Below are 42,398 nucleotides of genomic sequence, written 5' to 3' on the forward strand. Positions count from 1 at the left end.
GCGCCGGCCGCCGCGGGCGCGAACGGCCCGGACGTGAAGATCCTGACGAGCTGCCCGTCGTGCCTGCAGGGGCTGTCGCGCTACAACGAGGACGCGAACCTGGAGGCCGACTACATCGTGGTGGAAATCGCGCGTCAGGTGCTCGGCGAGAACTGGATGGCCGATTATGTCGCACGGGCGAACCATGGCGGGATCGAGCGCGTGATGCTGTGACGCAATGACCTCGCAAACAAGGCGGGCGCAACCGGTTCCCTGTATCGAGACTATGCGTGCGCGGCCAGCGTCGCGACAACGTGATCCTGGAGCTCGCGCTCCCGGGCATGGATGAAGAAATGATCGCCGTCGAACCGATGAAGCGAGAACGGCCCGCCGCTGTAGCGGCGCCATTCGCGCAGCGCGTCGATGTCGACATGCGGATCGTGCAGGCCGCCAAATACGGTCAGCCCGCAGCGCAACGCGAAAGGCGTATCGGTGCGATAGCCTTCGGCGAGCGCCAGATCGGCTCGCAGCGCACGCAGGAAATGCCGAAGCCAGTCCGGCTCCGACAGCAACGCATCCGGTGTGCCGCCCATCGTCTTCAGCCAGTCGATGAGGTCCGGTTCCGGCAACCGATGAATCGCTAACGGACGAGGGACGACATGCGGCGCACGGTGCGCCGCGCAGAATGCGTGAATGGGCTCGCGAAGCCGTCGTCGGTCGAGTTCCCTCAGCCATTCGATACCGACGACACTGCCGAAACTGTATCCGAAGGTGCCGAACGGTTTGTCGAGGAGCCCGTGCGCGGCGGTGGCCAATGCATCCGTCATCGCATCCAGCGACGTGGGCGGCGCTTCCGAGAAGCGCGTCTGGCGTCCCGGTAGTTCGACCGCCACGACTTCGATCCAGTCGGGCAGTTCGAGCGCCCAGCGCCGATAGAGCAGCGAGCCGGCACCGGCGTACGGGAAGCAGAACAGCCGGTGCGTGGCCGCGGGTTGGGGGCGATGCAGGATGAACCAGGGCGTGATCTTGACTGGCATGCCGATTGAGAGCGGAAGTCGTGACGCGTCGCAGCCGCGATCCGATCCGGGGCGGCGCGCCGATGACGGTGCAGCGTAATCGCAAGGGCCGGCGACGGGTGCCGTCCGACGGTACAGGTTGACGATCCCTCCCGGCCGTGATTGTTCGCGAATGCGGGGCGCGACATGCGATCCCGGCATCGGGTTCGCGCCCGGATGCTGCCCCAACGAACAGGTTTTTCCCTACACGCAAGTTGGTATTCTGCGCTGCGCGATCGTCCTGCACCGTGCTGTCGCGGCCCGCCAACTTCGTACATCGAGACCATGAACGCCGTAATACTCGAAGCCGTTGAAAAGTCGTATCTGATGGGTTCCGTCAACGTGACCGCGCTGCGCGACGTCACGCTCGACATTCGCGACGGAAAACTGACCGTCATCGCCGGTGCTTCCGGTAGCGGGAAGTCGACGTTGCTGAATCTCGTCGGATGCGTGGACCGGCCCGACCGCGGCCGCATCGTCGTGGCGGGCGAAGACGTCGGTCGTTTGTCGGACGACGCACTGTCCGATTTTCGTGCGCGACGGCTCGGTTTCGTCTTCCAGAACTTCAATCTGCTGCCGGTGCTCACGGCGCACGAAAACGTCGAATATCCGCTGCTTCTCGCGGGCACGCGATTGACGGAGTCCGAACGTGCACTGAAGGTGCGGGACATGCTCGATGCGGTCGGCCTCGCGGACAAGGCGCATCACCGTCCGGGACAGATGTCCGGCGGTCAGCGGCAACGCGTCGCGATCGCACGCGCACTCGTTGCGTCGCCGAACCTCGTGCTGGCGGACGAGCCGACCGCCAATCTGGACAGCAAGACCGGTCAGCAAATCATCGCGCTGATGCGGCGGTTGCAACGGGAGCGACGCGTGTCGTTCGTGATTTCGTCGCACGATCCGCAGGTCATCGCGGCAGGCGACGACGTCGTTCACATTGCCGACGGGATCGTGTCCGACGTGACACGCACCGACGACCAGGAGGCGTTCGCATGAAGACTTTTTCGCTCGCGCTCCGCAATCTGCTGCGCAACCGTCGCCGCTCGATCACGACCCTGCTCGCGATGATCGTCGGCGCGCACGCGGTGCTGCTGTTCGGCGGCTATACGCGCAACATCACGTACGGTCTGCAAACCGATTACGTGAAGTACGGCGGCCACCTGCAGATCGAACGCAAGGGGTTCTACGAGTTCGGTAGCGGCAATCCTTCCGCGTACGGGATCGACAACTACGAGGCGATCATCGATGCGGTGAAGGCCGATCCGGAACTGGCGACGATGGTGCTCGTCGCGACGCCCACGCTGCAGTTGCAGGGTATCGCTGGCAACTTCGACGCGGGGTTGTCGCGTACCGCGCTCGCGCTCGGCGTGCGCGTCGACGACCAGAACCGGATGCGAGCGTGGAACGACTATCAGTTCCCCGTGACGATCCCGCCGATGGCGCTGACCGGCACGACCGGCGACGCAGCCGTGATCGGGACGGGCCTCGCGCGCGTGCTCGAACTGTGCGGGCCGCTCAAGGTACCCGACTGCCGCCCGCCCGGGAAGCCCGCGGATACCACGCCGGCTTCGCCGCTTCCGGGCGACATCGCGGCTCTTGCCGAGGGGACGCGTGCGGCGCCGGTTGCCGCGGCGGACGGTCGGCGGATCGAACTGCTTGCGGCGACCGCGCGCGGTGCGCCGAACGTGGCGGAACTGCAGGTCGTGAAGGCGGAGCGACAGGGCATCAAGGAATACGACGACATGTACGTCGGCCTGCATCTCGCGCAAGCGCAACGACTCGTCTACGGCACCGAGCGGCCGATGGCGACGGCGATCGTCGTCCAGTTGCGCCACACGTCGGATTTGCCGGCCGCGAAGGCGCGGATCGAGACGCTGCTGAAAACGAAATTCGCGGGTACGGACACGGAAGTCGTCGACTACACGGTGCTGAACCCGTTCTATGGTCAAGCGCTTGCGATGTTCGCGACGCTGTTCGGTTTCGTCGCGCTCCTGATCGCCGCGATCGTGCTGTTCACCGTCGGCAACACGATGAGCACCGCGGTGTTCGAACGCACGGTCGAAATCGGCACGCTGCGCGCGATGGGATTGCGCCGTGCGGGCGTACGTCGCCTGTTCCTGTGCGAAGGGTTGCTGCTCGGCGTGATCGGCGCGGTGCTGGGCGTCGCCAGCGCGGCGTTGCTCGCCGGCGTCATCAACGTCAGCGGTCTGACGTGGACGCCGCCGGGCCGCTCGCCGGTGCCGCTGATCATTCGTGTGTGGGGCGAGAACGACCTGATCGTCGGGACCGCGATCGGCCTGCTCGTGGTGGCGATGCTTTCCGCGTTGCTGCCCGCGCGCCGCGCGTCGCGAATGGAGATCGTCGATGCGCTCCGCTATGCGTGATCGAACGATCGGATCGGCCATCGATGAAATGTCGATGAAATCGATTCGTCGGCGGATTGTCATGTTAGCCTTCGCCGGGAGTGGCATCGCGATGCTCGGCGCATGTGGCGCACCGGCCGAGCAGCCGGCGCCCGCGGGTCTGAATTTGTCGCTGACGCAAGCGACGGCGTCGGGCGCGTACGTCGTGACACTCGAACCGCCGACGACACCGCCGCCGCTGAACCGGATCCATGCATGGACCGTGATCGTGAAGCGAGCATCGGGCGAGCCCGTGCGCGGTGCGCGCATCGATGTCGGTGGCGGGATGCCTCAGCACGGGCACGGTCTGCCGACGCGCCCTCGCGTGATCGACGGCGACGCGAACGGGACGTATCGACTGCAAGGGATGAAGTTCAGCATGCCCGGCTGGTGGACGATCACGCTGAAGGTCCGGGACGCGCAGCGCGACGACGACGTGACGTTCAACGTCGTGTTGCCGCCGGCGGCGGCGTCATGACGGTCGACACGGGCGCCATGCCTGATTACTGGATGAGTTCCATACACGGAGAGGCTTCAATGCGAAAAGTCATGCTGTACTGGATGATGGTGCTGCTCGTGCCGTTTGCATCGGGTATCGCGAACATGGCCCATGCGGGGCCGGCGAGCGAAGCGTCGGCGCCGGCCGCCGCGTCCGCGGCGGCACGCGCGGACCGGCTGCCCGCGTATCAGCCGCGCTTCGGGCGCACGCGCCCGATCGTCGCCGTCGTCGGCGAAAACTACTATACCGAGCTGACCGATTACGTCGTTCCCTATGGGATCGTGGCCGAATCGGGCGCGGCGGATCTCGTCGCGCTTGCGACGAAGCCGGGCCCCATCCGCATGTTCCCGGCACCGATGAACGTGATTCCGGACGAAACCACTGCCCAGTTCGATCAGCGCGTGCCCGAAGGGGCCGACTATGTGATCGTGCCGGCCGTGCATCGCGACAGCGATCCGGCGCTGCTGGCGTGGGTGGCCGAGCAGGCGAAGAAGGGCGCGACGATCATCGGCGTGTGCGACGGCGTCTGGGTGGTCGCCCGTGCGGGGCTGCTGGAAGGCCGCCGTGCAACCGGGCACTGGTATTCGATGAACGATCTCCGCAAGAAGTTTGCCGATACGCGCTGGGTCGAAGGCAAGCGTTACGTTGCCGATGGCAAGGTCGTCACGACGACCGGCGTCACCGCGACGATTCCGGTATCGCTTGCGCTCGTCGAGGCGCTCGCGGGGCGCGAACGTGCGCTGCAGGTCGCCGAGCGGCTCGGACGCCCTGCATGGTCGTCCGAGATCGCGAGCGACCGCTTCAACCTCGGCTTGCCGGCGATGGCGACGATCGCAACCAACTACGTGTCGTTCTGGTCGCATGAGGATTTCGGTATTCCGATCGCGCCGGGCGTCGACGAAATCGCGCTCGTGCTCGAGGCCGACGCGTATTCCACGACGTTCCGCTCGACGGCCTACACGGTGGCCGCGAACCGCGAACCCGTGCGCACCCGGCGCGGGTTGACGATCGTTCCCGACCGCGTGGCCGGCGTCGACGCGCCGACGCGGATGTTGTCCGCGCCGATCACGCGCTATCCGTTGCATGCGCTCGATGCATCGCTGAATGCGATCTCGTCCGAATTCGGCAAGCGCACGGCCGCATGGGTCGCACTGCAGATGCAGTATCCGGGCTACTGAGCGGCACACCGCAGCGTTACCCCGTTCCTCCCCAAGCCTGTCGGTTTTCCACCCGTTTTTCGGGTGGGAGCCGAACTCGTCCCTGTCATTCCGTAATTGCTCCGGAGATTCCGATGCAGACGCATTCGATGGCGCGCCTGTCCGCCGCCGCGATCCTCGCACTCGCCTGCTGTACCGCACACGCCGCGCCCGATCCGCAACGCATCCTCGCCGCGAGCGATGCCGTTCGCAACCCGAGCGAACCGTTCACGCTGAACGTCACGCTGACCCAGTACACCGACGGCAAGCAAACGGATTCGAACGCACTGACCGCCTATTCGCGGATCAACCCGACGAGCGGTCAGTTTCGCAGCCTGATTCGATTCGCCGCGCCGGCGCGCGATGCGAACAAGCTGATGCTCAAGAGCGGCAACGATCTGTGGTTTTTCGATCCGGCAAGCAAGGCGACGATCCGCATTTCGCCGCAGCAACGGCTGCTCGGGCAGGCGTCGAACGGCGACGTGGTCACCGTCAATTTCGCACAGGGATATCGTGCCCAGGTCGAGGCGGAGGAGGACGTGCAGGACGGCGAGCGCCAGATGCGCCGTGCGTACCGGCTGAAGCTGGTCCAGAGCGTATCCGACATGACGTATCACTCGATTGAAATGTGGATCGATACGACGGACTCGCGCCCCGTGAAGGCACGGTTCTTCAGCGAAAGCGGCAAGCTTCTCAAGACCGCGTTCTATCGGCGCTTTCAGCAGCAGCTCGGTGCGTTGCGGCCCACCGAGATCGTGATCATCGACGGGCTCAATCCGAATCTCGTGACCGTGATGCGATATGCGGACTACGTGGCGAAGGAGATTCCGGATGCCTGGTTCCAGTCCGATTTCATGGCGCGTTTCCAGCCTGAATGATGACGCGCATCGGCATCGCCTGTATCGCGTTGGCCGGCATGGCGGGCGTATGCCATGCCAACGACGCGGAAGAGGCCGGGCTGGCGCTGGCCGACGCGACGCCGGTGCAGAAGGTCGACGACGGCAAGTACCAGTTCAGTCTTGAACCGGGCCTGCGCTTCGCCACCTTGCGCCCGGGCGGCACGCGGACGGCCACGCGGCTGTCGCTCGACCTGACGGCGCGTCACGCATTCTCGAACGGCTGGGGCATCAGTCTTGCAGACCGACTCGACCTGAACGGTCCGTGGCGCTTCGATGGCGACTCGGGCGCGATCAACACGCTGAAGGAACTGTATGTGGACGGCCGCGTAGGCAGCGGCAGCACGCTGCTGCAGGCCGGTCGCGTCAATGTGCGGCTCGGCGTTGCGACCGGCTACAACCCCACCGACTTTTTCCGCGACAACGCGGTTCGTTCCGTGACCTCGGTGGATCCCGCGAGCCTGCGCGAGAACCGGCTCGGTACGGTGATGCTGCGCGGCCAGCAATTGTGGGCAGACGGTTCCGTCAGTGCGCTCGTCGCGCCGCGGATAGCGGATCGCTCCACCGACGCATCGTTCTCGCCGGACTTCGGCGCAACGAATCAGCGCACGCGCTGGATGCTTCAGTTCACCCAGCGCATCATCTCGGATCTGTCGCCGCAGATCGTGATCTACGATGACGGAAAGCCCGGCAGTTCGCCGCAATTCGGTGTCAACCTGGTTCATCTCGTCAACAATGCGTGTGTCGGCTACGTCGAGTGGTCGGGCGGGCGAGGGCCGTCGACGCTGGCGCGTGCGCTTGGGCAGCCGTACAGCGATGTCGCGTTCCGCTGGAAACTCGCAACCGGTGCGACTTGCACGACGTCGCGCAATCTTTCCGTCACGCTGGAATACGACCGGGACGGCGCCGCGCTCGACCGTGCGGGTTGGCAGGCGCTGCGCAATGGCCCGCCGGCCGGCTACGCCGCGTATCGAACGCTGGCGGCCGCCCAGCAGGACCCGACGACCCGCGACGGGCTCTTCGCGATGATCAGGTGGCAGGACGCGTGGATCCAGCGTCTGGATCTCTCCGGTTTCGTCAGGTTGAACCTCGCTGATCGCAGCCGGCTCACATGGCTCGAGGCGCGTTATCGCTTCGCCAGAACCGATGTCGCGCTGCAATGGCAGATCAATGCGGGCGCGTCGTCGACCGAATATGGCGCGCTGCCTCAGTCGAATCTCTTCCAGTTGCTCGTCAAGCACTATTTGTGACGCGGCAGCGCCACCTGCTTCAAGGAGAAGCACTGCATGAAACACTATGTGACCTCGGGCCATGAACTGCCGCAGTGGCCGTCGCCGATCAGCCATGCGGTGGTCGCGAACGACACCTGCTATCTCAGCGGCCAGCTTTCGCTGGATGCCGACGGCCGCTATGTGCCCGGTACGCCGGCCGAAGAAGCGCGGCGCGCGTTCGCGAACCTGTTCCGTGCGATCGAGGCGGCGGGATTCAGCCCGCGGGATCTCGTGTTCGTCGACATCGCGTTCTCCGACATCGGTGCGCTCGCGGACGTGAACGGGGTTTATGCCGACCTGTTTCCCGCGGATCGCCGGCCGGCGCGAACCGTCTATCAGGCCGCTGCGTTGCCGTTTGGCGGCCAGGTCAAGGTGATGGGCGTCGCCGTTCGCGACGCGTCGCGCTGACGCACGACGGCGCGGACGATCAGCGCTCGACGATGGGGCCGGAAAACGCGCCGAGCAGCGCGACGAGCTGCCGTTGCTCGTCATCCGACAACGCGATCCTTTTCAGTTCGCTATGCCCGATCGCGGCCGCGGGCGCGTCCGCGTAGTGGCGCATCACCGCGTCCAGCGACGCGAACTGACCCGCGTGCATGTACGGCGGCCGCAGCGCGACGTTGCGCAGGCTCGGCGTCTTGAACGCGCCGAGCATGTGCGGATCGTCGGTCGAGATGAACTGCAACTCGTCGCACTGCTCGGGCTTCGCGTCGCTGAACGGCCCCATGCAGTTGAATTCGTCGTGCAACACCTTGGCGACCGCCGCCGCGCGACCGGGATCGGCAGCCGTTCCGCTACGTGGCGGTACGCCGATGTTGTGGAACTGCCGGTCGCTCAGCATGGGCCCGGTGTGGCAGGTCATGCATTGGCCTTTGTTCACGAACAGGCGCAGGCCTGCTTTCTCGGTCGGCGTCAGCGCGGCCAGCTTGGCCGGGTCGCCGGTCCGGACGCCGTCGACATAGGTATCGAAGCGTGAAGGCCCGTATTGAAGCGTCGCTTCGTACGCCGCGATCGCCTTGCCGAGATTCGCGAACACGCGCGACACGTCGGTGCGGGTGCGTTCGTCGAGTCGCTGCCACACCGCTTTCTCCGCGTCCGTGCCGAGCGGGCCGCCGTCACGGGGCAGCGCGCTCAGGTCGGGCAGCGGTCCGAACAGCGGCTCGTAAGCGTCGCGGTAGTGCTCGGCAAGCACATGGGCGGCGCGCAGCCGGGTGCCGCCGTGTTCGTTGTGATCCTCGATCGGCCCGATCGCCTGCGACCACATACTATCCTTGCGGCCATCCCAGAACAGCCACGGCGCATCGGTCATGCCGACGACGGGCATCGTGCGACGCACGCCGATGCCCAGGCCGATTGCCAGCGGTCGGCCGTCTTCGAACTGGCGATCGGGGGTGTGGCAGCTTGCGCAGGCGATCGCGCCGTTTCGGCTGAACCGCGGATCGGAGAACAAACGCTTGCCAAGCTGCGCCGCCGGTGCGGACGTGGCCACGCGATTCGACGGGTCGACTTTGACGACGACGTTCGCGGGCAGGCGCATCGATTCGAGCTGCGCCCGTTCGTCGGCGCGCCAGTGGTCCGGCGCGTCGGCAGTTTCCGCCATCGCGTCGGCGCGATGCCCCGGCCATGCGGTCCAGACGAGCAGCGCGCCGATCATCGACGCAGCGGCGAGCCCATAGTGCGTGCGGGACGGCCGTCGCATGCGACGGCCGGAATCACGCGACCGCATCGATCGTGCGCGATGCCGGCAGCAGCGCACGCGTATTGCCCGACATCAACCACTTGCGTTGCACCGGCGCGACCGCCGCGAGCGGGCCATCGGCGGCGAGGAACTGCTCCATGACCTTGCGGTGGCCGCCCGAGTTGCGAAAGACCGGCCAGTCGGTGCCGAACAGAATCTTGTGATTGATGTTCATGCGGAACAGCTCCGCGAGCGCGACCGACCACCCCTGCGGATGCTGCGAGCCGAGAAATGCGCTGACGTCGAGATACACGTTGGGTCGATACGCGCACTGTCGCGCGCAAGCGTCGACGTGATGGACGGCGCCGTGCGCGAGGATGAAGTTCACGTCGGGAAAATCGAACGCCGCGCGATCGAGCAGATCCGGGTGCGAGTACGCAAACTCGAGCGCCGGGCTGGTCGGCCCCACGTGCAGAAGCACCGGCAACCGGTGGGCGCGACAGATTTCGTACAGCGGGTACAGGCGCTTGTCGCTCGGGCTGTAGCCGCACGGCGGATAGAGTTTCAATCCGGAGAAGCCGTACTCGACCACGCCTTTCTCGAACAACGCGACACCGTCCGCGCCCCAACGCGGATCCATGCCGCCGAAAACGTGAAAGCGCTCGCCGTGACGCTGCAGAATTGCATGATGCTCGGCATACATCTCGGCGATCGTGAGGTCGCTTTTCATCACGTACGTGAAATCGGGCAGCAACACCACGGCCTGCTCGATCCCGGCCGACGTCATGTCGGCCACCAGTGCATCGCCGAAGTGGTCCTGGCTTTGCGCGAGATAGGTATCGAGCAGTTCCGATCGCGATTTCCGTACGCCGTTGGCGACGAGCCGGACATGAACGTTGGCGCAGAATCCCTCGAGGAACGCAGTGGGGATGAAGCGCGTCGACGCGATGTGGCAGTGCGAGTCGATGATCGGCCCGTCGTAGATGGCGTGGCTCATGCCGTTGCTTTGACGGGGGCGGTGCGGTCGGCGTCGCGACCGGTGAGCATGCCGAGCGCGCGTTCCTTGAGGTCGGCCACGCGCTGCATCATGAAGTGGCCGGCATGCATCTTCCCGTTCGCGCGGGCGTAGTCCGGCAACGTGCCCCACGTCTGAAAACCGTAGTGTTCCCATACGCGGTGAGCGGGCGTGCCGTCTCGCACGTCGAGCGTCAACAGTTCGACATTGTCCCGATCGCATTGCAGCGCGATCTCGACGAACGCGGCAGGCAGCACGCCACCGCCGCGACAGGCGTCGTGGATCATGCCTTTCGCGAGATCGGTGATATGGCGATTGTTGGGGTTCAGGTTGCGGCGCAACGTGCACAGGCCGATCAGCTGCCCGGTGTTCGCGAAGATCGTCAGCAGGCGCACCTTTTCCGCGGCGAGATTCGAGCGCAGTTCGTCGAGATAGCGGCTCGCTTCCGCGTCCGTGATCGTTTCGGCGAAGCCGATGATCGGCGCGCTTTCGCTCGTGCGCCGCATCAGTTCGACGATCTGCGCGCCCAACGTATCGTCGACGGCGTTCGTCCAGCGATAGGTGACGTGCGTGACGTTGGCCTTCGGCAACGCGATCGGATACTGCGCGCCGTCGGCAAGCAAGGTACGGATGGAGTCGTTCATGGGTGTCCCTGGATCACGTGGTTTCGAGGGCCACGGCGCTTTCGGCGCGTGGCGGGGGCGCGTCGGTGCACAGGTCGTCGAGCACGGCCTGGAGGCCATGATCGACCAGCCACTGATCGTCGTAGATCGTGTCGAGATACTTGGTGCCGCTATCGGGGAAGACGAGCACGATGTTGGCCGGACCTTGCAAGGTGGCGACGTAGCGACGCGCGGCCTGCGCGATGGCGCCGGACGAACCGCCGAGCAGCAACCCTTCGTCGAGCGCGAGGCGACGACAGCCGACGAACGCATCGCGATCGACGATGCGCATCGTTTCGTCGACGAGATGAATCAGGATGTTGCCGGGCTGAAAACTGAGCCCCGCGCCGTTCTGCAGATGCGGCCGGTAGGTGCCGCCGAACACGACCGAGCCGTCGGGCTCGACACCGATCACGCGGGTGGCCGGGTCGCGCTCCTTCACATAGCGTGCGATGCCGCTCAGATGGCTGCCGGTGCTCGCGGACACGATCACGGCGTCGAGCCGGTCGGCGAGCTGGGAGACGATTTCGGGCCCGGTGGAGTAATAGTGGGCGTCGATCGCGGCCGGATTGTTGTACTGATCGAGGTTCACGCAATTCGGCACGCTCGCGGCAATCGCCTTCGCGACCGCAATGCGCTTGCGCTGATAGCTGCCCGTCTCGTCGGGGTGTTCGACCATCTCGACCTCTCCGCCGAATGCGCGCACGAGATTCGCATTCGTCTTCGGCGTCTTCGGATCGAGCACGCAAATGAAGCGATAGCCGCGCGTGGCGCACAGCATCGCAAGTGCGTGCCCCATGTTGCCCGACGTCGATTCGACGATCGACCAGCCCGGCTTGAGGCCATGGTCGCGCTCGGCCTGGCGGAGCAACTGCAGCGCGCTCCGGTCCTTCACGCTGTTGCCGGGGTTGTAGCACTCGAGCTTTCCATACACGCGGATTCGCCTGTGTTCATTCGACAGGCTTTTCAGATACAGCAGCGGCGTATCGCCGATCAGTTCGACTAGGCTGTTTGCGTACATTCGACATCTCCGACCAGCGGGTTGGCGTTGGCTTGTGCGTCGTTTGCGAGTTGTACGACGCGATCGGCCGCGTGTGATCCGGCTTGCTTCACAGTGCGACTTTAGTGATCGATGCCCGGGGCCTGTAACTGTCCGAACGGGCATCGGAAGGCGCGTGCGTCACAGTTCGCCCGATTCCATCTCTGTCTCCCTCTCCCTCTCCCTCTCGCCGCGGTCGGCCGCAGGGAGGACGCGCAGTCTCGGATGCGGCAGTGCGTCGGGTGTCAGCGCCCGATCGCCGACGAACGCGCCGACGAGTTGCGCGAGCAGCGCCGCATTCTGCTGAACCATGTGATGACTGCCGGCCTGGAGCTCGATCTGGATCGGGCGAAGCTGGGCCGACGTAATGGCTCGCGCACGAATCGCGCAGGTCATTTCGTCGTATTCGCCGGTCACGAGCAGCGCGGGGATGCCGGCGATCGATCCGTCGCGTTCGGCTTCGATCCGATGGGCGCGGAAATTCAGCAGTTGCTGGCTGTATTCGATCATGTTCGCCGCCGACACGAACGGCGCGTGCAGCCAGTGACGGGTTGCCGAATCGGGTAGCGCGAACATCGATGCGTGGCCGCCTTCGCGTGCGTCGCTGCGTGCCCGCTTCTCCAGGAGCCCGATCATCGATTTGGCCATGCTGTCCGCGGCCTTCGGCATGCGCGCGACGAGCGAGCACATCGTATTGAGATTGTTTTCGTACGCGCTGTCGGCGCCGTCGTAGTCCTGCGCGCCGGCAAACGACGGCGCGATCAGGCTCATCGACGCGATGCGGCCGGGCAGTGCGCGCGCCAGCGCCAGCGCATATCGGGCGCCTCCGCACCAGCTGGCGACGTGAATCGCGTCGATCCCCTCGACGTCGAGCAATTCAGCCACGCTGCGCGCGTAGCGGTCCGGCGCATCGGGGCTCGAATAGTACGCGCGTGTCAGTCCTGCATCGGCTGACGCATCGCTCGCGTCGTCCGCCAGATAGAGCGAAAAATCCGGCGCCAATCCGGCCGCGAAGTCGTGCCACACGTCGTGCGGGATGCCGAATGCGTTGATGAGCAGCATGGCCCGCGAGCCGCGCCCGGCATTCAGATACCGATGCCCGCTGCCGGTCGTGATCCGGCGCGCGGACGGCAGGTCGACAAACCGGGGCGCGTCGCGCCTTTCGTGCCGGGCCGCGTGAGCGGCGACGCGTGAAGCGATCCGGGCTTGCCAGTCGAAGCCGTCACAGCGTAGTCGGTGAGAACGGATGTCGGTCGGGGGAACGTGCGCGTCATCCGCGTATCCCAGCATGTGCTCGGCGTGCTTCAGATTCGTTTCGAGCAGCGCGAGAACGGCGTCGGAGCCGGCCTCGTCGGCATCGCTTCGCGTCGGAATGGGCACCCTTTGCGCGACGCTTTCGGCGAGTTCGCGCCAAGCAATACGCCGATCGCCATGCACGACGTGAAGGCCGGGCGACGCTTGCGTCGCAAGCCAGGCCAGCACCGCTTCAGCCGTCAGCAGGCAGGCCGCGCCGGCTGTTTCGGCAGGCAACGCCAGCGGCTCTTGCTCGAAGTACGTGTCGACGCGGCGGCGTACCTCGAACACGGTTTCGGCGACCGCGTCGGCGAGCGTGTCGAGTGACGCCAGCGATAGCGTACCGGCTTCGCCGATGGCGGCCGTGCCGTCCGCGAGCGCGTCGCCGAGTACGACGATGCATGCGTTCGCAACGGATGCGGACGCAACGTCGAGCGCGGCCGACAGGAGGCGGGGCAAGGACGCGAATTCGCGCGTGCGGCGAATCTCGGGATCGTCGACGACGACGGCGAGCTGCCCGGAACCGGGCGCGTTCAATGCGTCGCGAAGCCGAGCGATGCGCGGGTACGCACCGAGTGCCGTAGTCGCATCGCCGGCATCGGCCGCTGCGCGCAGCGCGGCGAGGTCGCCGGCATCCAGCAGGCAGATACGGTCGTCGCCGCCGGCCGACGGCATCCTGCATGCGTCGTGCGGATGATCGTTCATCGTCATCTCGTTACGCTTTCACGGACAACAGCATTTCCACCAGATCAACCGCATCGCCGATGGTTTCGAGGTTCGCGACCTGTTCCGTGTGCGATGCGAAGCTGATGCCGAGCCGATCCTCGGTCAGCGCCATCAGCGACAGCAGCGAGATCGAATCGAGCATCAGATCCGACGTCAGCGACGTTTCCCGCGTCAGCATGTCCGGCGCAATATCGAGCGCAGCAATCTGCGGAATCAGTTCGGTAAGCGTAGCGAACACGTTCGCGTGGTCGTCCATCGGATTCTCCAAGTGCCGTAGGGGTTCCGCTTTATAGCGTCAAGCCACCGCACTGCCTACCTGCACTGACGTACAGGGTTGGCGCAGCAAGGGAAACACTCGCCCGAACGGACAGGTTTCAGTCTTGAAAGCGGCCATTACATTGCCGGTTACCTCACCGACAGGGAACGATCATGACCCTCACCAAAGAAGCCGTGCTGATGGACAAAGCGACGTTTTCGCGCGCGCTGCGCGAAACGCTGGACGAGCAGCTCACGCTCGATCACCCGATCTTCGCGGAGTTGTTCACGCCGCAGAAAAACTGGCGCTTGCTGAAGATCATCTCGCTCGAGGGATACCAGATCACCCGGTACTTTCTCGAGTACATCGAGAACCTGTACTTCCGCTGCCCGTTCCCCGACCACAAGCGCCGGCTGCTGTACAACCTGTTCGAAGAGGAAACCGGGCGCTTCTCGAAAACGAAGAACCATGTCGAGCTCATGGAAGACTTCATTCGCGCGCAAAACATCAGCGACGAGGAGCGCGATGCGTGGACGCCGTCCGCGGCCACGCGCGAGTTGATCGACTATCGCCTCGAGAACTGCAAGGGCGAGGGTACCTACCATATCGGCGCCGCCGCGGTGATGATCGCGAGCGAAGGGCAGAGCCTGGAAACCCGTGCGGGCGACGCGCGCCACTCGATTCTGGCGAAGTGCTACGGGCTCACCGAGGAAGACACGCGATTCTTCTCGGTTCACCAGAAAGAGGACGTCGCGCACGTCGCCGAGGGCATCTCGCTCGTGACCGACCTGTGCACGACCGTGGAGATGCAACAGGAAGCGCTGTTCGCGGTGCGCCACACGTGCAAGCTGTTCTGGAACATGTATGAAAGCGCCGCGCAAAAGTACTACGCGTCCGCCGAGGGCGTCGCGCACGCGTGACGGGACAACGCCGATGATGACCTTCGACGATCTAGTCGCGCGCTTGCGCGACAGCAGTCATACGCTGACCTTTGTCGACGACAAGGGCGCCGAAACCGTCCGGACCTTCCACGAACTGTTCGAAGACGTGCTCGCCACGGTCGAGCGCGGCAAGACAATCGGCCTCGTACCCGGGGCGCGCGTCGGCATCGCGGCCCCGAACGGCTATCCGTGGATGGTGTGGGATCTGGCGTGCATCGAGCTCGGCTGCGTTTCGGTCGCGTTTCCGAACGATGGCCTGCTCGACACGTGCGACGCGTTGATCGAGCGCTACCAGCTGAGTGTGCTGGCAGTAGACGCACGATGGATCGATGCCGGCGAGACGATTGCCGGGCGCGTCGTGGATATCGATCCCGCCAGCCGCGGCGATTCGCACGCGCGCATCGAGCCGGTGCGGGTCGAGCATATGCCCGATACCCATTCGTTGGTGTTCAGTTCGGGCACGACGGGCAGGACCAAAGGGCTCGTGATGAGCCGCCGCGGCACCGCGCACTTGCTCGGTCTGTATGGCGACGCATTCGGCGTCGCACCGGGCGAGCGGTTCCTGACGTTCTTGCCGTTCGCGAACTATCAGCAACGGATGACGTACTACTTCTGCCTGTATCACGGGGTCGATCTCGTGTCGGTGCCGTTCCACGGACTCTTTCCGGGGCTCAAGCGGCACCAGCCGACGTTCGTGATCGCACCGCCGGTGCTGTACGAGACGCTGCATACGCTGGCGCGCGCGGCTGCCGGGCCCGGCAGCGATCCGTCGACGCTCGCCGAGCGACTGAGCGCGCTGACCGGCGGCAACATCCGCTACATGGTCACCGGGATGGCGCCGATCAAGCGCGCGGCGCTCGATTTCTTCTGGGATTGCGGGATCGCGCTGTACGAGGCGTTCGGGATCACCGAGGCCGGCATGGTTGCGTGGAACAAGCCCGGGCAGGTACGCGTCGGTACGGTCGGCCAGCCGGCGGAGCCGGGCAGCGTCTCGTTGCTGGAGGACGGCGAAGTCGTCGTCACACGGAACGCCCTGCTGTCGCTCGGCTACTTCGATGCGCCGGAAGAGGACAGTCGCGCGACATTCATCGCACCGAATGCGGTCGCGACGGGCGACATTGCCGAATTCGACCGCGACGGCTTTCTGCGCGTCGTCGGGCGCAAGAAGGACGCGATCATCACGAGCAACGGCGAGAAATTCCATCCCGAGCCGATCGAGGCGCTGTTGTATCGCGATCCGCGCGTCGACGTGGCCGTCGTGATGGCGGGCCCGCAAGCGGGGCTCAGCGTCGTCATCGCGACACGCCGGCCGGACGATCCCGACGTCACCGACGCGCTGCGCGAACTCGTCCGCGCGGTCAACGGCACGCTGCCCGCACAACGGCAACTGGTGAAGGTGATTTTCACCGACCGCGCGTTCGACGTCGAAGGCGGATTGCGCACGCGCAACCTCAAGCTCAATCGCCGCGCGATCGCGGACGCGTTCCTGCGACACGCATGAGATCACCCCCCGTGCGCAAGCCGCCGCCTTTGCGCGGCGGCGCGCACGGACCTCATTCTGGATACACCATGACGACGCATCCGAATCCGAACGTGTTTCAGATGGAAGTCGAACCGACCTCCATCATCGAGACGCTCGCCCATCACACCGAGCGAGACCCCGACCGCGTCGCGCTGACCATCCTGCGCGACGGCGAGGCGATCGAAAGCGAAAGCACGTTCGGCGATCTGCATGCCGGCATGATGCGCGTGGCGCGCGGACTCGCGCAACTGACCGAGCCGGGCGCTCGCGTGCTGCTGCTGTTGCCGACGAGCGCCGAGTTCGTCTGCACGTTCTATGGATGCCTGGCATCGGGGCGCGTCGCCGTGCCGGCCTATCATCCGCAGCAGGTGCGCAAGGTCGCGCAATGGGCGAAGCTGCACGCGATTGCCGACAATTGCGGCGCCACGCTGATCGTCGCGCCGGCGACCTCGGTCGAGACCATCGAGACCCTGCGCGCGACGCAGCAGCTGTTCACCGGCTGCCAGCTCGTCACGTACGAAGCGCTCGTCGACGCGGGTGCGAAGGACACGTCGGCGTTGCCGCGCATGCCGGCGCTGGACGATCTTGCGTTTCTTCAATACACGTCCGGATCGACGGGCACGCCGAAGGGCGTGATGATCACGCACGGCAACATCATCGACAACCAACGGTCGATCGCGCTGCTGATGCAGCACGATCGCGACACGCGCATGCTGTCGTGGCTGCCGCTGTATCACGACATGGGACTGTCGATGCCGTTGCAACTGGCGTCGATCGGGCTTTCAGTGGTGCTGATGTCGCCCGTTGCGTTCGTCCAGCAGCCGGGGCGATGGTTGCGCGCGATTGCCGCACACCGTGCGACGACGTCCGGCGGGCCGAATTTCGCGTATGCGCTTGCCGCGGCCGCCCTCGACGGAAGCGACGACGGCGGCCGGCTCGATCTGTCCAGCTGGCGGGTGGCGTTCTGCGGCGCGGAGCCGATTCATCGTCAGACCGTCACCGACTTTATCGACGCCGCAAGCCCGCACGGCTTCGCTCCTGGGTCGTTCTATCCGTGCTACGGGATGGCCGAGGCGACCCTGATCGTATCGGGTGTCCCTTACGGTGAAGGCGCCCATTATCTGGACGTCGACAACGTGAAGCTTGCCGCAGGCATCGTCGAACCGGTTCAGCCCGGCGCCGCGAACGCGAAGAGCCTCGTGTCGTGCGGCGGCACGGCGCCCGGCACCGAGATCCGGATCGCAGGGCCCGATGGTTGCCCGGTGGCCGACCCGAACGGCGTCGGCGAAATTTGGGTGCGCGGCGGCGCGATCGGCGTGGGCTACTACGGCAACCCCGAAGCGACACGGTCGACGTTCGGCGCGCATGTCGATGACGAGCCTGGCGCCCGTCCGTTCCTGCGCACCGGCGATCTGGGCGCGATCGTCGACGGCCGCCTGTACGTGACCGGCCGCGTGAAGGACATGCTGATCGTTCGCGGGCGCAACCTGTATCCGCAGGATATCGAGGCGTGCGTGCAGGACGCGGTGCCGGCGTTGCGCCGCGGGTGCGGCGCCGCCGTATCGGTGCAGGCGGACGGCGAAGAGAAGCTCGTGCTCATCCAGGAAGTCGGGCGCACCGCGCGCCGCACGCTGGACCTCGACGCCACGCTGCGCGCGATGGTGGTCGCGATCGGCGAGGACTTCGGGGTCACGCCGCACGCGATCGTGCTGGTCGAGCCGGCAACCATCGAAAAGACTTCCAGCGGCAAGATCGCGCGTGCGCTGTGTCGTCGTGCGTATCTGCAAGGCGAACTGCGGGCCGTCGCCAGCTGGACCGACGGCGCCTATGCGATGGATGCGGGCGCGGCGCGTGACGGTGCGGTGGCGCCGGCTGTCGCCGAGGTTGCGCCCCATTCCGAATCGACGCTGATCGAGCGCGAAATCGCGGACCGGATCGTACGGATCGTCGCCGAGCGGCTCAAGATCGCCGAGGCGCAAGTGTCGCGCACGGCCGCGTGGGTCGAGATGGGTTTCGACTCGATGAGCGCGCTCCAGTTTTCGTTGAAGGTGCAGCACACGATCGGGCTGACGTTCGACGCCGCCGTGCTGTGGGACTGTTCGAACGTCGAGCAGCTTGCCGCGCATCTGGCGCGCATGCAGGGCGCGGCCGATGCGTTGCGATCGAGCGACGCGCCCGCACCGGCCGCCGCGCACGCGCGTTCCGCGTCGGTCGTCGACGGCGCCGACGCGCCGCCTACCCGGGAGCAGCTTGCGGCGCTCTCCGACGCGCAGGCCGAAGCGCTGCTGCTGAAAGCGCTGCAGGGCTGAGCCGATCCCCGGCAGTCTCGTTCCGCGAACGTCTGGAGTGGTACACATGATCGAGTCCAATCGCGCGGCCGCCGCGCCCCTTACACCCGTGAAGCAAGCGTTGCTGAAGATCGACGCGCTGCAACGCGAACTGGCAGAAGCGCGCAGCGCGATGAGCGAACCGATCGCCATCGTCGGCATGGGCTGCCGCCTGCCCGGCGGCGTGGATTCCGCCGACGCGCTCTGGTCGATGCTCGCGGACGGGACCGACGCCGTCGGCCCGGTGCCGGCCGACCGATGGACCGATGCGATCTACGATCCGCGGCCGGGCCGGCGCGACACGAGCTACAGCCGGCATGGCGGGTTCATCGACGACGTCGATCGTTTCGATGCGGGATTCTTCGGCGTGTCGGAGCGCGAGGCGCCGCACATCGATCCGCAGCAGCGGTTGTTGCTCGAATGCACGTGGCGTGCACTGGAAGATGCCGGCTTTTCGCGGGAAACGATCGCGTCGTACCGAACCGGCGTGTTCGTCGGTTCGTCGGTCGACGACTACGCGCGCGTCAGCGAGAGCGTAGCGGGTGACGCGCTCAGCTATGCGCAGACATCGCTCGGTACCGCGCGGCCCTTCGCGGCCGGACGCATTTCCTATCTGTTCGGGTTTCATGGCCCGGCGTTGCATCTCGACACCGCGTGCTCGTCGTCGCTCGTCGCCGTCCATTTGGCTTGCCATAGCCTGCGTACCCGCGAGTCCGATGTCGCATTCGCGGGTGGTGTCAACCTGATGCTGTCGCCGGAGATGACGATCGCGCTGAGCGAGCTTCAGGCGCTGTCGCCGAGCGGCCGCTGCCGGACGTTCGACGCGGCCGCCGACGGTTACGTGCGCGGCGAAGGCTGCGGCGTCGTCGCGCTGATGCGGCTGTCCGATGCGCGGGCGCAGGGCAGGCCGATCCGGGCGGTGATCCGCGGCTCAGCCGTCAATCACGACGGGCGCAGCAACGGAATGACGGCGCCGAATGGCCGTGCGCAACGCGACGTGATCCGCGACGCGCTCGAGCATGCCGGCGTGTCGCCGGCCGACGTCGACTACGTCGAGGCGCACGGCACCGGTACGCCGCTCGGCGATCCGATCGAGCTGCGTGCGCTCGAGGACGTGTATTGCCGCGACACGAATCGCACCGGCGACCTGTACGTCGGCAGCATCAAGACGAATATCGGGCATCTCGAATCGGCCGCCGCGGTCGCCGGGCTGATGAAGGTCGTGTGCGCGCTGCAGAAAGGTGAATTGCCGCGGCACCTGCATTTCGATACGCCGACCACGCACGTCGACTGGGATGCGAACGGCATTCGCGTGCCGACCGAGCATGCGGCGTGGCCGTCGTCCCGACCGGGCCGGCGTATCGCGGCGATCAGCTCGTTCGGCATGAGCGGCACGAACGCACACCTGATCATTGAGGCATGGCAGGAGACGCGCGCAGCGGAACCCGACGCGGACGTCGCGCTGGCCGGGCACGCGCGTCACGATATCTGGCCGTTGTCCGCCCACACGGCGCCGATGTTGAAACAGGCGATCGAAGACTGCGCGGCGCACGTGCGGGCAGACGCGTCGCTGGCGCCCGACGCGGTCGCCAGCGCGCTGCGTCTCGCGCGCGACAGCCATCGGCATCGCGTGGCGATTGTCGCGGATGCTCGCGACACGCTGCTCGATGCGCTGTCGGACGCGGCGCGGGCCATGACGGTCCGGAGCGGGCAGCCGGGCGGCGCCCGCGACCGGCTTGCGTTCCTGTTTACCGGACAGGGCGCGCAGCGCGCCGGGATGGCTCGACAGCTCTATCGGGATTTCGCGCCGTTTCGCGACGTATTCGACGCATGCGACAGCCATATCGAGGCGCAAGGAGAACTGTCGCTCGTGGACGTGCTGTGGGGCGACCATCAGGACCGGATCAACGAAACGCGTTACACGCAACCGGCGATGTTCGCGCTCGAGGTCGCGCTCGCGCGCTTGTGGATGCACTGGGGCGTCGTGCCGGAGGTCGTGATGGGCCACAGCATCGGCGAGTACGCGGCTGCGTGCATTGCCGGCGTGTTCTCGATCGAGGACGGCTGCCGTCTCGTGACGGCGCGCGGACGTTTGATGGATACGCTCACCGCGCCGGGCCGTGCGCTCGCGGTGTTCGCAAGCGTGCGTCACGTGGCCGATGCGGTGCGCGACTACCCCGGGCGCGTCGCCATCGCCGCGGACAACGCACCGGAGAGCGTGCTGGTGTCGGGCGACCCAGACGCAATCGAGTCGATCGAGCGACTGTTCGCGTCGCGCGGCATCGCGACGAAGGCGCTGGCGGTATCGCGCGCATTCCATTCGCCGCTGATGGAGCCGATGCTCGCCGATTTCGGCGCCGTCGCCGCGACCGTGCGCTATCGCGTGCCTGCGATTCCGATCGTGTCCAACGTGACGGGCCGATTCGAGGCCGAACGCCTGTGCGATCCCGCGTATTGGGTCGAGCATGTCCGGGCCACCGTAGCCTTCCGTGCGGGTGTCGACACCCTGCTCGACGACAAGGTGACGACGGTCATCGAGATCGGGCCTGGCAAGACGCTTTCGAGCCTCGTCTCCGCGTGCACGGCGGAGCGGGCGAATCATCGCAACGTGATTGCGCTGCCGTCGATGAGCAATGACGGGCGCGAAACCGAGCAGTTGCTGCGTGCATTGGCACATGTCTATATGTGCGGTCGTCGTGTCGACTGGCATGCGTACGAGCGCTCCCGAACCGGTGCGCCGATGCGGCAAGCCGCGCGCCGCGGCGTGCTGCCGCCGTATCCGCTCGAAGCGCAGCGTTACTGGGTGAATGCGCGGGAGCCGGCGCAGCGGGCGAACGTGCTGACGAGCGCAACCGGCGCGCGTCGGACCGCCGGTCGCGGCGTGCTGGGCCGGCATCTCGCGATTCCGGCATCGGATCATCTTCGCTACGAGAGCGAGGTGTCCGATCGGCATCTGCCGTTTCTGGGCGGACACCGCGTGCACGGGCAACTCGTTTTTCCGGCGGCAGGCTTCGTCGAGGCGCTGCTCGACGCGGCATCGCGGCGCGATGGCGGCGATACGGAATCCGCGGCCGGCCGCTGGCTGGTCGCGCGTGAGGTGTCGTTCGATAACGCGCTCACGCTGGAGCCCGGCAACGCGGTGACGTTCGGCACGGTCGTGCACGCAGGTGACCCCTCGCATCCGGGCGAAGCAGGCGTGCGGATCGACATTCACGCCTGCCACGACACGGCCGCGTCCCAACCCGAATGGACGTTGCAGTGCGCCGCGCAGATCGGGACGACGCATGGCGTTGCCGACGTGTCGGCCGTGCCGGCGCTCGATGAATGGCGCGCGCAATGCGGCGACGCGTTGCCGGTCGACGGTTTCTACGCGCGCTTGCAAGCGACCGGCCTCGAATACGGTGGCGCATTTCGCTCGATTCGCGCGCTGTCGCGGGGCGGCGACGTGGCGCTGGCCCGAATCGAAATGGAGCCGGACGGCACGGACGACCTCGTCCGCATCGTTCATCCGGCGCTGCTCGACAATGCGTTTCAGACCGTCGCGGGCGCGCTATGGGATGCGGAGCTGAACACCGCCTTCGTGCCGATCGGCATCGAACGGATCGCTTGCATGCCGATACGCGGCGTGCAGGCGGTGTGGTGTGCAGTGCGGGCTCGGGTGAAGCGCAGCGTTGCTACCGCGGATCTCTGGATATACGACGACGCGGGCAGCCGCGTCGCCGTCGTCTCCGGATTGCGGCTGATGGCCGTCGATCCGCGACGGTTTCAGCGGGTCGCGGAGCCTGTCGCGCTGAACACGCTCGTCTGGCGGCTGTTTGCGGCCAAACATGAGGCGGCCGACGCGCGCGCGAACTTCGTGCTGATCGGCAACGGGTCCGCGCTGGACGCGATGCTGGCGCAGGCATGTGAAGACGCTGACAACGCGTGTGCAATCGCGGCGCTGCCGGCGGACGACCTGTTCGACGACGATGCAGGTACCCGGCGCATTCGTGCTGCGCTCGACGATGCACTAGCCGGCCTGGATGCACGACGTACCGTGCTGCTCTATGTGTGGCCGTCGAGAGACGACGCGGAATCAGAAGATGAACTCGCCGCAGTCGGCGCAGCTTACCGGCGCTTCGCGAACCTCTGGCGCGAAGTGCAGTCGGCTCGCTGGCCGCAGGGCACGCCGGCCGTCTGCATCGTGACCCACGCGGCGCAGCACGTACCCGGCATCGACGTGCGCGTAGCGCCGTTTCAGGCGGCGGCCTGGGGCGTCGCCCGCAGCCTGATGCACGAGAGCGGCGACATTCCGGTGTGTGTGGTCGATCTGCCGGCGCCCGATGCGACGTCTTGCGCGCGCGCGCTGACCGCAGTGGCGGGCGCCGCGACGACCGGCGAGACGCAGTTCGTGTCGCATGGCGACGCCGTATACGTCCCGCGGCTCGTCGCACGCGACGCCGGCGCGGCGCAACCGCTTGCGCACGGCGCCTATCTGGTGACGGGCGGCCGCGGTGCAATCGGCACGCGGGTGATCGAGCAGTTGATCCGGAATGGCGTGCCGAAGATCGTGTCGGCCAGCCGCCAGGTCCCGGCCGACAGCGAACGCGCGCGACTTGCGTCGATCGCCGATGCGCACGGCGCGATCGTCGAATTCGTGGCGGCCGACGTCGCCTCGTCCGCCGACATCGACGCGCTCGTCCATGCGCTCGAAGCGGATTCCGCGCACCCTCTCGTCGGCGTCCTGCATGCGGCGGGCACGCTTGACGACGGCCTGTTCGCGACCCAGCCGATGACCGACGTATTGAAGGTGCTCGCGCCGAAGGTCGCGGGAACGTTGAATCTGCATCGCGCGACCGCGCATCTGCCGCTGCGGCACTTCGTGTCGTTTTCGTCGATCGTGGCCTGCATCGGCTCCCCGGGGCAATGTGCATACGCCGCCGCGAACGCCTATGTGGACGCGCTGACGGCCGTGCGCAACCAGGACGGCCTGCCTGGGCACACGATGAACTGGGGCCTGTGGGGCGGCAACGGGATGGTCGATCAGCTCGACGCGCGGCAACTGCGCCGCATCGCATCGTTCGGTCTCAAGCCGATCGAGCCGGACGTCGCATTGCGCGTGTTCGACGCGCTGGTCGCCGAACCCGACGGGCAGACGCAGATCTGGAACGTGGAAGTCGATACGCTGATCAAGCGCAGCCCGAGCCGGGCGATGGGCGCGCTGTTGTCGGAACTCGTGCCGCCAGCGCCGCCGGCGCATCGCCCGGCCGGTACCGGCCCTGGCTTGCGCGAGCGCATCGCGGGGGTGCCGGACGACGAGCGCATGCGATTGCTGCGCGGACACCTGACCGACGCCATCGCCGCGACCCTGCATACGTCGAGCGAGCGGATCGCGCCGGATATTCCGCTGATCGAGCTCGGCCTCGATTCGCTGATGGCCGCGGAATTCCGCAATGCATTGCGCAGCGAGCTGGGCGTCGATGTTCCGTTCGGGCGATTGCTCGAAGGCGCGTCCGTCGACGACGTCGTGCGCACGATCGTGACGACGCTCGACCGCAGCGAGTCGCGGGCGCCCGACGGAACACCCCCATCGCGCGCGGCGGACCGGATCGACGTGGTGTCAGGAGAAGCGACGTTCGGCGTCGAAATGGAAGGAGGAGAGCTGTGAGCTCGATCGAATTCATCAACGAACTGGCGGGGCGCGGCATCGAGCTCTGGACCCAGGACGGCAAGCTGCAATACAAGGCGCCGAAGGGCGCGGTCACACCTTCGCTCGTCGACGAGCTGAAGACCCACAAGGCGACGCTCATCGCGCTGCTCGAGCAATTTGCGGGAACGGCGGGCACCTACCCGCTCTCGTTCGCGCAGAAATCGCTCTGGTCGCTGCATCAGCTCAATCCCGACAGCGCGGCATACAACGTGACGTATGCGACGCGCATCGACGACGATGTCGACCTATCCACGCTGCGCCGCTGCGTCGACTATCTGATCGCACGCCATCCGATCCTTCGCACCGCGTACCGCGTGATCGATGGCGAGCCGCGTCAGCAGGTGGGGTCGCAAGCGCGCGCGCAGTTCTCGGTCGATCGCGTGTTCGCGGCCGACGAAGCCGCGATCCGCCGGTGGATCGACGAAGAGTCGAATCGCCCGTTCGATCTGACGCAATCGCCGATCCGGCTCAAGCTGCTGCTGAACGAGCACGTCGGCGCCGACGCGATTCGCGTGGTGCTGCTGTTGAACGTTCACCATATCGCCGCCGATTTCTGGTCGCTCGAGATCCTGCTCAACGAGCTTCGCACGCTCTACCGTCTCGCCCGCGCGGGCGAGCCGCTGAAGTTGCCGCCGCTGCCGGTGCAGTACAAGGATTGCGTCGAACACGAGCGCGCACGGCTCGACGGCGCGGACGGCGAGCATCTCGCGGCGTTCTGGCGGCGCGAGCTGGCACACGGATTTCCGGTGTTGAGCCTCGCGACCGACCGGTTGCGCCCGCCGCGCAAAACCGAGCATGGACGCGTCTACGATCGGTCGCTCGGCGCGACGCTATCGCAGCAGGTGCGCGACACGGCCCGGCTGCTGCGCGTGACCCCGTACATGCTGCTGCTCGCGGTCTATCAATTGCATCTTCACCTTCACACCGGGCAGGCGCGGGTGATGATCGGCGCACCGACTTCCGGGCGCAATGCGCCGGGCAGCGAGAGCGTGGTCGGTCATTTCGTGAACACGGTCGTGCTCGCGTGCGAAGTCCGACCGGACGATTCGTTCGACGCGCTGCTGCAGCGCACGCGCGAAATGATGCTGCGCGTGCTCGATCACCAGGATTATCCGTTTCCGTTGCTGGTCGATGCATTGCGTCCGGCGCGCGATCCGAGCCGGTCGCCGATCTACCAGGTGATGTACAACTGGAACCAGGCGCGCGGCGATTTCGCCGCCGAAGGCGGGAGCGGCGTGCCGTTCTATCGTGAGCGTCTCGCCGCATCGAGCACCGGTACGCGCGGCGCGACACACGATCTGACGCTCAACGTACAGGATCTCGGTGACGAATACCTGACCGCCTGGACGTTCAATACGGATCTGTTCGACGACGAAACGATCGCGCGATTCGCGAGCCAGTATGTGCATCTCGTCGAGCAGGTGGTGGCTGACACGCGCCGTTCGCTGCACCAGTACACACTCGCGACCGCGCCGATCGACGATGCGCGAAGCCGCATTGCCGCGGCCGACGCATTCGTGCGTCGGGCGGCCGATGCCGAATCCGATATGCAGCGGGATGCGTCGCGCGTGGTGTGGCAATTCGACCATCGCGCGATCAGCGGCGGCGAGGTCCGCGATGCGGTTCGCGCCGTCCGTGCGCAACTGGACGGCCTCGGGATCGGCGTCGGAAAACGCGTCGAACTCCGACTGCAAAGTGTCGCCGAGCGCGCGGTCGCGTTGCTCGCGATCCGCGCCGTCGGCGCGTGCTATACGGTGTCGGGCGACACGGCCGACGCAGTGTGCAGCGGTCGTGGCGACGGTTGGTCCGGCTGGGAGATCGACGCGATAGAAGTGGTGCAGGCGCGCGATGACGCCGCGCGCGGCGACGGCGTTGCCGCAGGCAGCGCTTCTGCGGTCGAGCCGCTGCTCGACTATGTCGGTCAATTGCTCCATCTCGACGCCCACGCAACGGTGCTCGTTCCGCACGGCGCGCATGACTGGCTGTCGGCAGCGGCGCTTGCGCAGGCCGTGCTTGTCGGCGGCACGGCTCGACTGTCCGAGCAGGCCGCCATTGGCGCGCTCGCTTCCGGCGACCCTGCGATCGCGAACAGCGCATACGCGGCACTCGACCGGTTGCTCGCGGACGGCCCGTCGCTCCTGCTGCCGTCGCTTCTGTTGCAACGTGCGGACGTCGCCGGCGTGGGGCGGGCACGCGCGCTTGTCGCGTACGGCGAGCATCCGCAACCGTTGAAGTCGCTCGCCGCGGCCAACCGGATACCCACGGCGGCGTACTTCGTCCCGGTGCAGCACGCGGCTACCAGTTCGGCGCTGTGTGCGTTTGCGGCCGGCCCGGACGGCTGGCAATTGCTGGCGCCGTCGTATCCCGGACGTGTTGCATTCGCGCTCGGATCATCCGGAAGTTTCGCCGATGATCGCCAGGCCGGAAAACTGCATTTCTTCGACGGCGCGTCGATCCGCGCGTCGGCTGCAGGAGCTGCACTCGAAACCGCGCCCCCGGACAGGGCGCTGATACCCACTGGCGTGTCGGTCGTGCGCCGTGGCGGCGACCTGCTGTGCGCCGATCCTTCGTCACGGGTCGCGCGTCACCGGCCCGTGCCGATCGAAATCGGCACGGTCGAACAGGCGATCTCCGCGATCCCCGGTGTGGCCGCCGTCGCCTGTGCATGCGTCGTCCGCGACACGCGGGAAATGCTGGTCGCCTATCTCGTCGCGGATGACGGCCACGTGGATGTGCATGCGCTCGAAAACGCGGTGCGTTCGGCATTGAAGCATGCGTTGCCGGACGCGATGCACCCCGACGCGATCGTGGTGCTCGACCGGCTGCCGCTCGACGTGGGCGGCGCACTCGACGCAGGCGGGCTCCCGCTGCCTCGCGCAAGCGAGCGGGCCGACCGTCGCGCGTCGACCGACATCGAGCGCAAACTCGCGGCGATCTGGGCCGACGTCCTCGGCCAGCCGTCGGTCGGCGTCGATCAGGATTTCTTCGAATTGGGCGGCGATTCGATTCTCGCCGCGGTCATCGTATCGCGGGCCGCGCTCGACGGCATGTATTTGAAGCCGCAGGACATTTTCCTGCATACGAACGTGGCGGACCTGTCGACGTTGGTGCGCGAGACGCCGGGTCTCGATGTCGATCAGGGGCCGGTGCAGGGCGAGACGGTGCTGGGTCCGGCGGCGCAATGGTTCGTCGAGCGCGTCGACGTCGATCGTTCGCACTTCAACCAGGCGCTGCTCGTTCCGCTCGGCGAGACGCCCGACGCGAACATCATGGCCGAGGCGATTCGCGTCGTCATGCGGCATCACGACGTGCTGCGTTCCCGGTTCGTCGCGCACGGCGATGGAATGCGACACATGTTTGCCGGCGACGGCGGCGCCGACGCCGTCGATTTTGCGATCGTCCCGTGTATCGACTCGGCTGGCCGGCATTGCGAACGCATGTGGCGCGATGCGATCGACGCCGCACAGCGCAGCCTCGACCTCGAGGGCGGCCGGCTCATCGCGGTCAGGTGGCTCGAGAGCACCAGCGTGTCGAGCAGCCGGCTGCTGATCGTCGTTCATCACATGGCGATCGACGGCGTGTCCTGGAGCATCCTGCTGCAGGACCTGGCCGATTGCTATCTGCGCTTGCGTGACCGCACGGCGGCGGCGTTGCCGCTGAAGACGAGCTCCGTAAAGGCTTGGGTGGACCAGTGGCTTGCGCTGGCGCAGGGCGACGCGCTCGACGACGACCGTCTCTACTGGCGCAACGTGAACGCACAGGTGCGTGACGTGCTGGATGGGCCGAAGCGGGTGGCGCTGATGCGTCACGGGCTGACCTCGATCGTTCAGCATGCTTATCAGGAATCGTCGCTCAGTTGTGCGATCACGCTCGATGCGGATCTGACGCACGCGTTTCGAACCACGGCGCCGCGTGCTTACGGCACCGACGCGAACGATCTGCTCATCGCCGCGCTGCACGCGGGTTTCCATGCCTGGAGCGGCAGCGATGCGTTGCTGGTGGACGTCGAGGGGCATGGCCGGGATGGCCTCGGCGACGCGATCGACCTGAGCCGCACGGTCGGCTGGTTCACGTCGATCTATCCGGTGCTGATCGATACGCCGGCCACCGCCGCGGATCCGTCGGCGCTCATCAAGTCGGTCAAGGCCCGACTGCGCGAGGTGCCGCGCAAGGGCGCGAGCTATGGCGTGCTGCGCTATCTCGACACGAAACCGCAGGCCGGCGCCGATGCGCTGACGTCGTTTCCGCGCGCACCGATCCTGTTTACCTACCTCGGTCAACTGGAGCAATTGTCGGGACCGTCGTCGCCGCTGTACGGCGGGCCGCCCGAACCGGCGCCGGGCATCCGCAGCCCGCGCCAGCGGCGCACGCACCTGCTGGACGTCGTCGCGTACGTGTCGCGCGGCAGGCTGACCGTGGAGTCCAGCTTCTTCGGGGTGCCGGGCGTCGATGAGAGCATCGGCTGCCTGATGTGCCGCGTTGAAGAGGCGCTGACGATGCTGATTCGCCATTGCAGCGCCGACGGGGTGGGCGGTCTGACACCCGACGACGTTCCTCAACTCGATGTCGACCAGGACGCGCTCGACGCGCTGCTGGAAGAAATCGACGCACTCGAGCGCTGAACGCGGCGGCACGCGATACCGCGCGTTCGTCGAGCATGACCGCACCAGGAATCCAGGATGACCCGAAACGTCGACACCATTTACCCGCTCACGCCTCTGCAGCGAGGCATGCTTCACCATTCGCGACTCGATCCGGCCTCCGGCATCTACGTCGAGCAATTTTCCTGCGTGTTGCATGGCCCGCTGGACCTCGAGCGATTCCGCGGCGCGTGGGAAGCGGTCGTGCATCGCCACGACACACTCAAGACGCTGTTCATTCGCCTGCACGAAGAGAATCCGTTGCAGGTCGTCCGGCATACGGTCGGGTTGCCGTTCGAGGTGATCGACTGGCGCGATCACGCGGCCGACGAGCAAGCCGATCGATTCGATCGATTGCTCGCGAGCGACCGCGCGCGCGGCTTCGATTTCAGCGTCGCGCCGCTGATGCGCGTCACGCTGATCGACCTCGGTCACGAGCGGCATCGGTTCCTGTGGACCTATCACCATGCGATCCTCGACGGCTGGTCGATGCCATTGCTGCTCGGCGAGGTGTTTCAGCGTTATTCCCGCCCGGACGCGCCGCTTCCTGCCATCGCGCGGGACTATCGCGACTACGTTGCGTGGCTGCGCACACGCAATGGCGACAGTTCGCTCGACTATTGGCGCGATCTGTTGCGCGGCTATCGCAGGCCGGCAGGATTCGCGCCGTCGGTATGCCCTTCGCCGGCGAACGGTGCCACAAGCGGCGCCGACACGCGCCGCACGCTGTCGGTTCGGGCCGACACGATGCCGGCCGGATGGATGGAGGCGGCCGGCCGCGCGTGCCGCGTCGCCCGGGTGACACTCAATACGCTGTGCCAGGGTGCGTGGGCGATGCTGCTTGCGCGCTACGGCGGTTGCGACGACGTCGTCGGCGGCATCGTCGTATCGGGACGTGCGGCAGAAGTGGACGGCATCGAACGCATGGCCGGCCTGTTCATCAACACGCTGCCGTGGCGTGCGACGCTCGACGGCGAGCTCGATACGGCCGACTGGTTGCGACGCTTGCAAGCCGATACGCAGCGCCTGGAACAGCATGCGCACAGCGCACTCGCGGACGTATTGAAATGCAGCGAAGTGCCGCGCCAGCAATCGCTGTTCGACACGCTTTACGTATTCGAGAACTATCCGGGCCGGGATGCGTTCGACCGGCTCGCGGCGAGTTGCGGGTGGCGGATCGACGACCCGCGCGCCGTCGAGGAAACGAGCTATGCGCTGGCGCTGATCGTATTGCCGACGGATACGCTGACGTTTCAGTTGACCTACGACACGGCCCGCTTCGACGCGGCGTTCATTGAACGCATGGCGTCGCAGTACCGCGGGCTCCTCGAAATCCTGGCCGACGCGACCCCGCGAAAAGTGCGCGATCTCATGCTCGATGCGCGACCGTCGACGGGTACCGGCGGCGCGCCCGACGCATCCGCACACGCATCGATGGGCGACGCGACGTTGTCGGCGCATATCGCCGCGCATGCCGCACGCACGCCGGATCGAATCGCCTTTGCCCGGTTGGACGGGCGCGAGTCGCCGGGCGGCGCGCACGGCGTCACCTATGGAACGATGGCCGATCGCGTGCAGCGTGCCGTTCATCAATGGCGGCGTTTCGGCTATCGGCCGGGCGAGCGCGTGCTGATTGCATGCGACGACCCCGTCTCCGGGCTGGTCTTGCTGCTGTCCGGGCTGACGTATGGCGTCGATTGCGCGATGACCGATCCGAATCTGCCGTCGGCCGCGTTCGATGCGCTCGTCGACGGCAGTTGGTCGCCGGAACCGCTGCGAAGCTGCGTGACGACCGCGCAGCATACGCCGTTGACCGGCGTCATGTGTTACGTATTCGACGAGCAGGACCCGATGTACGGGCAAATCGACGGTGCGCTCGACGATTGTTCAGATCCGGTACAGGGCGCATGTTCGTTGCTGCGGCGCGATGTCGATGGCGATTGGCATGTCGTGCGCTATACGCACGCCCAGCTTGTCGAAGCCGCGCGCGCGTTCGGCGCGACGTTACCGGCCGGTGCATCGCGGGATGTTGCGCTCGGCGACGGGCCGCTGTCGCATACGGCGTTGTGGACGGTACTGGGTGCACTGAGTGCCGGGCTGTCGCTGCACCAGATCGCGAGCGCCGGCGATCCCGCGTTTCTGCGGCGAGCGGCGTCTCCGGATGCGCACTGGCACGGTATCGTCCTGAGTCCGGAAGCGACGCGTCATATCGTCCGCGCCGCGTCGATGCTGTCGGCCGGCGCGCTTCGCACCGACTGGGTCATGGCCGATGCACGCTCATTGACGCGTGCGGACGCCGCGAGACTCGCCGAGCTCGCACCCGGCGCGAAACGTTTCCGGCAATTGTGCTGGCCTGCGTGGTCGCTCCCGCATGCGGTGTCGTCGGCCGATGGATTCGATCGCGTCGAATCGGGCGTGGTATCGGCCAATGAATCCGTGTTCGTCGCCGACACCCATCTGAACCCGGCGGGTGGGGACGCGCTCGGTACGCTCGTCGTGTCGGGGCATTCGGTGCCCGATCTGATGTTGCGCAACGGCAAGCCGGACCGCGACAGCCTGACCGTCACGCGCAACGGTACGTGGTTGCGCACGACGCTGGACGCGTGGCACACCGAGCATGGCTGTCATACGTGGCTGCCCGACCGAAGCGCGTGTTCCGACGAGACGACGGCGGATTGGCTCGATTTCGAGGCCGACGTCGCACGGCAGGCGGGCGTCGATGAGGTGGCGCTCGTCGAGCGGATCGCCGAAAGCGGACAATGGGACCATGCGCTGTTCCATCAGGACGCGACGGCCGACGCCGCGGACATCGTGCGCCGACTGGCCGGGCTGCGCGGCGTGCCGGCACTGTCCGCCGGCGCAGTCGTCGCGCTCGCCGCCCTGCCGCGTTCCGCGAAAGGCAGGATCGACCGCGTCCGGCTGCTTTCCGGTGACGTCGAGGTTCGCCGGCATGGTCGCCATGCGGCGCCTCGCGACCTGGTGGAAACGGCGATCCACGACATCTGGTGCGTGTTGCTCAAGCAGCCGCGTATCGGCATTCACGACAATTACTTCGATCTCGGCGGGGATTCGCTGCAAGCCACCGTGATGCTGTATCAGATCGGCGAGCGGCTTCAGCACCCGATCGACATGGAAACGCTGCTGGCCGCGCCGACGATCGCCGGCCTGGCCGCCAGTATCGCGAATGGCGATGTGCGTCGCGATACGCCGGCCGTCGATTTGCCGGGCGAAGCGCGGCTCGACCCGGCGATCGGGACACGGCAACCGTATGCATGGCGCCCGTATCGGACGGTGTTGCTCACGGGCGCGACCGGATTCCTCGGCGTGCACCTGCTTCATACGCTGCTCGCGACGACCGACGCACGCGTGATGTGCGTGGTGCGCGCCGACGATCCGGCCGCCGGCGTGCGACGTATCGAGGCCGCGATGCAGTCGCACGGCTTGTGGGACGCGCAGCACCGCGATCGGATCGTCGCCGTGCCGGGCGATCTCGGCGAACCGAACCTGGGCTTGTCGGCGGCTGCATTCGACGCGCTCGCACGTGAAATCGATGCGATCTACCACAACGGCGCGCTGGTCAACTTCGTTTATCCGTACGCAACGCTGAAGCAGGTCAACGTGCTGGCGACTCAGGACATCGTCAGACTGGCGAGCCTGCATCGCGTGACGCCGATTCACTACGTGTCCACGGTCGGCACGCTGAACCGTTATTCGGATGCGTTGCCGGAAACGCTCGCGGTGCCGTTCCACGAACACCTGACGAGCGGCTATGAACAGAGCAAATGGGTCGCCGAGCAGTTGCTCGCGCAGGCGCACGCGCGCGGCGTTCCCGTCACGGTCTATCGTCCGGCGCGGATCGTCGGGCATGCGGTGAGCGGGCGGATGAACCTGGACGATCTGTTCTGTCGATTGATCAAGGGCATCATCCTGTTTGGAAAGGCGCCGCGCGACGTCGGGTTCGACAACATCCTGCCGGTCGACGTCGTCAGCCGGATCATCGTACGCGCGTCGCTCGACCCGACTGCCGCGGGGCAGGGCGTACATGTGATCAACCCGCGCTGGAACTCGCTGGACGCGCTGGTCGATTTCATCGAAGACGAAGGCTTCGCGATCGAGCGGGTGAGCTACGACGCGTGGCTCGCGGCATTGGCCGAGCATGTGCGGCAGGACCCGGCGCATCCGCTTTCGATGCTGATTCCGGTGCTCAAGAAATTGAATCCCGTTGCGGATCCGACGGTCGGGCGCATTCTTCCGATCGACGTCACCCAACTGAAGCGGCTCGCGGGCGACGTGCTCGCATCGAGTCTGCGTCCGGCCAACGACTGGTTGCGCACGTTCTTCGATTACTTCTACGAAGACGGTTTTCTCCAGCAGCCGGATGAAAAGCTGGTCACCGCATGAGGGGCGGTTCGCCGGTGAGACCGCGCGCGAGACGATGATCCGAGGTCGGCGCCGTCGGATCGCGACGACCGACGTCGTCGAATAGTCGATGCCGGGACGGGGGGCCGCCGTCGTCCCGGTTACCGCATTGCCCGAGAGCGATACGTTGCCTTGTTGCAAGTCGTGCCGGCATCGAAACGTTATCTGCCGACTGTATTCGCGGATCGCGAGCGGTTGAAGTACCGAGCTTTGACGATGCACCCGCGCAGGGTCGCCCGGCAGCAACGCGCCCATCGGTGAGAAAATACCTCCAACGAATATCACCGAAGTGCCGCGCTCGATCAATCCCGGATCGACGGCCGACCCCTGCCCAATGCACGCGCGCCATGCTTAAATAGCAGGGCTCCCGACCGCCGGTCGCCGCGATGGCAGCGCCGGTCGGCACGGGCCAGCATGTCCGATCGACACCGTGACGACAGACGATACAAAAACACCGTTCCGGCGCGCCCGGCGCGGTCCGATAACATTCCGAGGCATCACGTCATGACCATTCTGTTCCGTCTTCTCGCGCTCGCCTGCGCGCTGTGGCTGGCCGCCTGTGCGGCGCCGCCCCCGCCGCCTTCCAGTACCACCGCGTCCGCTCCCGCACCGGATGCCAGCGAGCGCCGCGGGCTCGGCACCGCGTGGGGCGAGTCGGTGCGATCCGAAACCCGGCAGGTCGAATTCGAACGCGCGGATCCGGCGAATCCGACGGATCTGGCGTCGGTTTACTACAACGACGTGCTGCCCGGCCATCTTCCCGCGTCGCAGGTGCGTCGGCTGCCGACCCGCGTCGCGCTCGCGAACGGCGACATCGCGCTGTCGTTTACCGACGAGAAGGGCGCGCCGCTGCGACTCGCGCGCCGCGACGGCCGCTGGCACATGGCGGGCGTCGAGGGATCGCGCTACATGATCGTGTTGCGCAACCAGGGGCGGCGCGCGTTCGAAGTCGTGTCGACGGTCGACGGGCTCGACGTGCGGTCGGGGCGGCCGGGCAGCTATACGAACGGCGGCTACGTGCTGTATCCGGGCCGCACGCTGACGATCGAGGGCTTCCGCAAGAGCCGCGACGAAGTTGCCGCGTTCCGCTTCGCGGCCGTGCCCGACAGCTATGTCGCGAATTCGAAGTACGGCGATGCCGCGAACGTCGGCGTGATCGGCGTCGCGCTGTTCGCGCAGAAGGAGAGCGACGAGGACGCGCTGCGCCGCAGCGCGAATCCGTTTCCCGGCAACGACAACGGCTATGCGCCGCCGCCGGTCCCGCGCGGCGAGTGAGCGCAGGTAGCCGGGCGCTCGCGTGCATCGTGACGCACGCGGGGCGAGCCTGTGTGCTTTCCTGCTGCCCGTTCAACGCCGTTCCCGTTTGGTTTCGCCCGACACACGATTCGGCGCGCGTCCGCGCTATTGGGCGATCGCGCGGCCATCATGTCGTGCGCTGCCCGTTCTTCAGCGGCGCGGTATCGCCGTCGCTCGCTCGTGCTGCGGCACAATGTCGGTTCGCATCGGTATCGCGTGCTTCCCCGTCATCCCGACCGACGGAGAGCGCATGTCGTTACCCGCTTTCAGGTACCATCCCGACCCGCTTGCAGCGGGCAGCATGATCCGGTCCGACGCGTGTCGCATGTGCGGCGGCAAGCCCGGCGGCTATCGGGACGACGCATGACGGCACGGCCCGTGCGAGCGGCGTCGCCCGTTCGCCATGAAACAGAGGAACCTTCGTGAAGTTCATCCACGCGGCAGACATTCACCTTGACAGCCCGTTGCACGGCCTGAGCGCGTATCCCGACGCGCCGGCCGCGCAGTTGCGCAACGCGTCGCGCGAGGCGTTGCGGCAACTCGTGGATCGTGCGATCGAAGAGGAAGTCGCGTTCCTCGTGATCGCGGGCGACCTGTACGACGGCGACTGGAAGGATCACAACACCGGCATCTTCTTCGGCCAGCAGATGGGGCGCCTGCGCAAGGCCGGCATCCGCGCGTTCGTCCTCGGCGGCAACCACGATGCCGAAAGCGAGATGACGAAGAAGCTGACGCTGCCCGACAACGTCACCGTGTTCGGCCACCGCAAGCCGGAAACCGTCAGGCTGCCGGAATTCGACGTCGCGCTGCACGGCCAGAGCTTCAAGGACAAGGCCGTCGTCGACAATCTCGCGATCGGCTATCCGGACCCGGTGCCCGGGCACTACAACATCGGCGTGCTGCACACGGCGCTTGAAGGCTACGCGGCGCATGCGAACTACGCGCCATGCACGCTGGCCGAACTGCACGCGAAAGGCTACGACTACTGGGCGCTCGGCCACGTGCACGAATTCCAGCAATGGACGGGCTCCTCCACCGTCGTGTTTCCCGGCAACCTGCAGGGACGTCATATCCGCGAGACGGGCCGGCGCGGCGCGGTGCTCGTCACGGTCGAGCAAGGCAGGACGCAGGTCGAACGTCTGTATCTCGACGTGCTGCGCTGGGAAGCCGTGTCGGTCGATGCGTCCGATTGCCTGTCGGTGGCCGATCTGTCGCGAAAGATCGGCCAGTCGCTGGAGGCGCTGTTGACCGTCGACGGCCACGTGCCGCGCGCGGTGCGCGTCACCGTCACGGGGCGCACGCCCGCGCACGGCCTCTTTTTCGGCCGCGCGCCGCAGTTGCGTGCGGAAGTGCTGAACCAGATCGGCATCATCGGCAACGAGCGGCTGTGGCTCGAGAAGGTCCGGCTCGCGACGTCCGCTGCCGATCATCAGCCGGGCGAGAGCGAGCAACTTGAAGCGCTGGAGGACCTGAAGCAGATCCTGGCCGATGCCGCGCACGATCCGGATTTCCTCGCGCTGCTCGAGCGCGACCTGAAGCCGTTCGTCGGCAAGGTCCGCAGCGACGTGAAGGAGGACGTGCCGTTGCTGACGATGGCGCGGGCGGGCGAGCTGACGGCGCTGGTCGAGCAGGTCGGGCCCGCGTTGCTCGCGCGGCTCGCGAGGGGGGAATAAGCGATGCGCATCAGTCAGCTCGATCTGATCAAGTACGGCAAGTTCACCGACGAGACGCTGCGGTTCCCGTCGGCCGCCGAGGATTTCCATGTGATCGTCGGGCCGAACGAGGCCGGCAAGTCGACGATTCGCACGGCCGTGTCCGAGTTGCTGTTCGGGATGAAGCTGCAGACGCCGCTCGATTTCCTGCACAGCACGCCCGAGTTGCGGATCGGCGGCGTACTGGAGAGCGGCACGGGCGAACTCGCGTTCCACCGTGCGCGCGGGCGCAGTCCGTTGCGCACGCCCGCCGACGACAAGCTGCCCGACGACTATCTGGCGTCGATTCTCGATGGCGCGACGCGCGAATTCTTCGAGCAGATGTTCGGGCTCGATCACGGGCGGCTGGTCGATGGCGGCCGCAGCATTCTCGATGCCTCGGACAAGCTCGGCCAGGTGCTGTTCGAATCGGCTGCCGGGGTGGGCAGCCTCGGGCCGGTGCGCGAGGAACTCGACGCGCGCGCGCTCGAATTGTGGGCGCCGCGTCGCAGCGGTAGCGCGTTCGCGCTGGCCGAAACGGCATTCAACGAAGCGGTGGCCGAGCTGAAGACGGTCCAGGTGCGCACGCGCGACTGGGTCGATCGCAAGGACGCGCGCGAAGCGGTCGAGCAGCAGATCGAGCAGGCGCGCGCGGAACAGCGCCGGCTCGAAGCGCTGCGCTCGAAGCTCGAACGCGTGCGGCGGCTCGCGCCGTACCTGAAGGAGCTGACGGTCAAGGACGCGGCGCTGGCCGAACTGGGCGCGGTCGTCGAGTTGCCGCCGACCGCGTATGCGGATCTGCTGAAGGCGCAGGGCGATCTCGCGGCCGAGCGGAAGGTGCTCGAGGAACGGCGCGCCGACCTGCTCGCGAAGCGGCAGGCGCGCGACGCGATTGTCGCGGACGCCGACACGCTGGCGCTCGAAGCCGATATCGAGGCGCTCGATCGGCTGCGCGGCGCATGCATGAATCACGCGCAGGATCTGTTGCTGCTCGGCGCGGACGTCGAGCGGCACCTGTGCGCCGCGTCGTCGGCGGCCGCGCAGCTCGGCTGGCCGACGGACGAGGCGTCGCTGCGCGCCGCGTTGCCGACGGCGCTGTCGCTGAAAACCGTCGCGAACCTGCTGCGCGAACATGGCGCGCTGCACCAGGCGCTTGCCGGCGCGCGCGAATCGCTCGACGAACGCACGCGCGAACTGGCGCAGGTCCGCGAACAACAGGCGCGCCTGTCGACCGTCGACGTGCCGGAAGCGTTGCGCGCGGCGCTGGCCGATGCGCAGGGTTTTCGCAACAGCGGCCCGCGCGAGCAGGCGCTCGCGCACGACATCGCGGCTGCCGAACGCACGCTGTCCGGCGCGCTCGATGCACTCGGCCAATGGCGCATGCCGGTCGACGCGCTGCGTGCGCTCGACGTGCCGTCGGCGGCGCGGCTTGCCGCGCTGCTCAAGGAAGACAGCGAACGCGCGAGCGCCGTCGCTGCCGCGCGCGACGCGCGGGACGGTGCGCTCGAAGAGCTCGAGCGGCTTGAATTGCAGGAAAGGCATTTCGCGGAGAACCACAAGGTCGTCACGACCGCCGACGTGCTGGCGGCACGCGCGCGTCGCGATGGCGCGTGGGGCGATATCCGCCGCGGCGCCGTCGATCTCGTGACGGGCGCACCGGCGGTCGACGACGCGATTCGTCTCGCGGACGAACTCGTCGATGCACAGCTCGGCGCGACCCAGGCCGCGGCGACGCTGCAGTCGCTGCGTCAGCAGGTCGAATCCGCGCGTGCGGGCGTGGCGCGCCGGCAGGCCGCGCTCGACGAACGCGAGCGCGAACGCGCCGCGCATCGCGACGCCTGGGCCGCGCTCGCGACGGCGGCCGCGGTGCCCGGCATGCCGCTGGCGGCGATGGGCGACTGGCTGGCGAAGCGCGACGCGGTGTTCGCCGCGCAGGCCGATCTCGATCGCCAGCGCCGCGAATTCGACACGATGCGTGCTGCCCGCGCCGGCGCGGAAGCCGCGCTGCGTGCGGCGCTGTCGACGGTATCGCGAGGCGGCGAGTCGGACGGGCTGGCCGCGCTCGTCGCCGTTGCCGAGACCTTCGTCCAGTCGGCCGAGAAAGCGGCCGCACGAAAGGACAGTCTCGACGATCGCGCGCGGGAAGCCGAACGCGGGTGCGCGACCGCGCAGTCGCGGGCCGACCTTGCACAAGCGGCTTACGACGCGTGGCAAGCGCAATGGCGCGACGCGCTGACCGACGCGAAACTGTCCGCGAGCGCGACGACGCTGGCCGCGGCGGAAGGCGCGCTCGGGCTCGCGAACACGGTGACGGCCGAACTGGCCGATGCCGACGCGCCGCGCAACCGGATCGCCGCGATCCGCGCTGAGCTGGCCGCGCTCGAGGCCGGCGCGCGGCGGCTTGCCGAAGCGCTCGCGCCGGAATGGCTGGCGAGCGGCGACTGGCCGGACGTGGCGCGCCGGCTGACGATGCGCCTCGCGGCCGCCAGGGAAGTCGCGCGGGCGATCGATCGTGCCGACGAGGCCGTGCGGCAGGCCGACGCCAAGGTCGCGGACGCGGCCGCCGCGGTCGCGGGCGCCGATGCGCGCATCCAGCCGCTGCTGCAACTGGCCGGCGTCGCGTCGATCGACGCGGCGCTGCCGTTGGCCGAGCGCTCGGATCGGCAGCGCGAGCTTCGGCAGGCGGTCGATGCCGCGCATGAAGCGCTGGTGCGCGACGGCGACGGGCTGTCCCGGTCCGCCGTCGAGGCCGAGGTGGCGGAACAGGACATTGCCGACGTGCCCGCGCATCTCGAAGCGGTGAAGCAGTCGCTCGGCGATGTCGGCAAGCGGCTGAACGAGCTGGCGCAGCAGCAGGTCGTGGCCGACCAGGCGTTCGGCGCGATCGACGGCCAGGCGAACGCGGCGGTTGCCGAGTCGAAACGGCAGGAGGCGCTGGCGGCGATGGGCGACGCGGCCGAACAGTATCTGGAGGCAGCCACCGCGAGCCGCTTGCTGAAGTGGGCGACGGATCGCTACCGCGACCAGAAGCAGGGGCCGATGCTCCGGCGCGCGGGCGAGATTTTCGCGGGGCTCACGCTGGGCGAATTCGCGAAGCTGACCGTCGATACCGAGCGGGCGCCGCCCGCGCTGTATGCGCGCCGCACGAGGGGAACGTCGGTCGAGGTCGCCGGGCTGAGCGAAGGGACGCGCGATCAGCTGTTCCTCGCGCTGCGGATCGCGGCGCTGGAGTTGCAGCTCGGCAGCCGCACCGCACTGCCGTTCGTCGCCGACGACCTGTTCATCAATTTCGACGATGCGCGCGCGAAGGCGGGGCTCGATGCGCTGCGCGATCTGTCGACGCGCACCCAGGTGCTGTTCCTGACGCACCACGACCACCTGCTGCCGCTCGTGCGGGACGTATTCGGCGCGCGGGTCAACGTGGTCGAGTTGCAGCGCGCGCCGGCCGGCGCGTGATGCGCGGTATGCCGGAGGGTCGGTGCGCGGGAAGGGTCATCGCGTACAGGTAGTATGAGTAGTTCCGAAACGCATGCGGCCGGTTCAACGGTCGCGGGTCTGGCCACACGAGGGGGGGAATATGAAGAAGCTGGTAGCCGCGATTGCGTTCGCGGCGGACAAGCATCGCAATCAGCGGCGCAAGGACGAAGAGGCGTCGCCGTACATCAATCATCCGATCGCGCTCGCCGACGTGCTGGCCAACGAAGCCGGCGTCGAGGACGAACGCGTGATCGTCGCGGCGGTGCTGCACGACACGGTCGAGGATACGGAGACGACCGAGCAGGAATTGCTGCGGCTGTTCGGCAAGGACGTGGCGGACATCGTGATGGAAGTCACCGACGACAAGTCGTTGCCTAAGGAAGAACGCAAGCGTCTGCAGGTCGAACACGCGGCCACCATCAGCCGGCGCGCGAAGCTCGTGAAGCTGGCCGACAAGATCTGCAACCTGCGCGACATCGCCCGGCATCCGCCCGCGGACTGGCCGCTCGAACGCAAGCAGGCGTACTTCGACTGGGCGAAGTCGGTCGTCGATCCGATGCGCGGCGTCCATCCCGGTCTCGAGGCGATCTTCGACACCGCGTACGCCGCGCGGCCGGCGGACTGACGCACGCGTTATGCGATCGGCCCGATCCGCCGCACGGCAATCGGCTGCCGTGGCGGGCGTCGACGTCGGCGGCGACAGGAAGCTGTGCGATCTCGTGATCCTGCGTGGGTCGACGGTCGTCTGCCGGGAAGCGCGGATCGTGCCCGAGTCGCTGCCCGCCCTGTGCCTCGCTCATGATGTCGTCGCCATCGGCGTCGACGCGCCGAGCCTGTGGTGGGCGGGGAGCGGCCGCCGCGCGGCCGAACAGGCGCTCGCGCGTGAACGGATCTCGTGCTTTCCGACACCGTCGCGGGCGCAGGCCGTCGCGAGCACGTCAGGCTTCTTCGACTGGATGTTCATGGGCGAGCGCGTCTACCGCGCGCTCGCCGGCGCCTATCCGCTGCTGACCGACGCGCGCTACGCGGGCGGACGCGTGAGCTTCGAAACCTATCCGTATGCGATTACCTGCGCGATGCTGGGCAAGGCCGTGGCGTCGGCGAAGCAGAAGCGCAACCAGCGCCGGCACTTGCTGGAGCGGCTGGGCATTGACGTATCGACGCTGCGTTCCGTCGATGCGCGCGACGCGACGCTGTGTGCGTTGACCGCGCAATACGTGATCGACGGGAACGCGCATGCGTACGGCGATGCGGCGGGCGGATACATCCGTGTGCCGATGGTGAGCGAGACGATCGTGCTCGATTCGCCGTAGGAGTGGCGTGTGGCTCTGCGCGGGATGATGGCGATCGCAGGGGGCGTTTCGTGAGGGGATGCGGCAGGCCCGGCGACGAAGAGGTCAGCTAGCGACTGTCGGCGGGCGTGGCGCGACGCCTCTGCATCGCGCGATTTCGGGTAAGCCTGCTCAATTCTCGAGGATGGATTTCGGCACGCTGGACAGGTCGCAGGCTTGCGCGTGTTCGAAGTAGCTGTCCGCATCGTCGATCATCACGACCGCGACGTCGATCAGCTCGTCCAGCCGTTGCAGCAGCGATTCGCGCCACTCGATGTCTTCGTCGCGTTCGGGCGCCTTGTCCAGCTGCTCGATGATCGAGTCGGCCGTCTGCAGGAACGGAATGGCCTGCTGATAGTTTTCGATCGAGACCAGCGCCGCATTGCGTGCGCCGACGAGCCGCTCGCGATGCGTGTCGGCCAGTTCGGATTCGCCGCTGATGCGCGGCAACATGTCCGAGATGCGTTGCAGAAGCGGCGGCACCTGTTCTTCCAGCAGGATCGCGCGTTCGCGCAGTGCCGCATATTCGTCGCGAAGGTCGCTGTCGCCGGATTGAGTCGTGCTGTCCATCATCAATATGAGTGCGTGGTTCGGTCGCGGCATGATACTCGACCGCGCCCGTTTCCTTGCTTGTTCCGCGTCCTCTTATATAGAAGGGAAGCGGCGCCTTCGTCATATCTTTGGAGGGCGGCGGGCGTTGCGTTTTACGGTCCGTCGAGCCTGAAGCCTCCGTGCGCGTCAGCGCACGGAGGCTTTTTCAAACTTTCTTCACAAAGGGCTTGCGCGGATAGGGGCGGATGCATAGAATCACGCCTCTTTCGCGCTAACGGAAACGCGGCGCGGGAGGAAGGGAAGCGGTGCTGTCGGGTTCGGGATGTAGCGAGCCTTGGCGGTACAGGAAGTTGAGCCCCGCAGTCGCAACGATGTAGTGTAAAAAGTTGTTGACGATCTGCGAAACACGGTTCATAATCTCGCTTCTCTGCTGCTGAAAACGCGGCGCTGCCGGGAAACACGAAGTTCCTCGCAGAATGCTCTTTAAAAATTAACAGCCGATAAGTGTGGGCGCTTGATGAAAGCGAGCTGATCCTCGGATCAGAT

At 66.8% G+C, this 42,398-nt stretch carries 27 protein-coding genes; 19 read left to right on the plus strand and 8 right to left on the minus strand.

Annotated features, from left to right (window positions below; genetic code table 11):
• A partial coding sequence (locus HWX76_RS35100) for a DUF3400 domain-containing protein (protein WP_176017052.1) occupies positions 1–213 on the plus strand: 213 nt, incomplete at its 5' end.
• 50 nt (positions 214–263) lie between these two features.
• Here the strand turns inward: HWX76_RS35100 and HWX76_RS35105 are convergent.
• Positions 264–1,223, minus strand: coding sequence for a thioesterase domain-containing protein (locus HWX76_RS35105; protein ID WP_080334355.1), 960 nt, complete (start codon positions 1,221–1,223; stop codon positions 264–266).
• A 96-nt stretch (positions 1,224–1,319) separates the two neighbouring features.
• Between HWX76_RS35105 and HWX76_RS35110 the strand changes: the two genes are divergently transcribed.
• The 7 genes from HWX76_RS35110 (at position 1,320) to HWX76_RS35140 (ending at position 7,706) form a co-directional block, all read left to right on the plus strand.
• A complete protein-coding gene (locus tag HWX76_RS35110; RefSeq protein WP_050016640.1) occupies positions 1,320–2,030 on the plus strand; it encodes an ABC transporter ATP-binding protein in 711 nt (236 codons plus the stop codon).
• Positions 2,027–3,418, plus strand: a complete 1,392-nt coding sequence (locus tag HWX76_RS35115; protein ID WP_176017053.1) for an FtsX-like permease family protein — start codon at positions 2,027–2,029, stop codon at positions 3,416–3,418. Before HWX76_RS35110 ends, HWX76_RS35115 begins: the two co-directional genes overlap by 4 nt.
• Before the next feature lie 61 nt (positions 3,419–3,479).
• Entirely contained in the window at positions 3,480–3,914 is a 435-nt protein-coding gene (locus tag HWX76_RS35120) for a FixH family protein (RefSeq protein WP_235356274.1), read from the plus strand.
• Positions 3,915–3,973: 59 nt separating this feature from the next.
• A complete protein-coding gene (locus HWX76_RS35125; protein WP_176017054.1) occupies positions 3,974–5,113 on the plus strand; it encodes a DJ-1/PfpI family protein in 1,140 nt (379 codons plus the stop codon).
• A gap of 128 nt (positions 5,114–5,241) precedes the next feature.
• Entirely contained in the window at positions 5,242–6,009 is a 768-nt protein-coding gene (locus HWX76_RS35130) for an outer membrane lipoprotein-sorting protein (protein ID WP_050016717.1), read from the plus strand.
• Positions 6,006–7,277 carry a hypothetical protein gene (locus tag HWX76_RS35135; protein ID WP_244138073.1) on the plus strand — a complete coding sequence of 424 codons (1,272 nt, stop codon included), beginning with the start codon at positions 6,006–6,008 and terminating at the stop codon, positions 7,275–7,277. The genes HWX76_RS35130 and HWX76_RS35135 overlap by 4 nt, the downstream gene beginning before the upstream one ends.
• A 36-nt stretch (positions 7,278–7,313) precedes the next feature.
• Positions 7,314–7,706, plus strand: a complete 393-nt coding sequence (locus HWX76_RS35140; RefSeq protein ID WP_089490172.1) for a RidA family protein — start codon at positions 7,314–7,316, stop codon at positions 7,704–7,706.
• A 19-nt stretch (positions 7,707–7,725) separates the two neighbouring features.
• Here the strand turns inward: HWX76_RS35140 and HWX76_RS35145 are convergent, their stop codons facing one another.
• The 6 genes from HWX76_RS35145 to HWX76_RS35170 all read right to left on the minus strand — a co-directional run bounded on the left by HWX76_RS35145 (position 7,726) and on the right by HWX76_RS35170 (position 13,967).
• Entirely contained in the window at positions 7,726–8,997 is a 1,272-nt protein-coding gene (locus HWX76_RS35145) for a cytochrome c peroxidase (protein WP_244138074.1), read from the minus strand.
• 13 nt (positions 8,998–9,010) lie between these two features.
• On the minus strand, positions 9,011–9,973 hold the full coding sequence (locus HWX76_RS35150) for an amidohydrolase family protein (RefSeq protein ID WP_050016628.1): 963 nt from the start codon (positions 9,971–9,973) through the stop codon (positions 9,011–9,013).
• A complete protein-coding gene (locus HWX76_RS35155) occupies positions 9,970–10,635 on the minus strand; it encodes a GNAT family N-acetyltransferase (protein WP_050016626.1) in 666 nt (221 codons plus the stop codon). Before HWX76_RS35155 ends, HWX76_RS35150 begins: the two co-directional genes overlap by 4 nt.
• Positions 10,636–10,648: 13 nt before the next feature.
• On the minus strand, positions 10,649–11,674 hold the full coding sequence (locus HWX76_RS35160) for a cysteine synthase family protein (protein ID WP_239469026.1): 1,026 nt from the start codon (positions 11,672–11,674) through the stop codon (positions 10,649–10,651).
• 159 nt (positions 11,675–11,833) lie between these two features.
• Positions 11,834–13,690: an alpha/beta hydrolase gene (locus tag HWX76_RS35165; RefSeq protein ID WP_176017055.1), complete on the minus strand. Its 1,857-nt coding sequence runs from the start codon at positions 13,688–13,690 to the stop codon at positions 11,834–11,836.
• 10 nt (positions 13,691–13,700) lie between these two features.
• Positions 13,701–13,967, minus strand: a complete 267-nt coding sequence (locus tag HWX76_RS35170) for a phosphopantetheine-binding protein (protein WP_050016620.1) — start codon at positions 13,965–13,967, stop codon at positions 13,701–13,703.
• A 173-nt stretch (positions 13,968–14,140) separates the two neighbouring features.
• Here HWX76_RS35170 and HWX76_RS35175 point away from each other — a divergent pair, with 173 nt between their 5' ends.
• The 11 genes from HWX76_RS35175 to HWX76_RS35225 all read left to right on the plus strand — a co-directional run bounded on the left by HWX76_RS35175 (position 14,141) and on the right by HWX76_RS35225 (position 41,282).
• Complete coding sequence (locus HWX76_RS35175) at positions 14,141–14,887, plus strand: iron-containing redox enzyme family protein (protein WP_050016614.1); 747 nt, start codon at positions 14,141–14,143, stop codon at positions 14,885–14,887.
• 13 nt (positions 14,888–14,900) lie between these two features.
• Positions 14,901–16,409: an AMP-binding protein gene (locus HWX76_RS35180; protein ID WP_050016613.1), complete on the plus strand. Its 1,509-nt coding sequence runs from the start codon at positions 14,901–14,903 to the stop codon at positions 16,407–16,409.
• Between the two features lie 68 nt (positions 16,410–16,477).
• Positions 16,478–18,739: an AMP-binding protein gene (locus HWX76_RS35185; protein WP_050016612.1), complete on the plus strand. Its 2,262-nt coding sequence runs from the start codon at positions 16,478–16,480 to the stop codon at positions 18,737–18,739.
• 46 nt (positions 18,740–18,785) lie between these two features.
• The gene (locus HWX76_RS35190) at positions 18,786–24,404 is read left to right on the plus strand and encodes a type I polyketide synthase (RefSeq protein WP_176017056.1); all 5,619 of its coding nucleotides are present in this window, start codon (positions 18,786–18,788) and stop codon (positions 24,402–24,404) included.
• Positions 24,401–29,068, plus strand: a complete 4,668-nt coding sequence (locus tag HWX76_RS35195; RefSeq protein WP_176017057.1) for a condensation domain-containing protein — start codon at positions 24,401–24,403, stop codon at positions 29,066–29,068. Before HWX76_RS35190 ends, HWX76_RS35195 begins: the two co-directional genes overlap by 4 nt.
• A gap of 57 nt (positions 29,069–29,125) precedes the next feature.
• Positions 29,126–33,487: a thioester reductase domain-containing protein gene (locus HWX76_RS35200; RefSeq protein ID WP_279612916.1), complete on the plus strand. Its 4,362-nt coding sequence runs from the start codon at positions 29,126–29,128 to the stop codon at positions 33,485–33,487.
• 522 nt (positions 33,488–34,009) lie between these two features.
• On the plus strand, positions 34,010–34,780 hold the full coding sequence (locus HWX76_RS35205) for a hypothetical protein (RefSeq protein ID WP_050016603.1): 771 nt from the start codon (positions 34,010–34,012) through the stop codon (positions 34,778–34,780).
• Between the two features lie 443 nt (positions 34,781–35,223).
• On the plus strand, positions 35,224–36,474 hold the full coding sequence (locus HWX76_RS35210) for a DNA repair exonuclease (RefSeq protein ID WP_124654927.1): 1,251 nt from the start codon (positions 35,224–35,226) through the stop codon (positions 36,472–36,474).
• 3 nt (positions 36,475–36,477) lie between these two features.
• A complete protein-coding gene (locus HWX76_RS35215) occupies positions 36,478–39,948 on the plus strand; it encodes a YhaN family protein (protein ID WP_176017059.1) in 3,471 nt (1,156 codons plus the stop codon).
• A gap of 121 nt (positions 39,949–40,069) precedes the next feature.
• Positions 40,070–40,594, plus strand: a complete 525-nt coding sequence (locus HWX76_RS35220; protein ID WP_006489846.1) for an HD domain-containing protein — start codon at positions 40,070–40,072, stop codon at positions 40,592–40,594.
• Positions 40,595–40,604: 10 nt separating this feature from the next.
• A complete protein-coding gene (locus tag HWX76_RS35225) occupies positions 40,605–41,282 on the plus strand; it encodes a DUF429 domain-containing protein (RefSeq protein ID WP_050016598.1) in 678 nt (225 codons plus the stop codon).
• Positions 41,283–41,432: 150 nt separating this feature from the next.
• Here the strand turns inward: HWX76_RS35225 and HWX76_RS35230 are convergent, their stop codons facing one another.
• Positions 41,433–41,903: a hypothetical protein gene (locus HWX76_RS35230; protein WP_050016596.1), complete on the minus strand. Its 471-nt coding sequence runs from the start codon at positions 41,901–41,903 to the stop codon at positions 41,433–41,435.
• Between the last annotated feature and the right edge of the window lie 495 nt (positions 41,904–42,398).

The sequence above is a fragment of the Burkholderia sp. BCC0398 genome, from assembly GCF_902833245.1.
Classification (GTDB): Bacteria; Pseudomonadota; Gammaproteobacteria; order Burkholderiales; family Burkholderiaceae; genus Burkholderia; species Burkholderia sola.

Excerpts from the sequence above, each read along its gene's own strand:
- HWX76_RS35110 (WP_050016640.1), top strand. The coding sequence starts at position 1,320 with ATGAACGCCGTAATACTCGAAGCCGTTGAAAAGTCGTATCTGATGGGT.
- HWX76_RS35115 (WP_176017053.1), top strand. The coding sequence starts at position 2,027 with ATGAAGACTTTTTCGCTCGCGCTCCGCAATCTGCTGCGCAACCGTCGC.
- HWX76_RS35120 (WP_235356274.1), top strand. The coding sequence starts at position 3,480 with ATGTTAGCCTTCGCCGGGAGTGGCATCGCGATGCTCGGCGCATGTGGC.
- HWX76_RS35125 (WP_176017054.1), top strand. The coding sequence starts at position 3,974 with ATGCGAAAAGTCATGCTGTACTGGATGATGGTGCTGCTCGTGCCGTTT.
- HWX76_RS35130 (WP_050016717.1), top strand. The coding sequence starts at position 5,242 with ATGGCGCGCCTGTCCGCCGCCGCGATCCTCGCACTCGCCTGCTGTACC.
- HWX76_RS35135 (WP_244138073.1), top strand. The coding sequence starts at position 6,006 with ATGATGACGCGCATCGGCATCGCCTGTATCGCGTTGGCCGGCATGGCG.
- HWX76_RS35140 (WP_089490172.1), top strand. The coding sequence starts at position 7,314 with ATGAAACACTATGTGACCTCGGGCCATGAACTGCCGCAGTGGCCGTCG.
- HWX76_RS35145 (WP_244138074.1), bottom strand. The coding sequence starts at position 8,997 with ATGCGACGGCCGTCCCGCACGCACTATGGGCTCGCCGCTGCGTCGATG.
- HWX76_RS35150 (WP_050016628.1), bottom strand. The coding sequence starts at position 9,973 with ATGAGCCACGCCATCTACGACGGGCCGATCATCGACTCGCACTGCCAC.
- HWX76_RS35155 (WP_050016626.1), bottom strand. The coding sequence starts at position 10,635 with ATGAACGACTCCATCCGTACCTTGCTTGCCGACGGCGCGCAGTATCCG.
- HWX76_RS35160 (WP_239469026.1), bottom strand. The coding sequence starts at position 11,674 with ATGTACGCAAACAGCCTAGTCGAACTGATCGGCGATACGCCGCTGCTG.
- HWX76_RS35165 (WP_176017055.1), bottom strand. The coding sequence starts at position 13,690 with ATGAACGATCATCCGCACGACGCATGCAGGATGCCGTCGGCCGGCGGC.
- HWX76_RS35170 (WP_050016620.1), bottom strand. The coding sequence starts at position 13,967 with ATGGACGACCACGCGAACGTGTTCGCTACGCTTACCGAACTGATTCCG.
- HWX76_RS35175 (WP_050016614.1), top strand. The coding sequence starts at position 14,141 with ATGACCCTCACCAAAGAAGCCGTGCTGATGGACAAAGCGACGTTTTCG.
- HWX76_RS35180 (WP_050016613.1), top strand. The coding sequence starts at position 14,901 with ATGATGACCTTCGACGATCTAGTCGCGCGCTTGCGCGACAGCAGTCAT.
- HWX76_RS35185 (WP_050016612.1), top strand. The coding sequence starts at position 16,478 with ATGACGACGCATCCGAATCCGAACGTGTTTCAGATGGAAGTCGAACCG.
- HWX76_RS35190 (WP_176017056.1), top strand. The coding sequence starts at position 18,786 with ATGATCGAGTCCAATCGCGCGGCCGCCGCGCCCCTTACACCCGTGAAG.
- HWX76_RS35200 (WP_279612916.1), top strand. The coding sequence starts at position 29,126 with ATGACCCGAAACGTCGACACCATTTACCCGCTCACGCCTCTGCAGCGA.
- HWX76_RS35205 (WP_050016603.1), top strand. The coding sequence starts at position 34,010 with ATGACCATTCTGTTCCGTCTTCTCGCGCTCGCCTGCGCGCTGTGGCTG.
- HWX76_RS35215 (WP_176017059.1), top strand. The coding sequence starts at position 36,478 with ATGCGCATCAGTCAGCTCGATCTGATCAAGTACGGCAAGTTCACCGAC.
- HWX76_RS35220 (WP_006489846.1), top strand. The coding sequence starts at position 40,070 with ATGAAGAAGCTGGTAGCCGCGATTGCGTTCGCGGCGGACAAGCATCGC.
- HWX76_RS35225 (WP_050016598.1), top strand. The coding sequence starts at position 40,605 with ATGCGATCGGCCCGATCCGCCGCACGGCAATCGGCTGCCGTGGCGGGC.
- HWX76_RS35230 (WP_050016596.1), bottom strand. The coding sequence starts at position 41,903 with ATGCCGCGACCGAACCACGCACTCATATTGATGATGGACAGCACGACT.